The organism is Bacillus cereus group sp. MYBK95-2 (assembly GCF_051915225.1).
Taxonomy (GTDB): Bacteria; Bacillota; Bacilli; order Bacillales; family Bacillaceae_G; genus Bacillus_A; species Bacillus_A cereus.
Genome location: NZ_JBQAEH010000004.1, coordinates 403,701 through 461,371, shown reverse-complemented (window position 1 = coordinate 461,371; position 57,671 = coordinate 403,701). Strand labels below are relative to the sequence as shown.

Below are 57,671 nucleotides of genomic sequence, written 5' to 3'. Positions count from 1 at the left end.
TGACTATATTACGAAACCGTTCCATTATACTGTATTTATTAAGCGTGTAGAGGCTGTATTAAGAAGGGCAGCAACGAAGGAAGCAGAAGCTGCAACTATACTACAATTCCATGAATTGATGTTAAACTCTACAGCATATGCAGCTTATGTTCATGGTAATCAAATTGAATTGACAACAAAAGAATTTGAAATTATTTATACTTTACTGCAAAATCGAGGAAAAGTATTATCAAGAAGTGATTTGTTGAATAAGGTATGGGGCTATGAACATTATGGTGATGTAAGAGTTATAGATACACATATTAAAAACTTAAGAAAAAAATTAGGAATTCCTTATATTAAAACGGTGAAAGGCATTGGCTACAAAATCGAATCGTAGCAAAGACAACATCACCAAAAATATTTTCATCAAAACCTTATTATTTTGTATTCTTTTATCACTTTGTCTTTATCAAATTATTTACTTTCTAGCTTCAAACTACGATAAAGAACGTTTTGCGAAAGAAAATGGAACGCCGACTACAGAACAGGCCGATTCAGATAAGCAAAACGACGGAAGTAAAACGAAGCAAAATAAAGCTGTGTCAGAGGGGAGCATTTCTAATTTCCAATCTTCTATTATAGATTATAAATCTCTTTCTACAGCTATCAATCACCTTTTGCAGCCTAGCCAAACTGTAAAGGCAAAAGAACATACACAAAATCTTTCGGGGAAAAATAGCACTTCTAATCCGCCTACAGAAGCAGAAAAGAAAGCCGCTAATAATGATGCCTTACATACACAAAATGCAGCAAGTAAAACAAATGATACAAATGATAATCCAAAGTTAGCAGATGCGTTGCAGCAATTAGCTCCACATATTGGCGCGACAATGCTTGCATTATCACTACTCGGATCTTTAATTTATACAAAACTAATTGCCAAACCTTTTCAATATATGAGCGATGCTTTAAAAGATATTATGAATCTTGATTTCTCAGATAAAAAGCTACTTAACAAAAATACAGATCAAACAGATTTTAATTTGCAAGTAGCTGCTTCACAAGTACCAAATATTGTGAAGAATTTACATGCAAGCAATCAAGATTTAAGAAATGAGCTCAAGAAGGAACAACAATTAGAACAATCTCGTAAAGAATTTATGTCTATGGTATCCCATGAATTAAAAACACCAATCGCAGCCGTTATGGGACAACTAGATGGCATGATTCACGGAATTGGAGCTTATAAAGATAGAGATAAGTATTTGAAACGTTCCTACGAGATGATGCAAGACATTAACATATTAACGGAAAAAATGTCGGAATTATCCAAAATACAAAACCCTCAATTTAAACCTAATTTAGAAGTCATTTCTTTATCTAATATTATTGAGGATGTTATGAAGAAAGTAGATTACTTTGTATCTGTAAAACAATTAAATGTACAATCTAATATTAAACACGACGTACAAATTTTAGCTGATCCTAAATTTATTCAAACTGCTATTTTTAACATTATTTCAAATGCAATTCATTATACAATTGACCATCAGCACGTATATATAAAGCTTTATGAAAAACCAAATGGTTACGCATTAGAAGTATTAAATACAGGTTCACAGATTGATGAAGATAAACTTGCTCATTTATTTGAGCCTTTCTATCGCGCAAACCCTGATAAACACGGTTTAGTACAAGGTAGTGGTCTTGGATTATATATCGTGAAACAAATATTAGATAAACATCAGTTTCCTTATGGGATACAAAACACGCCTCAAGGTGTAAAATGTTCTATTGTATTCCCAAAAGCAATGTAAAAACCTACTACAATTTCATACCCCAAATTCATACTTCGTATGAGTGGCGGAATTTTGTAGAGTATATGACTCTGTTTCGTTCGCCCGTTATCCTTATTTGGATAGCGGGCGTTTTTTATTACTTAAAAGGAGGATTTTTTATGGAAAAGTTTAAATATTCATTGCTCGTTTTATTCGGTGCTTGCAGCTATGGCATACTTTCAACTATTTTCAAACTCGGATTCATAAATGGATTTTCAGCACATCAACTATTAGGGGGACAATATGTCTTCGGATGGATTGGACTATTTCTACTCGTTCTTTTCTTTTCACGTCATAAAGTAACAAAAAAACAATTCTTTTCCTTACTAACCGTCGGAACAACAATGAGTATGACCGGGATTTTCTACGCTATTTCTGTAGAAGAACTACCCGCATCTATCGCTGTCGTCCTACTCTTTCAGTTCACTTGGATTGGTGTCATTATCGAAGCAATTGCAAATCGAACATTTCCAAGCCGCGATAAGATTATATCTATCCTTATTTTATTTGCTGGTACATTGTTTGCAGGTGGTGTATTTGAAGGGCTCGGACAAAGTTTTTCTACGAAAGGGATTATCTTTGGACTATTAGCTGCTGTCTCTTTTTCATTCTATGTTTTTGCAAGCGGGCGCGTCGCTACGGATGTTCCGCCTTATACGAAAAGCTTCCTTATGACAACAAGCGCTACTCTTATCGTATGCCTATTCTTTCCGCCAACCTTTTTAACAGACGGTGCTTTGCAAGCCGGTCTATGGAAATATGCTTTCTTCCTCGGATTATTCGGCGTTGTTGTACCTGTCATTTGTTTTTCAATCGGTGTACCAAAGGTTGGAACAGGGCTTGGTACAATATTAGGTGCAGCTGAATTACCAACTGCTATTATTGCTTCTATTACACTTGTACATGAAGTCGTAACGTTCATGCAGTGGATTGGAATTATTTTCATATTAGTTGGGATCTTCACTCCTCAGCTGCTTACGGCTAGGAAAGAAAGGAAACAAAATCGCGTGCATAGCGCTTGAAAAAATACAGAATTTATATAAAAGATATAACTGCAATTAAAATAAGTAAATTTATCTGGAGGTATAAATGACTATTTTAAGCATCGTATTTTTTGCTATTATGTGTATCTTCTTCCTAATAAGATATATGAAAGAAAAGAAATTTTACGATTTACTTCTCATTCCCGTTTGTATATATGCAGGAGCAGTGAAAACTCCTTTCGTAGAGTACTTAAACTTTAATACTACATTTAAAATAACGTATGATATTGCAGCTATTATTCTTGTAATCCTTGCTGTACTTTTCTTTTTGAAAGATAAGAAAGAGAATCATACTGCATAACAAAAGACCTTTCATTTACTTGAAAGGTCTTTTTCTCTATCTCATTTTACCGCTCCATACAGCTTCTCTATCTCATGCTCAATTTGTTTTACATCGATTCGCTCAAATAATGGCTGTACGCTATCAATTCTACTTGGCAACGTATTTTGCGGTTCCCAATTTCGTTTCACAATCGACAATGTGTTTCGAACTCTTTCACTTGAAAATGGTAAAAACGGTTCAAGGAGATTTGCAAAATTAGCGATAAGATACACACAGTTATAAATCGTTTCTTCACATGAAACTGGATCATCTTCTCTTTGTTTCCAAGGCTGCTTTTCATCAAAGTATTTATTTGCAAAACGTACTGCATCAAATATTGTTTCTAGCGCCACCTTAAATTTAGTTTGCTCAATCGCCTCTCCTACACGCTTATATAATCCTTCTACTTTATCTTTCAGCTCTACCTCAATACTTCCCTTCGGCACGATACCACCATAATATTTTTCGATAAACTTTAATGTCCGGTTCAAAAAGTTCCCGTATGCACCTAATAATTCACTATTATGACTGTAAATAAATTCCCGCCATGAAAAATCAGTATCGCGATTTTCTGGTGCGTTGACGGTTAAAAAGTAACGAATAGAATCTGGATCATAGCGTTCTAATATGTCAGGCACCCATACTGCCCAGTTTTTACTTGTAGATAATTTTCTTTTTTCAACTGTTAAATATTCATTCGAAACGATATGACGCGGGATTGCTTCCTCCCCTATTCCAAGTAATACCGCTGGCCAAATGACGGAATGAAACGGAATATTATCCTTTCCGTGCACATAATATGTTTTCGCTTCGCTATCCCAAAACTCTTGATCATCTTTCCCTGTTTCTTCAGCCCAATGTTTACTCGCTGAATAATAGCCTGTCACTGCTTCAATCCATACGTAAACTTTCTTATCTTCATACCCTTCTACTGGAATTGGTACTCCAATTGGTAAATCACGTGATACGGCCCTATCTAGTAATCCTTCCTTTACATATCTCTCTGTTAGTTGAATCGCATTGTCGCGCCATGTCCCTGTTTGCTTGGCAATTTCTACAGCCCTTTTAATTTGCTCCTGAAATGTATGCAATGCGAAATAGAAATGCTCTGTTTCCTGTACAGATGGTGTACTACCACATAACTTACATTTCTTTTCTAACAAATCGAGTGGATCTAAAATAGCAGAACACGCATCGCATTGATCTCCTCTTGCTGCTTCATGGCAATGTGGACATATTCCTTCTACATAACGATCCGGTAAAAACTGCGTACACGTTTCACAATACGCTTGTTCCACTATTTTTTTATAAATATGTCCTTCTTCTAATAAACGTAAAAAAACATTTTGAACCGTTTCATGATGGTGCTCACTATCTGTACGTGTATAGCAATCATAAGTAAAACCAAGGCTACGAAAACATCGCTGGAACTCTTCATGATACTGATCAGCAATTTCCTTCGCCGTCACACCTTCTTGTTTTGCCCTAATTGCAATCGGTGTTCCATTACAATCACTTCCTGAAACATACAGCACATTCTCACCTTTTGACCGGTAATAACGTGCTAAAATATCTCCAGGTAATAAACTCGCAATATGACCAAGATGTAATGAACCATTCGCATACGGCCAAGCGCCCCCAATAAAAATACTCATCTTACATTCCTCCTTTAAAATATAAAAAGCCCCACCCCTATCTTAAAAAAGATAAGGGCGGGGCTGTATAAACAGTCGCGGTACCACCTTATTTCGCCAATTACTCACATAATTAGCCTTAACAAGTACGGAGCTCTATGCTCTTATACTGTGGTTTTGATAACGAGTACCAACTCTCGTCGCCGCCTACTATTATCATTTGATAAGTTCAGGACGAAGCTCAAAGGCCATTGTTCAAATGAATATTCTTGCTTCTTCTCAGCTACCGAAGCTCTCTGGAAAGAATGTGTTCATCCTACTTTTCCTTTTCAACGCTTTTACGTATAACAAGTATTGTACGACTTAATCACAGAAAAATCAAACTTTTATCCAGAACGAAAAGGAAATCCCATCCTCCCGCCGAATACCTATACGTTCACAAAAGGAGTGATAACATTGAACCAAAAACAACTAAGCACTATAAATGAAAAAAGCTGGAATACAGCTGCTTATGAAGCTTGGACGAATCGCCATGGGGCGCCAGAGGATTATGCAAAAAAAATTATGGAAGATCCCACACGCGAAGTAGCACATTATTTACCTTACATACAATCTCCAAAAGGAAAACGTATTATTAACTTACTCGGCTCAAAAGGAAATAAAGCTGTCGCACTTGCCCTTTTAGGCTCTGACGTAACAGTTGTTGATATTTCAGCAAGTAATGCAAAATATGCAAATGAACTTGCGGACGCAGCAGGTGTCTCTATCCAGTATGTCGTTTCTGATGTATTAAATGTGCAGCTCTCCGAATCATTTGATATCGTATTGCTGGAACTTGGTGTACTCCATTACTTTCTAGATTTAAAACCACTCTTTCAAAAAATTGCTACTTTACTTAAGCGAGATGGAATGCTTATACTTCGTGACTATCATCCTGTTTACACAAAATTATTAGGAGTCGACCACCCATCATTTCAGTCCAATGGAAATTATTTCGATGAAGAATTAATTGAAGATGATGTTGCTTATAGCATCCTTCTTACAGAAGCACAGAAAGAATCGCTACCTAAAACAACCATCCGTCGCTGGACGCTAGGAGAAATCATTACAACACTTGCGGAAGAACGTTTTAAAATCGAAAAACTAGTTGAAGAACATGGATCTCATCAAAGATGGGTCTTTCCTTCTACTGCACCAGAAGGAATCGAAGAACGTATCCCTGGTCTATATACAATAATTGCGACAGCATGCAAAAAAGGATCCCTTCACGGATAGGATCCTTTTTGCATGCTCACGCATATAAGTTGAGGTTGGAGATTACCATAATTCTGTAGAATAGGACACAAGATATTTCAACATTTCGTCTCTGACTTACGTCGTCAAAAAGGGGTATGACCAACATAACGAAGAGTAATGTTTTTAGTTGATGCTGATAATCGTTATCAATTAATTAGAAGTATACATGATGTCATTTCAAATTTCAATAGCATTTCTAATATTTATTTATGAATTTTATGATATGCAAATGTATACATTTTAAGAACTTTTTCTAATACTAATCTGACTCCTTCCATTATCTGCTATAATTTTCATTGAACAGATTAATAACTTCATAATAATGTTTTTATTAATTTTGTTTTAAATATCTATAAATCATAATAAATAGTTTAAATGAGGGTAGGGGTAACGATGAAATATGTTAGTATTCGAAAAAAACTACTGTTCACACTCTTAAGCATTTCTTCTTTATTTAGTATTGCTCTTATTGTTATTCTTTCATTCGCCATGAATCAAGCAAGTGAAATCGAAACGTTAAAAAATGATGTATCAAAAAGAGCGACGATTTTAAAAGAACGTGGCGATTGGTTCCAAGCACAAGTTGCTGGTTTACAAGAATATTTGCTATCACATGATCAAAAAGGATTAGATAAGTTCAATCGAGAAGGGAAAAAATTAGCTGATACTAGAGAGAAAGTAACAAGTGACAAGAAGCTCCCAGAAGGAATGAAAGAAGCTATTTTAATGGGTGGAAAATGGCGTAGCGTCATAGATAATGAGGTACTACCTCTTGCGCGTGAAAGAAAATGGGACGAAGCATCCAAAATTGCTTTATCACAAACAGATTATGTAAATGATCTTTTAGGTCGTTTTAATAAATATACAAATGAAGAGAATGAGAAACGTGACGCATTAATTGCTGAGGTCGAGTCTTCTTCATCACTTATTCAATATATTATTTTCTTCTCACTTATTACATGTACATTAACGTCTATCTTATTAGCATGGTGGTTCTCTGGTAAACTCGTTAAACCAATTCGACAAATTGATGAGAAGTTAAAAGAATTAGCTTCTCAAGACGGAGATTTAACGGCTAGATTACACGTAACAAGTAAAGATGAAATTGGTGACATTGCAAATTCCTTTAATCAAATGCTCACTAACTTACAGCATATAATAAAACAAGTTCAACAAACATCAACAAGTGTAAAAGAAGCTTCCGAAAATGTATTTATCGAAACAACCGCTTCTATGGAAAATACCGCAAGAACCCAAGAAACTATGAATGCTCTTGAACACAATATTCGTTCACAAGTTTCTAGCATTGAAGAAAGTTCAACCGCAATGGATGACATGGCAACGAGTGTTCAGCGTATCGCTGAGTCCGCCTCTTCTGTTACTAGTTTAGCTGTCACAACTTCAGAAAAAGCAGATGATGGGAATAAAGTCATTGAGAAATCTATTACACAAATGCATACAATTAACGAAGCTGTTAACGCTACATCACAAGTAGTTGAGCGGCTCATTACACATACAAATCATATAGATACTGCACTTCAATCTATTTCAAATATCGCCGACCAAACAAATTTGCTCGCTTTAAATGCTTCTATTGAAGCAGCTCGTGCTGGTGAACACGGCAAAGGATTCGCTGTTGTTGCCGATGAAGTTCGAAAACTTGCTGAACAATCTCAACTAGCCGCAACTGACATTAACCATTTACTTCATCAAATTCAAGCTGATACAAAAATAGCAAATGATATGATGACACAAGGTCAAGCAGAAGCTTCTGAAGGAATTACGGTTATTCGTACCGCCGGATCTTCATTCTCAGAAATTGTTAACCACATTAACAAAGTCTCTACACAAATGCAAGAAATGTCTGCAACTGCTGAAGAGATGGCTGCAAGCTCTGAAGAAATGAACGCAGCTTTAAATAATATCGCTTCTATTTCAAACGAAGTTGCTGCAGAAACATCACAAACAGCGCATTCGGCTGGTGATCAAGTAAACAAAATGAGTATCGTGGCTAACAAATCATCTGAAATGAAAACAATCGTACAAGAACTTGAAGTTCTCGTCTCTCATTTCAAAACAAACGCTTAAAGTGAAAATGACACGAGCTCAAAGGTATAGGAATGAAAGTTTTACAGTCTCTCTTTTTTCACTTTAAAATATCTCTTTCTATCTCTCATTCCGTCTGCTATAATTCCTAAAGGAAATAAGAAAGCTTTATTCCAACTGGAGTAAAGCTTTCTTTCAATTTTTTACATTTATTAATTCTAATACTAAGATTTCACAAAGGAGGCTTTTAATTATATGAATTTTGTAAGTATCAGAAAAAAACTTATGTTCATGATGGGAACGATTTGCGCTTTATTTGGTGTCGCCTTAGCATTTATTTTATTTTTTGCTATCGACCAATCTCGTAAAGCTGAAACATTACAAAAAGAAATTTCTCCACTGGCAACAGAATTGAAAGAGCGTGGAGACGCTTATCAAGTACAGCTCTCTGCTTTAAGAGGTTATTTACTACAACATGATCAAGTCGAATTAGACAAGTTTAATGAGATGAGTAAACGTCTTGAGGACTCAAAAGATAAACTTCTTTCTAATCCAAATCTTTCTTCGTCCGTAAAAAGCACAATGGAATTAGGGTCTACTTGGAGAAAGTTCATTGAAGAAAAAGTATTCACTCTTGCAAAAGAACAAAAATGGGAAGAAGCTTTACAAGTAGCTTCTTCAGAAAACGGAACGGTCTATAAAGTAATTGGTGACTTCACAAATTACAGTAATGAACAAGCTAAATTACGTGAACAATCTATTGAAAAAATTGATCAATCTGCACTCTTAATCGAATATGTTATTTTCTTATCACTTGTTGTATGTATTATCGTTGCAATTATTCTTGCATGGTGGTTCTCTGGTAAACTGGTGAAACCAATTCAACAAATTGACACGAAACTAAAAGAATTGGCCTCTCAAGAAGGTGACTTAACGGCACGTCTACAAGTAAATAGCAACGATGAAATAGGTGCTATCGCAACATCATTTAATAAAATGTTAGAAAACCTACAACATATTATTAATCGTGTTCAAAAAACATCAGTGGAAGTACAAACCGCTTCTGAAAATATGCTAGAAAAAACGAATACATCACGTGAGGCGACATTAAGAGTCCAAAGCTCGATGTCCAACTTAAATGCAAGTATTCAATCACAAACTTCTAGTATGGAAGAAAGTTCAACTGCAATGGATGATATGGCAGTAAGTGTTCAGCGCATTGCTGAATCTGCTTCATCTGTAGCGGAACTTGCTGTTGCCACATCTGAACATGCTAGCGATGGCAGTACCGTTATCCAAAAATCTGTTTCACAAATGACAACAATACACGAAGCTGTAAATGCTACGTCAGAAGTGGTTGAACGTCTAATCACTCATACGAAATATATTGATACTGCTGTACAATCTATTTCTAATATTGCTGAGCAAACAAACTTACTTGCTTTAAATGCTTCTATTGAGGCAGCTCGTGCTGGTGAGCAAGGAAAAGGATTTGCTGTCGTAGCTGACGAAGTTCGAAAACTTGCTGAACAATCTAAAACAGCTGCAACAGACATTAATCAATTACTACATCAAATTCAAAATGATACAGAAACTGCTAGCTCTATGATGTCTCAAGGCCGTTCTGAAGCATTTGAAGGTATCAATGTTATTCGTGAAGCTGGTACTTCTTTCACAACAATTGTAGAACAAGTAAATAAAGTATCTACTCAAATGCAAGATATATCAGCAACTGCTGAAGAAATGGCTGCAAGTGCTGAAGAAATGAACGCTTCACTTAATAACATCGCTTCTATCTCTACTGAAGTATCGAGCGAAACTGCCGCAACGGCACAATCTGCTGAACAGAAAGTTATTGTTATGAATGAAATGGCAGTAACTGCTGGAAAAATGAAACAAACAGTTGAAGAGTTAGATCAACTCGTATCTCATTTTAAAACAGAATAGATGTTCAAAAAATATCCCTTCTTTGAAAGAGGGATATTTTTTTGAGCTCATTTCCTGCACATTATGCTCATTTCCGTTATAATGAGAATCGATATCATTAAAGTGTAGGAGGGGCTGCTTATGTCACAAGAAGCATTTGAAAATAAATTACTTGCCAATTTAGAGGCTGTTATTGACCCTGAACTAGGTGTTGATATCGTTAATCTTGGATTAGTTTATGATGTTACAGCAGATGAAAATAATAATGCTGTCATTACGATGACTATGACTTCTATCGGTTGTCCAATGGCTGGGCAAATCGTATCAGACGTTAAAAAAGTATTATCAACAAACGTACCTGAAGTTAATGAAATAGAAGTAAATGTCGTTTGGAATCCACCGTGGTCGAAAGAACGTATGTCACGTATGGCGAAAATCGCATTAGGTATTCGCGACTAAATAAAGTGGAAATTTCATCATTTGCGGATAGCGGGATAAAGAAAAGACCTGACTAGGATGTCAGGTCTTTTCTCTTATTATTTTACACCTACTGCATCATAAGCTTTCGTTACAGCTTGTACAGCTTTAGAGTTTTTACCATATAAATCTTCAGCTGACTGAAGAGCAGCTTGACGCATCATTTTGAAGTCAGAGTTTGCAGTTAAATATTTCGTAAGAGCACGGTAGTAAATTTTTTCTGTCGCTTCACGGCCCACACCAGTTACTTTCACGCCGTAATGATCTCCGCCTTCAGATACTAAATATGCAGCTTTATTGTTAATACTGCTGTTAATATGAACACCGCCATTATCAGCTGTTCCAGTATAACGTTTACTATAGTGATCTGGGTAACCTTCACTTGGTTTTAATGGATTTGGAATAGACGCTGGGTCTTTAAGAGAGCGAAGTGCATCACCAGGTTTATCAGGTGTATAAATATCAGCACCTAAATCCCAGCTCTTCTTCTCAACCATAACACCCATAATATCAGATAACGATTCATTTAACGCCCCTGACTCATTTTTGTAAACAAGGTTTGCTGTATGTTCAGTTACAGCATGCGTTAATTCATGACCGATAACATCAAGTCCAGCAGATAATGGAATGAACGTTTTTCCATCGCCATCACCGTACATCATTTGCACACCATTCCAAGCTGCGTTATTCCAGCTCTCCCCTACGTGAACAGTTGAAATAAGCTTCGCACCTTTATCATCGAAAGAGTTACGATTAAATGTCTTTTTGTAGTAATCATATACTTTTCCTGCATTTACATGCGCATCAACTGCAGCTTTATCTTCGAAGAACTTAGATTTACTTTCAACTTCTTCTCCTGTATATCCAAGCCATTGTGAGAATAAATTAAACCAGTTCTCGTCCATATTTTCTGCATCAAATGTATGAACACCTTGTCCTCGTTTACCATCAAACAAGTTGAATTGTCCTGTTTTCGTATCTTGAGCAATTTCAAATGATTGTCTAGCACCTAATACTCCGTAACCAAATCCAGTAATGTTATCTACAGCGTTATATTTCTCAATAACATTTCCATTCGTTGCATCAACAAAATAATGCCAATACCCTGGAGCTGGTTTTGAAATCGATGCCTTAACTAAGTATGCAAGGTAGTAATTACCGTCTTTTTCATATACAAATAAATCTTTTTTCACACCATCATAACTCTTTACTTTACCAATTTCTTTCTCAATATCTGCCTTTGCAATTGTTTCTGCTTGTTCCGCAGTAATGCTTGCAGCTGCAGGAATATTTTTATCATCTAAATTCGGAATAACTTGTCCGAAGAATACTTTTACATTATTCTCTTTATCAAGTGTAACAGTTTGATCAGAACCGTACACAGGAATGTTATTATGTTTCTCAACTAGCTTCACATGTGTCGTATCAGATTCAGCGTCTTTTTCTTCCCCAACGATATTAAAATGCTTTTCAATATTTCCTGCTAATTTAAACATATCTTTCTTACTCTCTAAGTATTGAAAGACTGTCTCTTTTTTATCTAGTCCTTCCGGTGCTTTCCATTCTTCACCTATGTATGCAGGTGTTTTAAATTCTTGATGATATTGAATTTTTTGTTCTTCCGCTTTCGTTGTCGTTGCCCCAAACGCTCCAAATCCCCCGGCGATAACAGTTAACGCTAATGCTGATGAAATGACTTGCTTTTTCACTATAACATTCCCCATTCCCATAAAGATTTTTGACACTTTTATACAATTCTTATTTTCCCAGCCGATACCTCTACCAAAAATTTGAGAAACATTTTTCAGACAATTCCAATCAAAAAAAGAGGACATCTATCGGATGTCCTCTTTTCTATAAACCTTTTATTGTTTTTTCAATTCAATTGCTAAATAGTGTGATTGCTCTTTCGCTTGAATGTGAATATCTTCTTCTACAGATTCTGCTGCATCCCGCATAACAAACGTTTCACCATTTATTACACTGCTTCCTTCAATTTGTACAAGGTACAATTGACGGCCTTCTTTCACTGGAAAATGAATTTCTTTTCCAGCCTCTAATGATAAAGAATATAAATTCGCATCTTGGTGAATTTGAATTGGTGCATTTCCTTCTACTGAAGATACCATATGGAACCATTCATCTTCACGCTTGCTCCAATCAAATTTAAACTCACCATAGTTTGGTTTATGATCTGCGCGGTCTGGTAAAATCCAAATTTGTAATAAACGCAGCGTTTCATCGCCTAAATTATGCTCGCTATGAAATACACCCGTGCCAGCACTCATATATTGAACATGTCCACGCTCAATTGTTCCGCGATTTCCCATGCTGTCTTCATGTGTTAAAGCACCATCTACAACGTAAGAAATAATCTCCATATCACGGTGCGGATGCATATCAAAACCAGTTTGCGCCGCTACTAGATCATCATTAATAACACGTAACGCTCCGAAGTTCATGTTATTTGGATTGTAGTAATTGGCAAAAGAAAAATGAAAATGTGTATTTAACCAACCATGATTTGCTCTGCCCATATTTTTATGATCAACTTTTCTAAACATATCCTTCACCTCATACTATCTCGAATTCGAGATTTATTTTAAAATTTTTTCTTACTGTAACTTTTTTAATAGTGTTAATAACTGCTTTTGTTCCTCTATATTTAAATTATGAAACTTCTCTGCTTGGAACGTTTCTTGAGGTGGGACGATTTCCTCATATAAAGCTCTTCCCTTTTCTGTTAAAGAAATATATTTCGTAGTACCCTCTTGTTCACGCAAAATCCACTCAAGCTGCTCCATTTTATTTAAAAGCTGCGTTACATTTCCTTTCGTAACAAATAGCTTATTTCCAAGTTCTTGCTGCGTTAAACGATTATGTCCTCCAACTTGAGCTAACACATCAAACTGGGCGGCAGATATATTCCATTTTTTCAAATGCTGATTCGTCTCACGAATACTCTTATTATAAAAGCGTGACAAACGAAACCATAATAGTAGCCCTAGTCTATCTTCTGTTTTCATTTCATCACCTCGCTTGTTTCATATCATTAGTTTAGAACTAAACTTAATAAAAGTCAAATGCTTATTTTTAATAAGTACAAAAAGCACAGCGCTATTTCTCCACTATGCTTTACATTAACTTTCTACTCTTATATTCATCCAATTTCCTCTCCGCGAACTTCCTCGCATCTTTTTCAATCCACCGCTCTTCGTACCGTTCACTTCCCACATACAATATATCTCTCTTATGCTGCATCGCATGGCGGAATTCATGCAGTAGCGTTTTGAGAACTTGATCATACTCTTCCCACATACAAACGAAAATTAATTGCTTTTCTTTATGATAAAAACCACCTACTGGGAATAGGAACTCTTCTTCCTCTTCCCCTAATGATAGAAGCACATCATTTGCATCACACGTATCACAAAAAATAACGGGCGTTTTACATACTCCAATAAGAGAAAACAAATCCTCTCTCAACTTTTTGACATCCCAAGGAAGCTCCGAATCCAACACATACCAATTCTCTACCTGTTGATATACATTTTGAAACTGGAGTTCCATTTCTCTTTATTCCCCTTTCCAAGCACCCTTTTTCTATATGTATGCCACAATATGGTAAATATTAAACGTATTCTTTCATCCTTGAAAAAATGCCAATAAAAAAGGAATCTACGTCGACATAGATTCCTTTTCTGTAATCACTTTTTTTTCATCATTTTTTTTAATACAAAATAACCAATTGCACAAACAATAGCAGCAAGTGCAAAGTATTTCACATATGGCCCCGCAACTTTATTAATACTTTCCCACTCTGTTCCTAATTTAAAACCTAAATATACAAACACAATTGACCACGGAATAACAGCTAATGTAGTTAGCGTAATAAACTTAGCATGTGACATTTTCGCAATACCCGCTGGTATCGAAATAGCATGCCGCACAACCGGAATAAAACGTGCGGTAAAGATAACGCCAGTTCCATAACGATTAAACCAATCTTCAGCATAATCAATATGTTTCTTCTGAATTAAAATATATTTTCCATATCGCTCAAGAACAGGTCTTCCTCCATATCGACCAATCCAATAAATGAATAGTTGTGCAATTACACCACCAATTGTACCGAACGCGACAGCGCCCCAAAATGTAATGCTTCCTGTTGATACTAAATAACCTGCATAAGACAATACGATTTCACTTGGAATAACCTCTAGCATTAATCCAAGCATAATTCCCCAATAACCAAGTCCTTCTAAAAAAACTAAAACCGAATGGATCAACTCTCCTAACATCATGTACCTCTCTTTACTGTTTTCATTACAAAAATGAAAGTACAAGCAGGAAATATCTTGTACTTTTATTTTTTAAAATTTAGTTTAGTTAGTCTTCGTATCCCACTTAAAGATTTTATTTAAGAATTTATATACATTCTTCGACTCTTTTGTCAAAAGTGGGCCTAAAATGGATAGTATAAGCACGTATAGTGCTGAGAATGGTTTCAGTACTGACATTAAACCACCGGCGATACCGATATTAGCCATAATGATGGAGAACTCTCCTCTTGAAACGATTGTTAATCCGATATTTGTTGATGCTTTATGAGATAATCCAGCTTGTCTTCCTGCAATCATTCCTGCTACAAAGTTACCGATTATCGTAAGAAGGACAGCACCTAACGTTAACCATATCGCTCCGCCTAATGAGAACGGATCAATACTTAGCCCGAAGCTGAAGAAGAAAATAGCTCCGAAAAAGTCTCTAAATGGAACAACAAGATGTTCAATTCGGTCACTATGCTCTGTCTCAGAGAAAACTAATCCTAGAAGAAGTGCTCCAATTGCTTCTGCAACGTGAATTGTTTCTGAAAAACCAGCAATGAAGAATAATGAAGCAAATACTACAATAATAAAGATTTCATCTGAGCTAATATTGAGCAATTTATTTAATAACGGCGTAGCCTTTCTAGCTACTATAAAGAATAGAAGCATATATCCTAAAGCAATTCCAATTGAAGTAAGGGCACCTAAGAAGGAAGCGTGATCTCCAAGTACTAAACCAGAAACAACTGATAAATATACAGCAAGGAATATATCTTCAAACATAATAATTCCTAAAATTAATTCGGTTTCATTATTACCAGTTCTTCTTAAGTCCACTAACACTTTAGCAACGATAGCGCTAGAAGAAATCGTAATAATACCCGCAATAATTAAGATTTCTAGTAATGGGAATCCCATTATAAATCCGTATAACAAACCAAGTGAAAAGTTAATTAAAATATAAATCGTTCCGCCAATCGCAATAGAGCGTCCAGATTTAATTAGTTTTTTCATTGAAAATTCTAATCCTAGATAGAATAGAAGGAATAGAACCCCAATCCGTCCAAGGAAGGAAATTACACTTGCACTTTCAATAAATTTGAGATCGATAACACCTATTGTCGGTGCATGCGGTCCTACTAACATTCCAAGAACGATTAGAAAAGGAATTACTGAGAATTTAAATTTCCCAGCAATTACTGCTGCAATTGCCACTAAAACTAAAGCTGTACCAACTTCAAAAATTAACGTATCCATCTAATCAGTCCCCCCTATTTGAAAGTAATTCATTAATGATTTTTTTAATTTCTTCTCTCTCACCTGAAACTACAAGCATATCTCCTTCTTCAATTACTGTTTCTGGTCCTGGATTAAATAACTTCTTCATGTTCTTCTTCATAACCGCGATTATTGTTACGCTATATGTTTTTCTTATTTCAAGATCGCCAATTGTTTTTCCGATTGCTGGAGCTGTATTCTCCACTTTGAACCACTCAATCGCTAAACCTTCAAAAACCATCTCAACATTTTCTAACGCCCTAGGCTTATATACCATTCCACCTAATATTGCAGCGATTTGTCTCGCCTCTGAGTCACGTAGCGAAATACTTGAGATGCTTTCTTCATGATCTGAATCAAAATGATACATTTCTCTACGACCATCATCATGAATGACAATTACCATCTTTTCGTTACCTTTCGTAACGATTTGAAACTTATAACCAATACCTGGAAGTTCACTTTCTCTAATATTCATTTTTAGCTCCTCCATAACTTATTTATTTTAATTTTCTGTTTTTCTGTCTTTTATTCATCCAATCAACTTTAGAAATTCTAACCACTCAGGATATTTGTGATTTGGAAATCTTTTATTGTAATAATAAGTGGACCCTAAAAAGATACTTAAAGATGTAATGATAAAAAATATATTACTTCTCATTTTCAAACTCTCAAGGCTTACTTTCCATAAAGAATTTTCTTTCAAATTATCCCCACCTTCTCGCTTTAAATTTAGTTTTTTAAAATGTAAATAATTCTAAAAATATTACGATGTAACATAATCATAACACAAAAATGATTTAAGTAACATAATTTTTTAGAAAAATTGATTCTCGTATATTTTTTGCATATAATTTTCTTATTACGAAAAAAAGGAAGTGTATTATATGGTTGATATCTTTAGCAGATTCCTTGAGGTAACGAATAATATTTTATGGTCATATATTCTTATTGCAATGCTAATCGGCTTCGGTCTTTACTTCTCTTTTAAATTAAAATTTGTCCAAATTACTCATTTCAGTGAGATGGTCAGCTTAATTAGTAAAGGGTTTAATCGAAAAGAAAAAAAGAAAGATAGCATCTCACCATTCCAAGCATTTTGCTTAAGTGCAGCAGCACGTATCGGTATCGGAAACTTAGCTGGTGTAGCATTAGCAATTTCAATGGGTGGACCTGGCGCAATATTTTGGATGTGGTTTATCGCAATTATCGGAGCAGCTACTAGTTTTGTAGAATGTACACTTGCGCAAATTTATAAAGTAAAAGATGGAAGTAGGTTCCGTGGTGGACCAGCATATTACATGGAAAAAGGGTTAAACAAACGCTGGATGGGCGTCTGGTTTTCACTTCTTATTACAGTTGCGTACGGATTAATTTTCAATTCAGTGCAAGCAAATACAGTAACAATAGCGTTTGAAAATGCTTTTGGACTAGAGCGAACAATCGTAGGAGCTCTATTAGCCTTATTAGTTGCAGTTATTATTTTTGGTGGCATTAAGAGCATTTCACGTATTACAGAAATGATTGTTCCGCCAATGGCAATCGTTTATATCGGCGTGGCTATTTTTGTCGTTATTAACAACTTCAGTATGTTACCAAGCATTTTCATGGAAATCTTTAACGGTGCATTCGGTTTAGACCAAGCCATCGCTGGTGGTATTGGAGCAGCAATCAAGTTCGGAATTCAGCGCGGTTTATTCGCTACAGAAGCGGGAATGGGTAGCTCTCCTAATGCAGCAGCAACATCTGATGTATCTCACCCTGTAAAACAAGGGCTTGTTCAAGCGTTAGGCGTTTTCGTAGATACATTCTTAGTATGTACATCAACAGCATTTATCGTATTATGTTCTGGACTTTACAAAGGATCAAATTTAGAAGGTATCGAATTAACACAAAACGCATTAAGTTCACAAATTGGACCGTGGGCAAGCACCTTCTTAGCAATTATTATTTTCCTATTCGCTTTCAGTTCACTTCTAGGAAACTACTATTATGGTGAAACAAATATCGCATTCATTAAAGAAAGCAAAACATGGTTAATGATTTATCGTGTTGCAGTTGTCGGAATGGTATTCTTCGGATCAATCGCTGCTCTTAAAACAGTTTGGAGTTTAGCTGATTTATTCATGGGACTAATGGTATTCACAAACTTAATTGCCATCTCATTCCTTAGCAAATTTGCTTACGCTGCATTAGTAGACTATTTGAAGCAAAAGAAACAAGGAAAAGATCCTGTCTTCGTTGCAAACTCTATCCCTGGCTTAAAGAATACAGAGTGCTGGGATGGGCAGGATGTAGAAGAAAAACAAAAGGCCGTTTAACAAATAAAAGCGGAAGTGGCTCGTTCAGAACAGGAGGGTGTTGGAACTCCTGATTACGAGGCGCTTTTTGCCTCGAATGAAGGATTGAAACAACCGACTGTTCTAGCCGCTGGAGCTGGATATCATTTAAAGCGGAAGCGGCTCGTTCAGAATCGCAGGACACTTCAAGCTCTCGACCTTGAAGCGCTTTTTGCTTCGAGCGAGAGAGCGAAATGACCGACTGGTCTAGTCACCGGAGCTGGATATCACTAAAAGCACAAGCGGCTCGTTTAGAACAAGAGCCATATCTCAAACAAAGGCCCTATTACTTCACCGTAATAGGGCCTTTTATTTACAACAGTTCATAATTTGTTCAAATTAATTCCAGCAAAAGGGTTGATTTATAGATATTACTAGATTATAATGATTATAAATTAGTAATTGATATCACATAACAACTCAAAAGGAGATTGATCATAATGAACAAACAAGTAATCGAAGTATTAAACAAACAAGTAGCAGACTGGAGCGTTTTATTCACAAAACTTCACAACTTCCATTGGTACGTAAAAGGACCTCAATTCTTCACATTACACGAGAAATTCGAAGAACTTTACACAGAATCAGCTACTCACATCGATGAAATTGCAGAACGTATTTTAGCAATTGGCGGCAAACCAGTAGCAACAATGAAAGAATACTTAGAACTATCTTCTATTCAAGAAGCAGCATACGGAGAAACTGCAGAAGGGATGGTCGAAGCAATCATGAAAGACTACGAAATGATGCTAGTCGAACTGAAAAAAGGCATGGAAATCGCTCAAGACTCTGACGATGAAATGACATCTGACCTACTACTAGGCATCTACACAGAACTAGAAAAACACGCTTGGATGCTACGTGCGTTCTTGAATCAATAATAATTAAAAGCGGAAGCGGCTCGTTTAGAGTCGCTTTTTTATGTAATGGTCGCACTTAACGGTACACGAAATTATATCAACGATTTTTCAAATATATCGATCATAACTCGCAATATATCAACGATTTTTTCATTATATCGATCATTACCCGCAATATATCAACGATTTGACAAAGGATATCAATTTGCCGACAAATCACGACAATATCAGCGCCCCTCTCCCCTACTTTTATCAATATATTACAATCTCATCTATGTTAAAATATAGGAAACACCCTTTAGCTTTTCCAAATTCATCATTTACTACTTAAATGACGGGAGTGGTTCAGTTGAAAGACTACTTAATTAGAGCATTTTTTGCGTTAATAACAGTTGGGATTCTCTTACTTATAGCTAATATTTTCAATATACGTGTCGAGGTTAAGGACTATGCTTTCCTCGTTGTCGTAGCAATTGGTGGCGGCTGGGGTGGCTGGTACCTGTATAAAAAACAAAGCAATCAAAATGATAAAGGCATTCCAAAGTAATATGGAATGCCTCTTTTATTGCCTTCTGTAATAAATAATGAAATTCAGACCACTAATACAACCAATCGCAATAAACATACAAAACGATTGTGGATCTCCACCTAGATTATACTCATCAACGATAAATCCGGACATAAACAACGTTATCGCTGAAACACCGATACACAATACCGAGATAAACCAAAGCGAAAATTCATTAATCAACTCTTTCTTCTGTCTCAAAACAATTAGCATAACAAGAATAGACGCTGCTAAAATACTTTTAAAAACCGGACGTAAATATACGAACTCCTCCATCTATTTCTCCTTTCCCCAAAACATTACATATAAACATTGATATATTTAACTAAATTAAAAACACATGCCATCTTAAATTAAAACGACATGTGTTTCCGTGTTTCCGTATTTGCTATGATAGTTGCTTCCACTTCGTTCCCAAAACAGGACGCTCATAATTTTGGATTGCATGAATTAGTTTATCTGCTGTCTCAGCTGAAACGATCAATTCTTTATTTGATGAATTCATAAATCCTTCTTCTGCTGCACGTTCAACCATTTGCAAAATTGGTCCGTAAAAATCTTTTATGTTTAATAAACCAACTGGCTTATTATGTATACCAATTTGCGACCAACATACAACTTCAAATAGTTCTTCAAACGTTCCGTATCCGCCTGGAAGCGCAATAAAAGCATCTGCAAGCTCTGCCATTTTCGCTTTACGTTCATGCATCGTCTCTACTTCAATTAATTCTGTTAATCCTGTATGCACAATTTCTCCTCGGAATAGACCGCGCGGCATAACACCTGTTACACGTCCACCTAAACGAAGAACTTCGTTTGCTACTTCTCCCATTAATCCAACGCATGAACCACCGTATACAAGCTCATACTCGTTCTCAACAAACATTTTACCTAACTGAATTGCCTGCTCTTTGAATTCTGGTCTCTCCCCTAAATTAGAACCTGCAAACACACAAATCTTTCTCATTCCTACACCCCGAAACTATATATTGTTATGATACAATTTAAATTGTACAACATATTGAGGAGATGAGGAAGAAATGGATATCGTTGCATTTCAAAGATGGGTTGAGGAATTTTACGAAAAACGAAGCTGGTCACAGTATAATGCCTTTATTCGCTTAAATTTCTTAACCGAGGAAGTTGGGGAAGTTTCACGAGTCGTTCGTGCTATTGAAATTGGCCGCGATCGCCCTGATGAAGATGCGAAAACAGAAGAAGAGCTAAAACAAGAACTAAAAGAAGAACTTGGCGATGTACTATCTAACCTTATTATTCTTTCGCAAAAATATGATTTAGACTTACAAGACATTATGGACGCACACGTCGCAAAGCTTTCAAAAAGGTTCGAAGTATCTAAATGAGAATATTATCAATTATGGTATAATATTCTTGTCACAATACTAAGGGGGATTTTATGTTATCAAAAAAATTGCACGACGCATTAAATGAACAAATGAACTTTGAATTTTACTCTGCCCATGCTTATATGGCAATGGCTGCTTACTGTACAGCTGAGAGCTATGATGGATTTGCTAACTTTTTCCTTGTACAAGCTGAAGAAGAACGTTTCCACGCAATGAAGCTTTACAACTATATTAATGACCGCGGAGAGCGCGCTATTATTACTGGATTTGATAATCCGAATAACGAATACGAATCTGTATTAAACGCTTTTGAAGTCGCACTTGAGCACGAGCGTGAAGTAACGAAACGTATTTACAACTTATCTGATATCGCTTGGGACGAGCGTGAACATGCAACAATTACATTCTTAAAATGGTTCGTTGACGAACAAGTTGAAGAAGAAGCTTTATTCGATAGCATCATTCAAAAATTAAAACGTATTACAAGCGATTCAAACGCACTGTTTATGCTAGATGCTGAATTAGAGAAACGTACATTTACGCCTCCAGCTGAGTAATATTTCAATCACCTTAATACATGTATTAAGGTGATTTTTTTGTTTGCTCTCTATCTTAAAATCACCTTAAATTTCCTCATATTTGACATAGTGCCAGATATAAAATGGTATTATTTTCAATATAAAAACGAATATACGAGGAGAGGAAAAATGAATCAACGTGTAGAAGCTGTTGATGCAATTCGTGGTTTTGCTTTGTTTGGCATTTTACTAGTCAATATGACATTAATTCAATTTGGGTTCTTCACCAGTGAAAAACCAACTTATCTATTTGGCGATCTTGATAAAGGTGCTAATTGGTTTATTCAATTTTTCGGCACACATAACTTTATATCCCTATTTGCTTTTCTATTTGGGCTTAGCATTATTTTGTTACAAAAAAGTATTATCGCAAAAGGAAAAAAATTCTTCCCCACATACATAAGACGTATTATCATTCTTTTACTACTCGGCTACATTCACGGCACTTTTGTTTGGGAGGGAGATATTTTATTTGCATACGGAATAATCGGGATTTTTTTAATGATATTCATCAATCGAAAACCGAAAACTTTGCTTATTTGGGCGATTATTCTACTCGCACTTATTACACTTATGTCTTATCAAACTGATCCATCTACAAATATAAATGATTTCGCATCTTATACTGAAAAAGAACATAAAGTCCATCAAACTGGAAGCTATATGGATCACGTCAACTTTAGATTGACTGAAAATCCTTTTGATTACATGGGAATTGACGGTGCATTCGGATTATTTTTCATATCAGTTTTCGCAATAATTTTTATGTCTCCACTGTTCCTACTCGGAATGTATGTAGGGAAAAAAGGCTGGCTATTTGAGGTCAGTAAACATATACCTGCTGTCAAAAAAATATGGTTTGCCACCGGTCTCTTCTCTTTTACAATTAAAATCTTAGCTATGTTCATAAAACACCCGGTTTTAATTATGTTACAAGATGGCCTTACACCAGTAACTATGACCTTCTTTTACGGAAGCACAATCATTTTATTATTCCATTACAAAAAAGCAACCCGTCTACTAACATACATGGCGAACATGGGGAAAATGTCCGTTAGTAATTACTTAGCGCAATCTATTATCGCAACAACCATTTTTTACGCATATGGATTTGGCTTATACGGGAAAACCGGCTATTTCTTCGGTATTCTTTTAACCATCGGAATTTATACAATTCAATTATTCGTTAGCACCTATTGGCTCCAGAAATACCGAATGGGGCCAGTGGAATATGTGTGGAGACTGGGAACTTATTTAGAGAAACCACGTTTTAAAAGAGACTTGGATAAAGCAAGTTAAACAAAAAAAGCAATGAGCCTACGCTCATTGCTTTTCTTAATTTATTAAAGCATAACCCCAACGATAATCGCTGATAATATACTTACTAATGTTGCACCGTATACAAGTTTTAAACCGAATGATGATACAACGTTTGCTTGTTTGCCATCGATACTCTTCGTTGCACCTGCGATAATTCCGATAGATGAGAAGTTCGCAAATGATACAAGGAAGATAGATAAAATACCTACTGTACGAGCTGATAAATCACCAGCTACTTTACCAAGATCAAGCATTGCAACGAATTCGTTCGTTACTAATTTTGTTGCCATAATTTGTCCTGCTTGTAACATCTCTGATGTTGGAATACCCATTACGAATGCTAATGGTGAGAAGATGTATCCTAAAATGCTTTGGAATGTGATTCCGAAAATTGAATCAAATACACCGTTAATTGCTGTAATTAATGCCACGAAACCGATTAACATCGCCGCTACTGTTACAGCGATTGAGAAACCAAGCATAATATATTCGCCTAACATTTCAAAGAATGTTTGTTTCTTGTCTTCTTGTAATTCTAAAATATCGTCTTCTTCTTTTACTTCATATGGATTAATGATATGAACGATAATGAATCCACTGAATAAGTTTAATACAAGTGCTGTTACTACATATTTTGGATCAATCATTTTCATATAAGAACCGACAATTGACATCGATACTGTAGACATTGAAGATGCACAAAGTGTGTATAAACGATTTTTCGGTAATTTGCTTAGTTGATCTTTTACTGTAATGAATACTTCCCCTTGACCAACGATTGCAGCTGCTACCGCATTATATGATTCTAGTTTTCCTAAACCGTTAACTTTACTTAATAGGAAACCGACTGCACGAATGATAATCGGTAAAACTTTAATATGTTGCAGAATCCCGATTAATACTGCTAAGAAAATAATCGGTAATAATACTGTTAAGAAGAATGGTGCTTGTCCATCGTTTGCTAGACCACCAAATACGAAATTAACCCCAGCTTCCGCAAATTTTAAAATAGCGCCAAATCCATCTGCGATCCCTTTTACTAATACAAATCCGACCTTTGTATTTAGTAAGAAATACGCAAGTACCAATTGAATGACAAGCATAAGTGCAATTGGTTTATATTTAATTTTCTTACGATCTGAACTAATAAGGAAACCTAGTACAAACACTACAAGTAAACCGACTAGAAACATTACGAACTTCATATGTGAATCCTCCACTTCTCCCACGAGTTATTGGTCGTATAACGTATAACGAATGACGTCTGACCATTGTTGTTAAAAAAATTTAAAACCCCTAAAACTATTCAACTGTCATCTAAAATCAGTAAGCGTTTACATAAATTGCAATTTATAAAAGGTAGCTTCTTCTCTCCTACCATACTTGAAAGTCTGAAATTGATACCACCTACAAATCAAATTGTAAGCGTTATCTAGACGAAATGCAATATAAATTTTAAAAGATTTTTATATGTTAATATATTCCTAATTAATTGGTTTTTTCATGTAAATTTACCATAAAAAAATAGCCCTAGCTATGAGCTAGAGCCATCCTTTTTTTATAACATAACACCAACGATAATCGCTGATAGAATACTTACTAACGTCGCACCGTACACAAGGCGTAGACCGAATGATGATACAACATTTGATTGATTTTCATCGATACCTTTTGTTGCACCTGCAATAATTCCGATAGATGAGAAGTTCGCAAATGATACAAGGAATACAGAAAGAATACCAACTGTACGAGCCGATAAATCACCAGCTACTTTTCCAAGATCAAGCATCGCAACAAACTCGTTTGATACTAATTTTGTTGCCATAATTTGTCCCGCTGTTACCATTTCTGCTTGCGGGATACCCATTACGAATGCTAATGGTGAGAAAATATATCCTAAAATAGCTTGGAATGTAATACCGAACATTGTATCAAACAAGCTATTGATTGCTGTAATTAATGCTACGAAACCGAGTAACATAGCTGCTACTGTAATCGCAATCGTGAAACCAAGCATAATGTACTCGCTCAGCATTTCAAAGAATGATTGTTTTTTCTTATTTTCTAATTTCAGTGTATCTTCTTCTTCTGTAATATCGTACGGGTTAATAATATGAATGATAATGAAACCACTAAATAAATTTAATACAAGTGCTGTTACTACATATTTCGGTTCGATCATTTTCATATAAGAACCAACGATTGACATCGACACTGTCGACATAGAAGATGCACATAATGTATATAAACGATGTTTTGGGATTTTACTTAATTGATCTTTTACTGTAATAAATACTTCTGCTTGTCCAACAATGGCAGCTGCTACTGCGTTATATGATTCTAGTTTTCCTAGACCATTTACTTTACTTAACAACGTACCAATAGCACGAATAAATATCGGTAAAATTTTAAAGTGTTGCAGAATTCCGATTAAAACCGCAAAGAATACGATTGGTAATAACGCTGTTAAGAAGAATGAAACCTCTCCTTTATTAACAAGACCACCAAATACGAAAACGATTCCAGCTTCCGCATATCCAAGAAGTGCGCCAAATCCATCTGAAATTCCTTTTACTAAAATATAACCAACTTGCGTATTTAATAAGAAATAAGATAATGCTAGCTGAATAATAAGCATAATTGCGATTGGTTTATACTTAATCTTCTTTCGATCGGCACTTATAAGAAAACCGAGTACAAATACAACGAGTAATCCTACAAGGAACATAACAAACTTCATTAATAAAATCCTCCATTTAACTCTTCATTAACGTTGAACGTCTGACCATTCAAAACAAGAAATAATCCGAACTTTCCATTTCTCCTCCAAAATCTTCAATCGGATAGGAAAGATCATAAAACCTCTTATTTCAAAGGCATTTTCCATTCTAACACAAATCACAAATCATATCCGCACTTTTCTTTAAAAAATTACATTTTATTATAAAACGTCTATGAATGTTCGTCTTTTACTATCTGCAAATAGTTGAATAAAACAAAAAAGAGCATCAAGTTTCACTTGATGCCCTTTTCATTATACCGCTTTTTCTTTATCAGCTACCGCTGACTCATCCCAACACTCTGTATTGTTCAAACCTGGAATAGACTCCGCATAAAAGACTGGATCTTTCCCTTGTTTCTTTTGCTTAATATAATCTGATAACGCTGCGAAAGCATACTTAGAAAGGAATACAATTGCTACTAAGTTAATAACAGCCATAATTCCCATAAATAAATCTGCTAAATCCCAAACGATTTGAATTGTCGCTACAGATCCTAGCATAACCATACCAAGTACAGCAATGCGGTATGCATTTAATAGCACTTTACTTCCATTTAAGAATTCAATATTTGTTTCACCATAGTAGTAGTTACCTACTAATGAACTGAACGCAAACAAGAAGATTGCCACTGCTACAAATATAGAAGCCCATGGACCGATATGTTGACTTAACGCCTGCTGCGTTAATTGAATTCCGTTTAAATCAGCTGCATTATGCACATCTGATAAAAGAATAATAAATGCTGTACAACTACAAATTAATAATGTATCAGTAAATACCCCTAAAGTTTGAATGAAACCTTGTTTAACTGGGTGCGTTACGTTTGCAGTCGCTGCTGCGTTCGGCGCACTACCCATACCTGCTTCATTTGAGAATAACCCACGTTTTACCCCTAATAAAATCGCAGCTCCTAATCCTCCGCCTACTACTTCTTTAATTCCGAAAGCATGTAAGAAAATTTCTTTAAATACATATGGAATTGCCGTAATGTTTGTTACAACAACGAATAATGCCACTGCTACATAAATAATTGCCATTACTGGAACAATCATTTCAACCGCGCGAGCAATTCGTTTTACTCCACCGAAAATAATAACTGCAAGTAAACCAGCCATAACAAGACCTACTAATCTACTATCTGTTTTGAACGCCCCATCAAAGGCAGCCGCTACAGTATTAGACTGTACAGCGTTAAAAATCAATCCGAAACTTACTGTTATTAGAACAGAGAACACAACACCTAACCAGCGTTTCTTTAAACCCTTTTCCATATAATACGCTGGGCCCCCACGGAATGCATTCCCATCTTTTACTTTATAAATTTGCGCTAATGTGCTCTCTACAAATGCAGAAGCACCCCCAATTACCGCGATTAACCACATCCAAAATACTGCTCCTGGACCACCTGCTGAGATCGCAATAGCTACACCAGCTAAGTTACCAGTACCTACACGAGAAGCTGTACTCATACAAAACGCTTGGAATGATGATACGCCGCTCTTCTCTTTTTGCGCTTTCCTCGTTTTCGAGCTTGCCCCATCCCCAAGCAAACGAATCATTTCACCGAAGTAACGAACTTGGACAAATTTCACACGAAATGAAAAATAGAGCCCTAACCCAATTAACATCGCAATAATGATATATGACCAAAGGATATTATTTATATCCCCAATTACCTTAGCTAAAAAATCCATAATTGCATTGCCCCCTCTTCCTAACAATAAGAAAATTATATTCTAAAAACTTTTAGTAATCAAGAACTTTATGTTAGATTTTATAACATGAGTACGTTAACTCTTTTAACATACGTGTTTTTTTACATGAAAATATAGCCATTACATGCATTTATCCAATACTTAATAACTTATCCTATTCGACCAGCCATACTTTTAAAACAGTACGTTCCCCACAAATAACGAGAGAAACAAACAAAAAAGTTATATTAATAATTACCCCTCACCCTTTTCATCATTTACTACAACAAAAAAGGCGAGCATCGAATTTACCTCGATGCTCGCCTTTTCAATTACACTGCTTTTTCTTTATCTGTTACCACTGGCTTATCCCAGCACTCTGTATTCGTTAAACCAGGAATAGAATCTGCACTGAAGACTGGATCTTTCCCTTGTTTCTTTTGCCTTACATAGTCTGTTAATGCCGCGTACGCAAATCGGCCAAGAAGTGTAATCGCAATTAAGTTCGTGATTACCATTAGACCCATAAATAAGTCTGCCATATTCCATACAACTTGAAGCGTCGCAACAGAACCGAATAATACCATTCCAACTACCGCAATACGGTAAATTGTTAACCACGTTTTGCTTTGCTTAATAAATTCAATATTTGTTTCACCATAATAGTAGTTTCCTAAAAGAGAACTAAATGCAAATAAGAAAATAATAATCGCTAAGAAGCTACTTGCCCATGGGCCGATTTGTGAGCTTAATGCATTTTGCGTTAATTCAATACCTTCTAAATTTGTTGCTTTATATGCACCAGAACATAGTACGATAAATGCTGTTGATGTACATACTAAGAATGTATCTACTAAAACGCCGATCGTTTGAATAAAACCTTGTTTTGCTGGATGCGTTACATCAGCTGTTGCTGCCGCGTTCGGCGCACTACCCATACCTGCTTCGTTCGCAAATAATCCGCGCTGAATACCATATTTCATCGCAGCACCGATACCGCCACCTACAGCTGAATCTAAACCGAATGCACCTTTAAAGATTTCCGTAAACACATCTGGTATTAAATAGAAGTTTTTAATGACAACAAAAATAGCTACCGCAATATAAACAAGCGCCATTGGCGGAACAATCATTTCCGACATACGTGCAATACTTTTTACACCACCAAAAATAATAACCGCAACTAATGCAGCTAATACAATACCAACAATATAACGCTCTAAACCAAATGCATTTTCAAACGCTAATGTTACTGTATTCGCTTGTACTGAGTTAAAAATTAAACCGTAACTAACTGTAATAAGGATAGAAAACCAAATTCCCATCCAACGTTTATTTAAACCTTTTTCCATATAATAAGCAGGACCACCACGGAAGCCACTGCCATCTTTTACTTTATAAATTTGGGCAAGCGTACTTTCTACGAAACTTGAAGAAGCCCCGATAATCGCAATAACCCACATCCAAAATACAGCTCCAGGTCCTCCCATAGATATAGCTAATGCTACACCAGCTAAGTTACCGATACCAATACGAGCTGCTGAACTCATACAAAACGCTTGGAAAGAAGATACACTACCTTTTTTACGCGTCTTTCCAGTTAATCCATCACTCATTAGTCGAACCATTTCCCCTAAATGAGTAATTTGTACGAATTTCAATTTAATAGAAAAATAAAGACCTAAACCAATTAACATCGCAATAAGAATATATGACCAAAGAATTGTATTTGTTGATGAAATAAATTGCTCTAAAATATTCATACAATTAACCCCTCCTTTTCTCCATAAAACGAATTATATTTAAAAAACATTCAAAAATCAACATTTTTCGACAATTTGCAATTTCCAAATATTAGCCAGGTTCACAGTAACAATGTCCTTATGACTGACTACCCTCCCTCTAACTGTGCATACTAAAACAAAAAATAAATTCACAAACAACCCTATTGACAAAAATACCAACCTGTAACTATAATGATTACAACAAATTCATTTACTTTCAGATATACACTTTAACAAAACACTTTGGAGGGATTTATTATGAAAATCGGAATTATCGGAGCAACTGGTAAAGCAGGAAGTCGTATTTTAAAAGAAGCATTGGATCGCGGACATGAAGTAACTGCAATCGTAAGAAACGCTGCAAAAATTACAGAAGAAAACGTAAAAGTTTTAGAAAAAGACGTATTTTCTCTTACATCTAACGACTTGCAAGCATTCGATGTAGTTGTAAATGCATTCGGTGCTCCAGCAGGACAAGAACACCTTCACGTAGATGCAGGAAACGTACTAATTGAAGCGATGAAAGGTGCACCTAACACAAAATTACTTGTAGTTGGTGGCGCTGGAAGCTTATTTGTAGACGAAGAGAAAACAACACGTGTATTTGAGACACCAGGTTTCCCGGAAGAATACCTTGCAACAGCTCAAAACCAAGGTAAAAACTTAGAAATCTTACAACAAACAAATGATATCACTTGGACATTCATCAGCCCTTCTGCACTATTCGCATTAGGAAAACGTACTGGTTCTTATAAAGCTGGTAAAGACAACCTTCTTGTGAACGCAAAAGGTGATAGCTACGTAAGTTACGAAGACTTCGCAGTTGCAGCACTTGATGAAATTGAAAACCCAAAACATGTAAACGAACGCTTCACAGTAGTTTCTGAAGCTGAATAATAAAAAAATCTCGTAAAACATTATGTTTTACGAGATTTTTTTATTGTTACACTTGTTCTAAACCATTTGGAGTAATCTTAAAGGAAATTTCTTGCCCCTTCATCGCATCCTCTTTTTTAACTAACTCATTCTTTTTGTACCAATTCAAACGACTCGGTTCCGCATGGTATACTTTCAGCACATCTCCATACTCAAATGCCGTTCCATTTACTTGCCCAGCAAAATTCTTTGAAGTCTCTTGTCCTTCTGCCGTTACATGCTTTTTCTTATTTCCATTTTGATCATAAATCGTAAGGCCTATATACTGCTCATTTACAAAGCGATAATGAATCTCCTCATTTGTAAATGTTGCATGTAATTTCTTTTCAGCGTGGTTTAACGTAACAATTGAACGTGTAACATCGGACACACCTTGATAGACTAGACTATCCCCATATGTCACTTCTACAGGAACTTCCGTCACCTTCTTATTTCCAAATCGATCTTTCGTTTCTACTTTCACTTTTTGCTGACCAATTTTTGTCGTATCTATTTCCCCTACAAAACCTACTACTTCTCCACCCTGTACTTCAACAAAGTTCTTCGCGTCTAGCGTTTCGCTATTTGTTCCGATTACTACTTGCTGCGGATTTGCTTTTACTGTTTGCTCACCGTCTAATCTTTCAAATCCATTTTCAGTTATTTTGAAGACTAATTCCTTTATCTCTTTACTTTTTCCTTCGCCCACATATACATCTTTTTGATACCAATGTAAACGAGAAGATTCCGCATGATATACTTTCACTACATCTCCATACTCAAATGCAATTCCATTTACTTCCTTAGCAAATTCTTGCGTATTCTCTAAACCTTTTACTGCTATATTTTTCTTCACTCTTCCTTCTTTATCGTACAATGTGAATTCAAAATACTTTTCATCTTTAAAGTAATCATGAATTAGGTTCTTTGTATCTGTCGCACTCAGTTTTTTCGTATCATGATGCAAAGTTACAATTGATTTCAAGTCACCATCTCTATAGCTCAGCCCATATACAAGTAGGCTATCTCCATATGTTACTGTTAGAGGAACTTCTGTCACTTTCTTATTTCCAAATCGATCTTTCGTTTCTACTTTTACTTTTTGTTCACCGATTTTTGTTGTATTTGGTTTTTCTACAAATCCAACTACTTCTCCATCTTTTACTTCAACAAAGTTTTTTGCATTTATTTTCTCTACATCTGTTCCGATTACTACCTTCTGTGGTACTGCCTTTACCTCTTGTAAAGTTTCCATTCTTTCAAAGCCTTTTTCAGTTACCTTGAAGAATAATTCTTTTTCTACTTTCGCCTTACCTTGGCCAGCAAGGCTATTATTTTGATACCATTTCAAGCGGTCCGGTTCTGCATGGAATACTTTTACTACATCACCATATTCAAACTGCATTCCACTCACTTGCTCCGCAAATTTCTTTGAAGTTTCTTGTCCTTCCGCTGTTACACGCTTTTTTGTGTTCCCATTTTGATCATATAGCGTAATCCCCATATACTCTTCATTTACATAACGATAATGAACAGGATTACCTGTAAACGTTGCGTGCAGTTCCTTTTTATCATGTTGCAATGTTACAACCGAACGTATTGCATTATCATTAGCATGAAATACTAAACTATCTCCATAAATTACTTCAAGCGGCACTTCTGTTATCTTCTTATTTCCAAAAGCATCCTTCGTCTCTATTTTTACTTTTTGTTCTCCAATTTTTGATGTATTTGGTTTTTCTACAAAACCAACCACTTCTCCATCTTTTACTTGTACGAATTCTTTCGGATCTAGTTTGTCTACATCCATTCCGACTGCTACTTTTTGCAGTTTCGCCGTCACTTCTTGTAAACTATCTTTTAATTCGAACCCTTGCTCAGTTATTTGGAATAATTTCTCTTTTTTATTTTTAACTTTTCCTTGATCTACAAGTTCGTTATTTTTAAACCACTTCAAACGGCTTGGTTCTGCGTGGAATACTTTTATTACATCACCATATTCAAAATCCAATTCATTTAGTTCCATCGCAAATCTTTTTCCCGTTTCTTGTCCTTCTGCTGATACACGTTTCTTTTCAATCCCATTTCGATCATATAGCGTTAAGCCCATATATTCTTCTTTTTCAAAACGGTAATGTATTTCATTATTAGTAAAGTTTACATTTAATTTCTTCTTATTGTGGTGAAGTGTCACTGTCGACATTACATCATCTGAAAGTCCTTGAAAAACTATACTGTCATCATAAAATCCGTTAACTTGGACAGGAATTGAATTTTTATTTCCTTTCTCATCCCCAATTTCTACTAACACTTCCTGTTTCCCCTTCTCTAATTTAGGCCATACAATCTTTCCTGTTACTTTTACATTCTCACCTAAATTTCGAACAAGCTTACTTGCTTCATTCTCGTCAGAATCTGTACCAACTAAAAGATTTTGTACTTCATTAGCAGGTTCACCATACGGAACCTTATACAGTTCAACTTGCTTCTCACGAATATCATTACTATCTGTAGCTTTCCAGATTTCCTTTTCTAATTTAGGTAACTTTGATTTTTCTATTTTCTCTCTAATATCATCATTTGGTGTTAATCCCCACTCCTCAAAGAAAGGAATTAAATTTTGCCCTGCCACTTTTGATGTCATATAAATAAATAGCTGCTTTTTCTCTTCATCAGAATGAGGCATTTCACTCTGAGGTAACAAACGATAAGCTTGATGTAACCTAGGATAAAAATGTTCTCCATACACTACATTTAATTGCCAAAACATTGTAAGAGGATTAATGTCATCAATGAATCTTTCTGCTTTAGGCTTCTCTAAATACTCAAATGAGTTTTTATAGTGCTCATCCATTTCTAATTGATTCCCTAACGCCTTTTGAACAGCTAATGAGTAAATATTTACTGTTACTTCCCTTACTTTAGACCACTTCCACGGTTCTTGCTGATGTAAATGACCAACTTCATGCCACGGTCCCCATCCATCCTTCTCAAGTACCTCTATATCTAAAACTCTATTCATTGCAGTTGGAATATATCCTGTATGATAATGTTTCGCAAACATAAAGTCCCCTTTAGCAGGCTTCCGTTTTTCAACAAACTGAACATAATGAGTTGGAGATTTTGCAACCCCAACACTGTCCTCAGATAATCCTGCCACTGCGTTTTCTAAACGGATAATCTTATCATGCAATTTCATTAAATCTGTTGGATCCGTATTCTTCATATATTTCTGCACAGAATCGTAAGTAGTAGTAATTAAGCTTCTCTCACCTTTTAATTCAACTGCATAAGGATCCTTATATTTTTTTAACATTTCATCCCAATCTTTTTTCGTATGCTTACCTAAAATAAATAAAGGAAAGTGACTACCACCATTTGTAACGGAAGCTGTTACTTCTCCTTCGTTATTCATATTATAAAAATATAAAATACCCCCTCTTGAAGATGAAATAACATTTTTTCCTGGTTTTAAATCAAACTCCTCTGGGTCCTTTTCATCATAAGATCTCGTTCCAATAAAAGCTTGGATAGACTGCGTTCCTTTTATGTCAATTGTAATCTCTTCATTTGGCTCTGCATAAATTCCAGTCGGTTCATTAGCGGAAAGTTTCCAAGTAACTCTTAAACGATTATTTTCTTCTTCTACGCTACCTTTCCCCGGCAACTGAAATACTCTCTGCTCAAATTTATTCTCTTCTAATTTCCCACCTTTATTCTCTTCCAAAGGCGCCGCATATCCTTTTGATGCTTCGAAAGCTACTGGTGATAATAATGTAGATATACATATACCTGCTACTAATACCCTACTCTTTTTCTTCTTTGACATAATCTGTGTCCCCTGTCCTTTTTTTAGACAAACCATCCTATATATTCATTTAATGAAAAATCCTATTATCTTTATAAAAACATTTAACGAATAGACTAACACCTCGCGCACCTGTATCTATTACTACCGCATTTCCCTCCATGTATTCGCTTTCTTACATTGTACAATTTTTATGTAATATCCCCTCCTCACTTCTCTCTATTTGTGATGAGTTCTCTTGCTACATAAAAAAGAGAATAGTAAAAGATATTTTTCAGTATTGTCATCTATACATCTAAAAATGTGAACAACAATAGAGTTTTACATTTTCTTCATATATGACCATCTATAGGTAGTTTTTCCAACTGAATTGTACACGCTTTACACTTTGTTTGATAGCCTCTCTAATTAGAATAATGTTACAATTTCGTGAATAAAATCCATTTATTGTAACGTTTAGATTTCTCCATATTTTATTATTTTTAAATACTTCTTCAAACGTTAAAATAGTGTTTCACTCGATTAATTATTATCTTGATATATCTTTAAAGAATTCATATGAAAAAGCATTGGCATATACCAATGCTTTTTCATTATCTCTTTTGATTCGGTTTATGCGGTTCATTTGGAGTATATGGCTTATTTGGTTTATTTGGAGCCTCAGCCTTTTTCCAACTTACCGCTAACTCTGGACTTGTTTTTTCTTCACTACGCTCAAGTAATACTACTGCATTTTGAATAGTCGGTGTACCTTTATGCGCAATCCCTTGTAATTTCGTTAAATTTCCTGATACTTTAAAGCTAAATCCACCAGCTGGTGTTTGTTTCGGAATTAAAATGCGGAACTTTTCTCCTACATTAAATTCTGTTTTTGTTTCGCCTTTTTCATTTGCAAATTTCACGCCCGCTGGTGCACCTGTTGCTTGCACTTTATACGTTCCGCTTTTTGCATTTGTTTCTACTGTATATAAGCCTGTTTCAAAGAAATCATTTTTTAAGACTGCTTCTTGTTCTTCTGTAGGAGTTACACTCATCGTAATTTCTTGTAGCTCTTCGCTAGCGTTTGCTTTTGCAACGATATCTTTTGTTACTTTCTCTACATTTTTATTTCGGAAATCTAAATCATTAACATCAATTTGTTTTAACGCATTCCATACTGCAAGCTGCGTTGCGTAATGCGCCTCTCTCCAATCAGATACCCCTAATTCTTGTGGACTCTTTTGTGGATATCCATTCAATAGTACACGGTACACATTAATATCCACTTTCCCCATTTCCGGTAAATCTTGACCGCTTGGAGATTTCAAATCTACATTTAAGCAAAAAGCAATTTTGCCATCTGCCGTTTTAATAAGCTCTGTTCGAATTGGCTTCTTCTTGGACTTACTATAACTCCAATTCATTTCATACTTTGTATGGTCCATCACTTCTGCGAATGCTTTTTGAAGTGGGAATAACACAAATAAAACACTTAAAAACATAGCTAAAAGTTTGAACGATTGCTTTATATTCATGTTTACAGCCCCTTAATAACAAACTTAATACTAAGTAGTATTTATTTAGAAACTATTTTTATGCACAAAAAAAGAGTGCTTTTAAGCACTCTTTTTTCTTACCTTAATCTTAGAAATCGAAGTTATCAGGATCTGGACCAACGCGATGATTTTGATTTAACGCATCGATTTTTTCCATATCTTCTTTCGTTAATTCAAAGTTAAATACATCAGCGTTTGCAATAATACGGTGTTCTTTCGTTGATTTTGGAATTGTGATTACTCCATTTTGAAGATCCCAACGTAAAATAACTTGAGCTGTTGTTTTACCGTGTTTCTCAGCAATCTCTTGTAATGTTTCGTTATCTAATAATTGACCTTGCATTAGTGGTGACCATGCTTCCATTTGAATACCTTGTTCTTTACAGAAAGCTTGTAGTTCTTTTTGTGTTAAACGAGGGTGGTATTCTACTTGGTTAATCATTGGTTTAATTTCTGCATCTTTCATTACATCTTGTAAGTGATGGATTTGGAAGTTACTTACACCAATTGCACGTACGCGCTTTTCTTTATAAAGTGTTTCTAGCGCTCTCCATGTATCTTTATATTTTCCTTCTGAAGGCCAGTGAACAAGATATAAATCTAAATAATCTAGTCCTAATTTTTTTAGACTCTCTTCGTATGCAGCGATTGTTGTTTCATACCCTTGATCTGCGTTCCATACTTTTGAAGTAATAAATAATTCTTCTCTTGCAATACCAGTCGCTTCAATACCTGCACGAATTCCTTCACCTACAGCTTTTTCATTTCCGTAAATTGCAGCTGTATCGATGCTGCGGTATCCTGCTTTAATTGCTGATTTTACAGCTTCTACAAGTTCTGGTCCTTCTTCTACTTTAAATACACCTAAACCGAACCAAGGCATTTCTACACCGTTATTTAATACTGCTTTACTTTGTAAGTTTTTCATTTTATTTTCTCTCCTTTTATTTTACTTGATCTCTTTTTTCTAATGTCATGCTCCACGCTGTTAAAATAACAGCGGCTACTACCATAAGGCCACCTACCCAAGCAGTATGGATTAATCCTAATGAATTCGTTACAAGGCCACCTATATAAGAACCTAAAGCGATCCCTCCGTTAAATGCGGCAATATTAATTGCTGAAGCAACATCAACCGCACTCGGAACAAAGCGCTCTGCCAATATAACTACATATACTTGTAGCCCCGGAACATTCATAAATGCGAATAGTCCCATGAAAATAATTGTGATTAATCCAGCTACTTTAAATGGCGCTGTAAATGTTAAAACAAATAATATAATCGCTTGAATCAAGAACATGTAAAATAGCGCTCGAATCGGATTATGATTCGATAATTTTCCGCCGACCATATTCCCTATCGCAATTGCGATTCCATACACTAATAAAATGATAGTAACAGTACTTGCTTCAAATCCTGTTACTTCTTGTAATAACGGAGATAAATACGTAAATGTTACGAATGTACCGCCGTATCCAAGTGCAGTAATAATGAAAACAAGTAATAGTCTTCCATTTTTAATTAATTTAAATTGATCACGAAACGATACAGGTACACCATTTTTTAAATTAGATGGGACGAGTATACTGTTTGCGATGAAAGCAATAATTCCAATTACAACAATCGCCATAAATGACGCTCTCCAGCCAAATTGTTGACCGATAAATGTTCCAATTGGCACACCAGTAATAGTCGCAACTGTTAATCCAGTAAACATAATCGCAATTGCGCTAGCACGTTTATTCTCTGGTACGATTGCAGCTGCAATTGTAGATCCAATTGACATAAACACACCATGTGCAAACGCAGATACAATTCTTGCAATAATTAATACAGTGAAGCTTGTTGCTACCGCCGCAATGCCATTACCAATAATGAAAATAACCATAATCCACATTAATAATGTCTTTCGCGACATACTAGCCGTTAACGCTGTTAAAACAGGAGCTCCTACCGCTGCTCCTAACGCATATAAGGAAACCGTTAAACCGGCTGTTGTAACCGAAACATTTAAATCTTTTGAAATAGATGGTAGTAAACCGACACTAATAAACTCGGTCGTACCAATCCCAAACGCACTAATTGCTAGCGCTAATAAAGCAAACATACTTCTTCGGCTCGTCTGAGCTTCCGAAGATGGTACTGTATATGAACTCAATTGAATTCCTCCTTATTACAAGAAATCCAATCATAATAGTATGATAAAAAGGCCCTTTTATCTTCTAAAAAATATATTTCATACTTACAAATGCTATTATGAATGGTTTCATTCCTTTTTTGAAGAACGCACTTTAAAGTACGATAGGCACTAAAAAGTAACATAGTCACTTTTTGGTACCGTACTACTCATTTGCCTCTTACATGTGCTATTATGAAACATATTTAACATGATAAAAAGTACGTACTTTAAAGTGCTATAGGTACTAAAAAGTAACATTTGTATGATTTAACTTATTTTACTCACAAAGGGAGGATTTCATATGAAGAAATACAATATTCCTGTAGAGGCGACTTTAGAAGTTATCGGCGGCAAATGGAAAGTTGTTATTCTTTGTCACTTAACGAAAGGTACAAAGAGAACGAGTGAATTAAAACGCTCAATGCCTGGTATTACACAAAAAATGTTAACGCAGCAATTACGTGAATTAGAAGACGACGGCGTTATTCAAAGAAAAGTATACAATCAAGTCCCGCCAAAAGTAGAATATTCTCTTACCGATTACGGTTGGTCTTTAGAATCCATTCTTGATTCTCTTTGTTCTTGGGGCGAATGCCATCTTGAAAAAGAAGGTAACACATCGATGCTAATTGCGGAAGGTGAATAATAGGAAAAAGGAAAAACGAACATGAATTTGTTCGTTTCTTCCTTTTTTTCTTTATATATATGTACATTTCTAACTGGAACAAAATATTTTATACGCTTTCATACCTTGTCAGCACTACGTTATACACTCAATATCAAATAATTAGGAATCATTTTTATGTTAACATAGGTGTATATAGTATATAATATAGGATATATATTATATACACTTTCCGGTAACGGAGCTTTTCCATTATGCGGACAAGCCATGTATCGGACAGTTCATAAATAATAAGTAAGACGTTATGGTTTTAGATTTATGTTTGCAGCTTACTTGCTGTCATAAATTTAAAGGCATTTTATTGTGTTTTGTGAAACTTTGTATAAAGTTTCGTAACCGTTTACTATCTTACTTATCAAAAATAAGAGTATTGCTATCGTAAAGGAGAATTGGAGATGCCAGAAACTATGACTCAAACAAAGCCAGAACAAGAAACTGTACAAATTTCTGCTAGCCAAGGACAACTTGATGTACTTGATCAGTTGTTAAAACCTGAGGTACAAGAATCATTAACAACACTAGTAGAACAGCTTCCAAAATTAACTGAGCTTGTTAACATTTTAACTAAGTCTTATGACTTCGCTCAAACTGTTGCTACTGATGAAGTATTAAAAAGCGACACTGTTGGTGCAATTACAGAGCTTGTAGAACCTGTAAAAGATACAGTGAAAAGCATGGCTGCAACTGCAATCGAAGCGAAAGATCGTGCTGACGAAAGCAACGAAGTTATCGGCCTATTCGGTCTTTTAAAATTATTAAAAGATCCACAAGCACAAAAAATGTTCCGCTTTGTGAACGCATATCTTCAAATTAGTGCAGAACGTAACAATAAATAATTTAACTTATAACAACAATTAGTAAAGACGGGGGATATCATACTATGTCAAAACAAATTGTCATCTTAGGCGCTGGTTATGGCGGTCTTCTTGCCGCTTTAAACGTACGTAAATATTACAGCAAATCAGAAGCACAAGTTACAGTGATTAACCAATACCCAACGCACCAAATCATCACTGAATTACACCGCCTTGCAGCTGGTAACGTGTCTGAGCAAGCAATTGCAATGCCACTTACAAAGCTTTTCAAAGGTAAAGATATCGATCTTAAAATTGCAACAGTTGAGTCATTCTCAGTTGATAGCAAAGAAATCAAACTAGCTGGCGGCACTACTTTATCTTACGATGCACTTGTAGTTGCTTTAGGAAGTAAAACTGCTTACTTCGGTATTCCAGGACTAGAAGAAAACAGCATGGTATTAAAATCTGCTGCTGATGCAAATAAAATCTACAAACACGTTGAAGACCGTATTCGTGAATACGCGAAAACGAAAAACGAAGCTGATGCTACAATCGTAATCGGTGGTGGCGGATTAACTGGCGTTGAGCTAGTTGGTGAGCTTGCTGACATTATGCCTAAACTTGCAAAAAGCCACGGCGTAAATCCAAAAGAAGTGAAACTTCTTCTTGTTGAAGCAGGTCCAAAAATCCTTCCAGTATTACCAGACCACTTAATCGAACGTGCAACTACTAGCCTAGAAGCGCGCGGCGTTACATTCTTAACTGGTCTTCCTGTAACAAACGTTGCTGGCAACGAAATCGACTTAAAAGACGGTCAAAAACTTGTTGCTAACACATTCGTTTGGACGGGCGGCGTACAAGGTAACCCATTAATCGGTGAATCAGGTCTTGAAGTTAACCGTGGACGTGCAACAGTTGATGCATACCTACAATCTACTTCTCACAAAGACGTATTCGTTGCTGGAGACAGCGCTGTTGTCTTCGCTCCAGACGGACGTCCATACCCACCAACTGCACAAATCGCTTGGCAAATGGGTGAGTTAATTGGATACAACTTATACGCAGCACTAGAAGGCAAAGCATTCGAAGAGTTCGCACCTGTAAACTCTGGAACACTTGCTAGTCTAGGACGTAAAGATGCGGTTGCTACAATTGGAGCAAGCAATACTCCACTTAAAGGCTTACCAGCATCATTAATGAAAGAAGCAAGTAACGTTCGTTACTTATCACACATTAAAGGTCTATTCAGCTTAGCTTACTAATCTGAATATAAGCCCGAATCATGCCCTGCATGGTTCGGGCTATTTTTATCCGTAATTTTCTCTAACTTATTTATTCGGCAGAAGAATCGTATAACCCTTTTAATTATCTAAATTTACTGATTATTTTATGTCCAAATTGTGTATACGAAAAGATGGAAGTATTCTTCCTACTCCCATCCTTTCACACAAACTATTCGCCTAACTTCACAAGACTGTAATTCTTCTTCCCTTTACGGATAATAATAAATCGTCCATCAAATGAATTTTCTACAGTAACATCTGTACCCACATCTGTTACTTTCTCACCATTCATAGAAATCGCTCCGTTATTAATATCTTCACGCGCTTGTCGTCTAGATGGTTCAATTCCTAAATCAACTAGCCATTCTACGATGTTTTTCGTCTCTTTTGAAGACTGAAATGTTGGCATTTCTTTAAAGCCTTGTTCAATTTCATCAGCTGTTAACGATTTAATATCTCCGCTAAATAACGCTGCTGTAATTTTCACAGCTTGCAGGAATGCTTCTTCTCCATGAACGAATTTCGTCATTTCTTCTGCTAGTACTTTTTGTGCTTCACGTTTATGAGGCTCTGTTTCCACCTTAACCGCTAATTCATCAATGCGTTCTTTCGTTAAGAATGTAAAGTATTTCAAGTATTTAACGACATCACGATCATCCGTATTCACCCAGAACTGATAAAATTCAAACGGTGTCGTTTTTTCAGGATCAAGCCAAACAGCGCCGCCTGCTGATTTACCAAACTTCGTACCGTCCGATTTTAATAATAACGGAATCGTTAATCCGAATACTTTCGCCTCATGACCTTCTAACTTACGAATTAAATCTAAACCACTCGTAATATTTCCCCATTGGTCACTACCACCAATTTGCAGTTGAACATCCTCTTTCGTGTATAAATGATGGAAGTCCATCGCTTGCAAAATTTGGTACGTGAATTCCGTGAAAGAAATACCTGTATCCAAACGGCTTGCTACAATATCCTTCGCTAACATGCTATTGATGCTAAAGTTTTTCCCGTAATCACGTAAAAACTCAATAATATTTATTTCATGTGTCCAATCATAGTTATTTACCATCTTCACTTCGCTATTTCCACCAAAATCAAATAGCTTTTTCATTTGTGCTGTTAACGCATCTACATTATGCTGAACCACTTCTAACGTTTGAAGTTGACGCTCTGATTGCCGTCCACTCGGATCACCAATTGTTCCTGTTGCCCCGCCAATTAAAATAACAGGATGATGACCAGCTAATTGGAATCTCTTCATCATCATAAACGGAATCAAATGTCCAATATGCATACTATCACCAGTCGGATCAACTCCGCAGTATAGCGAAATCTTTTTCTCTTCTACTAGCTTACGTAAACCTTCTTCGTCAGTCTGCTGATTAACGGCGCCGCGCCATTCTAATTCATCAATAATATTCATCTTTTGTCATCCCCTTTATTTTTTAAAAACAAAAAAGCCCCTATGTCTACGATAGACATAGGGACGATTATTCACCGTGTTACCACCCAGTTTGTATAAATAGCATAGCTACTCATACCACTCTTAGCAATAATATCGATTGCTAGTCCGCTTAGCATTACCTAAGATACTCCAGAGTGTAATTCACAAGTTTGTTTGTGCTAGGTTCCAGCAACCCCTAGCTCTCTCGTTAACAGTGACAAACTGCTACTGGGCTCTTTCAACGTATGTTATTTGTTAAATTATTAGCCATTATATTGAATTGAAAACAAATTGTCAACAATACCCAAATATTATTTTAAAATAATTCATATCTTCATACGTATTTCTTTATTCCTTATCTTCTCCAATAATCCTTACTTCTCGCTCCAACTTCACGCCAAATTTCTCTTCAACTGTCTTTTGTACGAAGTGAATTAAATCGATGTAATCTTGTGCTGTTCCGTTATCAACATTCACCATAAACCCAGCGTGTTTTAAAGAAACTTCTACTCCACCAATTCGCTTACCTTGTAGTCCTGAGTCTTGAATTAACTTACCAGCAAAGTTATTTGGTGGGCGCTTAAATACGCTACCACATGAAGGATATTCTAGAGGCTGTTTTGACTCACGTTTAAACGTTAAATCATCCATTTTTGCTTTAATTTCTTCATGTACACCTTCTTCAAGTTCAAATCTCGCTTCAAGAATAATGTAATGGTTGTTCGCAAATACACTCTTACGATATCCAAATTCAAATGCTTCTTTCGTCAAAGTACGTAGCTCTCCATCACCTGTCATTACGACAGCTTCTGTTAATACAAACGAAATTTCACCGCCGTATGCACCAGCATTCATATATAATGCTCCGCCAACTGAACCTGGAATACCACAAGCAAACTCAAGACCCGTTAAGTTATGGTCTAAGGCAATACGTGATACGTCAATAATTGCTGCACCACACTGTGCTACAATCGTCGTTCCTGTTACAGTAACACCTGTAATATGAATTAAACTTACTGTAATCCCGCGAATTCCACCATCTTTAATAATGACATTCGATCCATTTCCTAAAAACGTAACTGGAATATTATATTCGTTCGCATATTTAATAACTTCTTGAATTTCATCATAATTTGTAGGCGCAACAAAAACATCTGCTTTTCCGCCAACTTTAATATGCGTATGATTCTTTAACATTTCATCTTGTTTAACATGTCCTTCAGGCAATACCGTACTTAAATATTTATAAACCTCTTGCATATTCATTTTACGATTCCTCTATTTCTATATTCATTTTATCCCGTTATACGGGCCCATAATATCCCCACGTACATGAAAGAACCTAAAGTGGTGGATACAGTGTACCCAAAATCAATTCGAGACACCTATAAACCTCTTAAATTATAAGAGGTGCCACTCATATTAAAATATATATTGCATAATAAAGCAACCCAAATGGACTACTAAACTTGACATGTCATCAGAAAGACAACAATTTGTAAAATATGTGACTTTTTCAAAACACTATCCCTCAGTATCTTACTATACCACACAAAAAGAAAGTGGTATTTTTTTGTACTTTTTACTTTATTTACATCAATAAAAAAAGAGCACATCCGACAGAATGTGCTCTTTCTATACTCTTTATATTACTTTTCGTTCTCTTCTTTTTCTTTATCAAACCATAACAGCTCATCGTTATCAACTTCACCATTATAATTGATTAAAATTTCTTCTCCTGCTTTTATATCCTTATAAGCATAGAAGTTAAACGTATGGTTCTCGAAGACAATATCATACGTTGCATTCGGTGTATATGAATGATTAAATAACATACCGTATCCTAAAAGGATTGCCGTATGATTGATTCCATACTCAAATGCGTAGTCAGCAAGTAATGTTTTCTCAATATGTTCATGCTGTTCATTCGGATAAGAGATAACTGGTGCTGCGTGTATCAACTCACCTTTTTTAATATCACGAGTTGCAAATACACCTCTATTAAATTCTCCATCACTAAGTTCAGAAGTCTTAACTTCGATCATATGCGTCACCTATTTAATTCTTTCTTTGAAGTATTTTAATTCCGCTATTAGCTGAATTTTATCTCCTTAAGCTTGGCAGAAAACGCGCAGAAAAGCAATTAAATTCCTATCAAGTATTCGTTTCAATGAAAAAAGAGCACATCATTCGTGCTCTTTCCAAGCAATATTACTTTTCTAAAATATCTTCTAACAACTTCACTTGCTCGCTAACAGTTTGTAACGTCTTCACTGACGTATCATTTCGATGTTTTTCTTCTTCCACACTCGCTAGCACTTCTTCTGTAGCTGTAGAAGTTTGCTGAATTACGTTAGAAGCATGCGTAACATCCTTTACGATATTCGTCGTTTTAACTTGGAAACTTTCTTGATGAACAACAACCTCTCGCATTACTTCATTAATCGCATAAATAAACTTCCCTAAATCAGTTACATTTGTTAAAACGCTTGCTAACATCTCGTTACATTCTTCTTGTACTCTTTCTGACTTTTCTACTTGCACTTCTACCTTACTTGCTTGATTACTAAACTCCTTCAAAATCCCTTGAATTCTTCCCGCAGAACGATTTGATTCTTCAGCAAGCTTTAACACTTCACTCGCTACAATAGCAAAACCTTTTCCATGCTCGCCTGCCCTCGCAGCTTCAATATTTGCATTTAAAGCTAGCAAACTCGTCTGACTTGAAATATTCGTTATTACATCTACAATTTCATTAATTTGTTTCGATTGCATCATTAAATCTCTAAATATAATTCCAGACTGTGAAACAACATCATTTAAACTTCTCATGTTAGTTTCAAAATTTCTTAGAGTATGTACACTACCTTTTGAAATTTCTAAGCTTTCATCCACACGAGCCGATGCAGTTCTTACTTGAGAGATGATTTGTTCAATATTTCCCTCCATATCATTCAATACTTCTACCGAACGATACATCATCTCTGATTGTGATTGCGTACCAACTGCCACCTCTTCAAAGGCAAAATTAATTTCACTCATCGATTCCATCGACGTGTTCATATTTTGTCTTAAATGATTGAAATTACTATCTAGTTTCACAACTGTTTCTTCAATAAGTCTTTGCGTCTCTTCTAACTCCTGAGCTTTTCTCATTACTTCTTGCTTCTCATCACTTAAACGAAGGAGCAGATTAGAACCGATTTTCGTGACGCCCCACATAGCGATTGTTACAATCGCTAACAAACTTGCGAAATTAGCAGCTTCAGACGAGGCTGTATAAGCAAAAAATTGCTCCGGCCAATAGCTACAAAGGATAAATGTGATCACAACAGCTACCCCGCCAAGAATTAAAATGAGGCGCTCACTTAAGTAAATAAGTGAAACAGCTAATGTAAAATAGACCATTTGAAATACAGCCGGGCTTTCATTAAAGGCTTGTACCATAATGTAAGACATTGTAAGCAACATAAATGTCATGATATATTTATACGCTGATTCCATACTTTTTATAAAAGTAAAAAGCGTTCCAAATGCAACGACAGAAATACCACAAATCCAAAACGCTATTGCTCTCTCTGTAAAAATATATCCATAATACCCAATTGCGATTATCCCAAGAAAGAAACTACAAATCGTTATAAACAGTAATAAATGATTTTTCTGTGATTCTTTCTCAAGGTTAGAAAAACAAGTCCTCTTTAACCACTCCATATGAAGCCCCACCTTCTACTTATACATATCAATTACTTCAGTTTAAATACCGCACTTACTGGGTTATGATCGCTATTTTCAAACTTTAAATCTTTCCCTTGTACATTTACAATCTCTACATTCGGTGAAACGATAAAGCCATCAATAATAGTGACGAAATTTTCACCTTCTACATATTTCTTTACATCATCTCTCACAGTCATAACAGACGGATCTACAGCCCACTTAAAGCCACCGTCTGTAAAGTTCTTCGGTAACTCTACTAACCACTCAGGGCGCTCTTTCACGAACTTCGGATCACTTAATTGAGCGTTTGAAACTAATTGATTCCAATCTCCGCCCATTATTACGTAATCACCATTTTCATAATGCTTGTTCATATATTCTTTTAAGTACTCTACTTGCTGTTTTCTAATTTTCCCGCCTTCATCATAAGCAGACAAATGTAAATTTACGAGTCTAACATGTTTCCCATTATTAACAGGAATTTTATATTCCACAATTGCTCGATCTAAATCAAACAAACGCTTTGGCCAAGGCTCCATTCCAGGAAGCTGGAACCTCTTCGCTTCTTGAACAGTGTATTTAGAAAACGTACTTAATCCAGCCTCCGCATATCCCATTGGATTTATTATTGGCACTGGAACCCATTTCGTATCGTAGTTCTTGCCAAATGACGAAACATAATCAGGTAATCCTTTTTTCAAAAATTCATGTTCATTTACATCAAATGAACGAAGTGACTTTATATCAACTTCTTGTAATAGTGCAAAATCACTATTCTCATTTTGTAAAAACGAAAGCATATTCTTTAAATTAGTTTCCGTTTGCTCTTTACTACTTGAACCAGATCCCTTTCCACCATCCATAAAGAAATCTTGATCCTTATCTAACCCAGCATATCCAATATTAAATGTTGTAACTTTAAACTCATTTTCAGTCGCTAATACGCGCTCCTTATTATTCTCCACCTTCAAGCTTATAACATCAGCAGGCTGTTCTTTAGTAAGTGTCATATACGCTAGAAATCCTCCTACAATGCCCGCTACTACTAAAACACATGTAAATACGATTTTTAAAAATTTCTTCAAATAAACGACTCCTTTTCACGCGAATTTATTTTTCTTTATTTTCAGTCAAATAAAACAAAACGACACACATAAGAAACATTTTATCATAATTAAAACCGTATATCACTATATTTAGTTGATAAGTAATCGATCCCATTTTAATTACTTGAAAAACCTTCAGACATCAAAAAAAGAAACGTTACACCCACCTCCTCACTGGAATTTAAACGGTATATTTAGTACACTATATGTAATAATCCTAGGCGATGGAGTTCGCCATAAACGCTGCTTAGCTAATGACTCCTACCAGTATACATACTGGTAGGAGTCTATTTTTTTGAGCAATCTATTTAAAGAGGTGAGAAAATTGATTTATATTATCGTCGGCATTGCCGGTATATTAGGAGCTCTTTCTCGTTATTATTTAGGTCTTAATATCACCACATTTTGGCATCATTCATTTCCATTAGCAACATTACTCATTAACTTAATCGGTTGCTTCTTCTTAGCGTGGCTAACTACTTATATCGCCCGGCTAAACATCTTACCTTCAGAGGTCATCACAGGCATCGGAACTGGATTCATCGGTTCCTTTACGACTTTTTCAACATTTAGTGTAGAAACTGTGCAATTGATCAATCATTCTGAGTGGAGCATAGCCTTCTTATATGTATCATGTAGCATACTTGGTGGCCTCATTATGTCTGGCCTTGGCTATACACTTGGAGATTTCTTAATTAAGAAATCTCTTACGGAAGGTGATTACTCATGATAGAAGCCTTATTAGTCGCAACAGGAGGATTTTTCGGTGCGATTACACGATTTGCAATTAGCAATTGGTTTAAGAAAAGAAATAAAACACAATTTCCACTTGCTACATTCCTTATTAATATAACAGGGGCGTTTTTACTTGGATATATAATCGGCAACGGAGTTACTACAGGCTGGCAACTATTATTAGGTACTGGATTTATGGGTGCATTCACTACATTTTCTACGTTTAAACTAGAAGCCGTTCAACTTCTCAATCGAAAAAATATTAGCACTTTCCTTTTATACTTAAGCGCTACGTACATAATTGGTATCCTCTTCGCATTCCTTGGAATGAAGCTAGGCGGAATATGAAAAAAAGCGACTCTATTGAGTCGCTTTCTTTCATAAGAAATATGTCCCGCCATATGGAATAGAAAATAAACCAGCTGGATGTACATCGTAATGTACAATTTGCATCGGAAGCTGTGAATACGGCATATACTGACTTTGCATCATTTGTGCAAAATATGCTTGTTGTTGCATTTGAATAGCTTGATTCATAGCATGAATTGTTCCCTGTGCCCCAGCCAGCGTAATAGCTGCTCCTACTTGTCTTCCATTATAAAAATGATGGTTCATCATGATTCATCTCACTTATTCTTTTTCTTCCATATGGTATGTTTCTATTTCATAGTGAGTATTTTGTCCCTATTGGTAACCCCTATTTATTGCCCTTTTTCAGCTTTGAAGTAATAAATCCAAATAATAATACGCCAATACCACTAAGGAACAATACATAACTTATCGGTACTAGGAAAAAGAAAGGTTCTTCAAGGAATCCATCCGCTCCTACTTTACTGTTTGAAGCATGTATAGTTAAAGAAATAATCGCTAAAATCATGAAAGAAATAGCTACTACGTATTTATTTTTCATTTCACATTCTCCTCTACTCATGTAATTCTCCTTAGATTCTTAACATCATATTATCCAAAAAAACATTAACAGTCAATAATTATTTATCGTTTAACAATAAATAATTATTGACTAGAATAATAACAAAAAGGTTTACGAAGCATATTAAATCACTTCGCAAACCCTCTGTATTATAAATATTTACACTTCAAACCTCTTGCTTAATACAATATACATTGCGCAAAATAGCACGAATATCCCAGCATAAATTAACAAAATCTCTACACTAAACATATCCGACAATGGCCCAAATATTATCATTCCTAGAGGAAGCGCGCATGAATTCGCAATTTGTACAAGACTGAACATCCGTCCGTGCATTGATGGTTCTACTTTTTCCTGCAATAACACAGTAACTGGTGTATTGAAGCACGGCATCGTTATACCAATTAAAAAATTAAATACTAAATACATAATAAATATCGGTGCTATTCCGAGTCCAATCATAAGCAGTCCATATAATGCACAAGCTAGCGCTATTGTATGCATACGATTACGAAAACCACCCCACGCGGCAATCAATACGCCACCAGCTGCCGCACCAGCACTAAAGGTCATCTCACTAGCAGTAAGTCTCCACATTTCGGCCCCGAAAGAACGAGTTACCATTAAAGGTGTTAAAAAAGCAGCTGGACTTATTAAAATCATGATGATAATCAATAAAACGATTAGCCTTTTAATAAATACATTTTCTTTTAAATAAGAGAATCCTTCTTTAATTCCTTGTAGATTAGATTTTTGCTTATTCTCTGCATTCACATGTCCCTCTACTTGAATGATAAGCATAATACTAATTCCAATCATAGCCGTAATAACATCAATAAAAAATGTTGTTTCAATGCTGGCAATAGAAAGAATCGCCGCACTTGCTGCTGGAGAAAGAAACATAATTAAAGATGTAATACTGCTATTTATTCCATTTACTTTCATAAGATACTCTTTCGGAACGATTTGCGGAATTAATGCATTCACAGCTGGCGTTTGTACTCCTGTTCCAGCTGAACGAATGAGTAACACAATAAAAAGTAACCAAATACTTTTATATCCTGTTAAAAATAAAATTGCTAAAACTAACGTCGCAATCGCTATAATTCCATCCGATAACATAATCATCTTTTTACGTTCATAACGATCAATCCAAACACCTGCAAACAAAGATATCGCAATTTGTGGTAGAAAACCGCAAACAGTTGAAATAGTCAACATCACTCCTGATGATGTTGTAAGGGTGATATACCATATAATCGCGTATTGTACGAGAGAGGAACCGAACAACGAAATAGTTTGAGCGGTCAAAAATAATATAATTTTCGTTTTCCAATTGTTTTCACTCATATGTTTCACACCCCCTTAACTATTCCTGTCTCTATATGAAAGATGCTATCTGCCCAATCAAGATAAAAACTCGCTTCGTGAGATACGAGTATAATGCTTCCCTTAAACTTAATTAGCGCCTTTTGCAAAGCTTCCTTCGCTTCTGCATCTAAATGATTTGTCGGCTCATCTAAAATTAATAAGTTACAAGGTGATAATAATAATCCGCACAGTTTCACCTTCGATTGTTCACCACCACTTAACGTACGAATTTCTTGCGAAACGTGCGTATCCTTCACTCCACACGCAGCTAAATGATGGCGTATTTCCTTCATATTCAGTTTAGGAAACTGTTCTGAAATAATTTGAAGCGGCGTTAAAGAATCATTGCTCCAATTTAAATCTTGCTCATAATATCCAATCTTTATTTGCTCTGAAAAGTGAAACTCTCCAGAAATACTATCAATATTTCCAACGATTGTTTTTAATAAAGTAGATTTTCCTACTCCATTGAAACCTGTAATAACAAGTTTTTGCCTACCCATTACTGAAAAATTCAACTTTGGTAAGAGAGCGAAGTCGTAACCAACTTCAAGGTTATTTACTTCAAGAACTGTCTGAACTGAAATGGGAAGTTCCTGAAAATGAATAGACGGTTTATGAGTAAAACTTGGTGGCGCAATTCTTTCCATACGCTGTAATTGTTTTCTACGACCTTGCGCTATTTTTGAATTCACCCCAGCAATATTTCTACGAATATACTCTTCCGTTTTTTCAATTTTCTTTTGCTGTGCATAATATTGGCGAATATAATCTTTTCGCAAATGCTCCTTTTGTCTTACAAAATCTGAGTATTTGCCGTAATACTTCTTAACTGTTCCGAACTCTACATCACATATGCAAGAAGTTACCTTTTCCAGAAAATCAAAATCATGTGATACGACAATAAACGCTCCTTCAAAATTCATTAAATAATTAGCAAGCCACTCCACATGCTCCTTATCAAGAAAATTCGTCGGTTCATCTAGTAATAAAATATTAGGCTCTTCTAATAAGAGCTTCGCTAAAATTACCTTTGCACGCTGCCCTCCGCTTAATTCACCAATAACACGATCCATCCCAATCACATCAATACCTAAGCCGGATGCCACCTTATTCGTAATACTATCTACTGAATAAAAATCATGAGCCTCGAGCAGTCCTTGAATTTCTGCCGCTTTCAATAGTTGATTTTCATCTCCGGTCATCGCACTTTCTTCATATAACTTGTTCATTCTCTTTTCCATTTCATACAAATCATAAAAGGCTCTCTTTAAATATTGAGAAATGGTATAACCCTCATCAATTTCTGCGTATTGATCAAGATGTCCAATTTGAATATTTGGTTGCCACTTTATGTCTCCCTTATCAGAAATAATTTCCCCCACCAATATTTTCATTAATGTGCTTTTTCCTGCACCATTCTGTCCAACAATTCCCATATGCTCCCCTTTATGCAAATCAAAAGAAGCATTTTCGTATAATACTTTATCTATAAAACTATGTGATAAACTTTCAACTTTAAGTAAACTCATTTTTATTCCTCTTTTCCTGAAATTAAAAAAAGCAGAGAGATAGCGTCATTCGACACTAGCCCTCTGCTTCATGGTTTTTCCTATACTACTCCAATTTATAGTAAAGACTCATCGGAATAATATACACAAAGGGCCATAGACAAAGCATTGTCTATGGCCCCTTAATCTATTTTATACACCAGCTGAAAAACCATAACGAAATAAGCATAGATAAACTATACTTTTTTAGAAAAGTTATTCAGCCGATGAATATAGGGGATTTATACCCCTTGATTAAGCTCCGTACAACGCTTCACCGTATACATTTGTGCGGAGCAAAGTTTTCTAATGAGTTTTACAAATTTTATATAAAGCATATTCTGCACCTTCCTTAATACTTAAAAGGGATTTTAGCATACGTTTTTACGAAGCGTCAACATTACTTCCGAATCTTTCAACTACTTGTTTTCAAAATATTGCTTCTGAAACATACACATTCTTATCGCATTATGATAGTTACCATCAACGAAAAACTCATCGATAAGCTCACCTTCTACCATAAACCCAACTTTTTTATAAACATGTACTGCTTTTTCATTTTCCTTATCCACAACTAAATATATCTTATGCATATTTAATACAGCGAAAGCATAATCCATTGCTAAACGCGTCGCCTCTACTGCATAACCATATCCTTGATAATTCGGATCAATAATAATTTGGAATTCTGTTCTACGATGAATATAATCGATTTCTACTAACTCAACTAATCCAACCATTTCATTGTCTTTCTCAACGATAAATCGGCGTTCGCTTTGATCATGTATATGTTTATCGTATAAGTCTTGCAGCTCCACAAATGCCTCATATGGCTCTTCAAACCAATACGACATAATATGCGCATTATTATTCAGTTCGTGTACGAACTTTAAATCTTCTCGTTCCAATGGACGTAACTTCAATTCCTGATTCATTCCTATAACCTCCAAGTAAAAGAAACCTCTTCACTTAATTTCTCAATTTTTTTCGATTTCAAACGCCCTAATTTCATTGTAAACTTTCAAGCAACTTGAAGGTCAAGACGTAAAAAAGTAGTGCAAACTTACGTCTGCACTACTACTCTTTTCTCAAATCTCTCATATTCGATATGTATAAAGCAATAACTAAAACAAGAATTGCTCCTGCGTATAATAACGTCTCCATCGGTTCCTCATGAGACACAATAATCAATCGAATTAAGGCCGTAATTCCGATATAAATAAAATAACGTAACGGGAAATGATAGTTCGATTTAAAATACTTAATAATTAATGCAATGAACTCGAAGTATAAGAAATAGACGATGATACTTTCAACCAATTTATAAGACGTATACTCTTTTGCCGAAAAAATATACTGCACAAACGTAATTGTCTCATTCACTAAGAAAATCGATAACACAATGGATAATATAATTAAAGCTATATTTAATATCCATTGCAAAACACTAGCTATAACATGATCGATATTAAATGACTTCATTTTCTCTTTAGACTCCCCTTCGTATAAGTACTTATTTATTATAGCAAAATTACGATTGGAAAGAAGTTAAATCATATATTCGTCCTTTGTTGTTGCCAGTGTAGGGGAGATTTAGTGTGTGGAGAATTCTGTTTACAACCATACCCGACGAAACATGGAGAAACTCTTTCAAATTACCGTTCGTACATGTCGTACTAATGAGCAATGCATAATCTCGTATAGCATCCTCATGTGCCACTTTTGAAAAATCTTTACAACTTGTACAACGCCAGCCCTTCTTCACTTTAACCATTGGAATAACTAAGCATTTCTCACATTGTACTCCATTTAACAACTCCTCTTTTTCTATTTTATATTGCTCAAGTATATTTTGTTGAAGTGGAGAATGCTCCGTTATTATTTGATGAATGAGCCTATCTACATTATCTATAACTTTTCTCTTATATTTACTTTCAAACCACTTTATTTTATGAGGTAAATTTGCACTATGAATAATTGTATGAAGAAGATTGTCATCTGAAGATTTTATAATGGTACGAGGCGAGCTAATAACAACGAGGGACTCGATTGGAAGACTAGAGGAAAATCCATGTAAGCTTAACCATTTCTTTAATTGTATTTCTTGCCTTTTTATTTGTAAAACCGGATCTGGAAATCCCTCTGAATTTCCTTCTGTTATTCGGATAAGTTGATTAAACTTTGCATCAAACATTAATGTACCTGCTATATTTTTTATCTCAAGAAAAAGAAGAAACTTTGTGGAAATGATAATAGTATCAATTTGAAAGTATTGATCATGATTAGATAAGCGAACATCATGTAAAACACTATACTCTTTCTCAGAAATAAAACTAAGTGGATAATCAATTGCTTGCTCCCCTTTATACCCCGCCATGTGTTTTGCCAAGTTTTCTCCAATTAAATTTCGTTTTGGATGATGTACAGGTAACCTTCTAAGCAGTGCTTCTAACAGTCTTATATAAATCGGCATTTTTCTTTCTTTCACAATCACCTCAAACACCCCTTTACAAATATATCAACGATTTTTTCAATATATCTATCATAACTCACAATATATCAACGATTTTTCCAATATATCTATCACAACTCACAATATATCAACGATTTTTCCAATATATCGATTGGTCGACAATATCTGACACTACCTCACTCCAATCACTCACAGCATATCCTAGAAAAACACCTTCAGCAAAAACTTAAAATCGTATTTCCTCATAAAAAAACCATAACCCGCTCCTCCAGCAAAGTTATGGTTTTTAACCCTGCAATGCCACTCTATCTATAACTTTGCCGTGAAGTCCACAAAATCCATTTGTACTTATAGCAACTTTCACTTTTTTCACACTGAAACTATATACCCCAAAATCGTTTCACAACGTTATTACTTCCGCATAGCTACAATTTATATAATAACGGTACAGTACAAATAACGTGCTGAATCACTAAGTATGGGGGCATAACGATGAACGAAGCGTTGCTATTAGTAGACATACAAAATGATTACTTTGAAGGTGGCAATATGGAATTACATCAACCTGAAAAAGCCGCACAAAAAGCGAAAGAAGTTTTGAAAGCATTTCGTGAAAAACATAAAACAGTTATTCACGTACAACATATTGCGAACAATGAAGGAGCTACTTTCTTTTTACCCGATACAGTAGGTGTTCAAATTTATGATGATGTACAACCGATTGCTAACGAAAGAGTCTTACAAAAACACCACTCCTACAGTTTTTCTCAAAAGTTTTGCACTACAATCGATTAGCTCTATTAGCAATTACATTATTATTAGCGGCTTTCCTTCTTCTTTACAATGTATTTTTTGGATTACTCGTAGGCACTACAGCAAGCTAGCGATTTTTTATAAATATGAACAAATTTTAGGAATTAGTTTATCTTTTTTTAATGTTTTATTTAGAGGCAGTTTATAGTCAGGTATTAACATAAGAAACGTAGCAACTAAGTTCATATATGACGCACTGCTACTATAATCGCTAACCGTACTACTTGAAATCATAAAATAAGGAGACGATAAAACATGAACAAAAAAGCAAAAGCACTATCATCCGTACTGCTCGGATTCACATTAGCATTAACAGGGTGTGCTGGTACTAAAGCTGAAGAAAATCATGGGAAACAAAAACAAGAACAAGTTGCTAAAGAAACAAAAAAGGAAAATAAATTAACTAAAGGGCAAAAAATGGCTAATATTCTTAGCGAGACGAATTGGCAAGGTACACGAGTGTATGACAAAGATAAGAATGACTTAACAAAAGAGAATGCAAACTTCATTGGTCTTGCAAAATATGATGCGAAGTCAGGCAGATATGAATTTTTTGATGCTAAAACAGGTGCAAGTCGTGGCGATAAAGGCACTTTCTTTGTCACAAATGATGGGAAGAAGAGAATATTAATTTCAGAATCAATGAAGTATCAAGCTGTCGTTGACATGACAAAACTAAATAAAAATGTATTTACTTATAAACGAATGGGTAAAGACGCTAAAGGTAAAGATGTAGAAGTTTTCGTTGAACATGTCCCATATAAAGAAAAAGAACTTTCTTTCACTGATCCGGACAAGCAGCTGAACACGACTACAGGAGATATTGTTAAAAACGTTGATGGAGATAAAATTTTAGGCGGTACCCTTTGGCACGGAACAAAAGTAGTAGATGAAGCTGGTAATGATGTAACACAGTTTAATTCGAATTTTATAAGTCTAGCAAAATTCGATGACAAGTCTAATAAATATGAGTTCTTCAATAGCGAAACAGGTCAAAGCCGCGGTGACTATGGCTACTTCGATGTTGTACACGAAAATAAAATAAGAGCCCATGTTTCAATTGGAAATAACAAATACGGTGCAGCTCTTGAACTTACTGAACTAAATAAGAATAAATTTACGTATAAAAGAACTGGTAAAGACCAAGCTGGTAAGGATATAACTATATTCGTTGAACATGAACCTTATAAAGGTGATATGAAACCACAATTTAGTTTTTAAATACGTTTGATTAAAGATCCTGTACTGAGTTGCAGGATCTTTCTTATTAAGCAAGAGAACGAAAAGACGAAAAACATATAGCTTTTCGTCTTCACAATATTCCCACCTTATAGTTGATGATTTACAAAACCTAAAAACATACCGATACAAAATAAAATAAATCCAATTAGAATTAAGGGAAGAGTGAAGCCACCCCAAGCTGGTTTATTAGCAAACGCCCTTATTTTAAAATTAATCCTTGCTAAAGACATGATAACGATACCCGCTATTGATAAAATTGTAGTTACATAAGTCATCTATAATAATACTCCTCTTCTATATTGATTTTATATCTCTGCAAACCATCTACATAAGTGTTACAGTCCACTATTCATACATGTCATCCCAATTGTAGCAATCCAGCTTTGTGCCACATCATTTGTAAAATTCATTCTTCATTCCTAAAAAAAGACAGAACCAGACGGTTCGGTCTTTTTTGTTTTATAATAATCTCTTTTATTTTTGCTACAATACCTTTTTCTTATAAATCTTACGCCAACACAGCTTTTGATTAACTTATCCTGAAATATTATGAATTTGCGTTCAACTTATCTAAAATACCTTTATCTATTTTTGCTTGATTCACTTTAGCTATTTTAGAAACAATCCCACGGCGATCTTCCCAATCAATCAAATAATATTGATTTTTTTCCAATTCATTTTGCAAGGAAATTTTCAGTTCTCTTTCTTCCCCTTTTTTATCGTACACCTTCTCATCGTAAACATGATACGTAAGAACTTCTCCATTACTCAATTTTTCGTTTTCTACTTTAGAATCAGTCGTTACTTTTACATAATATTGTTTAGTCAAATAGTATCCATTCCCTGACTTCATATAGTAGAAAGCACCTCCTACTATAGCTAATAACACAAAAATTCTCATGATCCATTTCATATGGTAATACCTAACCTTTCTATTCTACTTGTAAGATTTATACCCGTTAAAATATAAATCTTCCTTACCTTAAGTATGCTTTAACCATAAAGATGGTACAATCCAGTTTCCTTACACCCACATTACATTTTTGTAATCCTATCATTTTACAAAAGTTTCTTAAGTTGGCCCAAAACAAAGGAACATAAAGTTTTATTCCTCCAATTGCCACACTTTTAGCAACACTTGTCCAAGTAATAGGAATTTCATTTCAATCCATTTTACGTGAAGAAGTAAATCAACGCCGATTAACTATATTAGGAATTACATTATTAATCAGCCCTCATCAATCGGGCTGCCCGGCAAATAGAGGAATAAAATTTGTGACTAAGTAAAAAAGCGCCCTACTTATAGGGCGCTTTTTTTATACTTAATGACTAATACTAGCTGTTGGATATAATGTTGTTCCTCCAATTGAAACTTTTATTTCATTTGTTAATGGAACGTTTTGTTCATTAATAATTGTTCTCCACCATTCCCATGCAAGACCTGTACATTCTCTTGCTACAATTTTTATATTTTTTGAGTTCGGTGGAAGAGGGATAACTGTAGAGTAATGAGCCGTTTTGTCTTTTCCGCTACCATCCCATGTTTTATGTGTTAGTACTTCGTTACCCTTTTGGTCAAATGTGAATTCATCCCAAGATACATCAAAT

Annotated in this window: 54 protein-coding genes, 1 pseudogene, 1 riboswitch and 2 other annotated features (2 of these 58 cut by a window edge); of the genes and pseudogenes, 22 read left to right on the top strand and 33 right to left on the bottom strand. The window is 35.4% G+C overall.

Features of this window, described 5'->3' with window-relative positions; genetic code table 11:
* The 4 genes from ACTFN4_RS16855 to ACTFN4_RS16840 all read left to right on the top strand — a co-directional run.
* Nucleotides 1–379, top strand: partial view of a response regulator transcription factor gene (locus tag ACTFN4_RS16855; protein WP_000148833.1) — the 3' portion only. It extends 287 nt beyond the left edge of the window; only the last 379 of its 666 coding nucleotides appear in the window; its start codon lies off the left edge, out of view; the stop codon is at nt 377–379.
* Entirely contained in the window at nt 357–1,799 is a 1,443-nt protein-coding gene (locus tag ACTFN4_RS16850; protein WP_000201958.1) for a sensor histidine kinase, read from the top strand. Before ACTFN4_RS16855 ends, ACTFN4_RS16850 begins: the two co-directional genes overlap by 23 nt.
* Before the next feature lie 140 nt (nt 1,800–1,939).
* Nucleotides 1,940–2,842: an EamA family transporter gene (locus tag ACTFN4_RS16845; protein ID WP_000410484.1), complete on the top strand. Its 903-nt coding sequence runs from the start codon at nt 1,940–1,942 to the stop codon at nt 2,840–2,842.
* A gap of 67 nt (nt 2,843–2,909) precedes the next feature.
* Nucleotides 2,910–3,164 (top strand): hypothetical protein, encoded by a 255-nt coding sequence (locus ACTFN4_RS16840; RefSeq protein ID WP_000154129.1) that lies wholly within the window; start codon nt 2,910–2,912, stop codon nt 3,162–3,164.
* Between the two features lie 41 nt (nt 3,165–3,205).
* Here ACTFN4_RS16840 and metG read toward each other — a convergent pair whose 3' ends face one another.
* Nucleotides 3,206–4,840, bottom strand: coding sequence for a methionine--tRNA ligase (metG, locus tag ACTFN4_RS16835; protein WP_439962553.1), 1,635 nt, complete (start codon nt 4,838–4,840; stop codon nt 3,206–3,208).
* A gap of 50 nt (nt 4,841–4,890) precedes the next feature.
* Nucleotides 4,891–5,161: a binding site (T-box leader), on the bottom strand.
* 114 nt (nt 5,162–5,275) lie between these two features.
* Here metG and ACTFN4_RS16830 point away from each other — a divergent pair.
* The 4 genes from ACTFN4_RS16830 to ACTFN4_RS16815 all read left to right on the top strand — a co-directional run bounded on the left by ACTFN4_RS16830 (nt 5,276) and on the right by ACTFN4_RS16815 (nt 10,546).
* A complete protein-coding gene (locus tag ACTFN4_RS16830; protein ID WP_439962552.1) occupies nt 5,276–6,094 on the top strand; it encodes a class I SAM-dependent methyltransferase in 819 nt (272 codons plus the stop codon).
* 414 nt (nt 6,095–6,508) lie between these two features.
* On the top strand, nt 6,509–8,203 hold the full coding sequence (locus ACTFN4_RS16825) for a methyl-accepting chemotaxis protein (RefSeq protein WP_439962551.1): 1,695 nt from the start codon (nt 6,509–6,511) through the stop codon (nt 8,201–8,203).
* Nucleotides 8,204–8,416: 213 nt separating this feature from the next.
* On the top strand, nt 8,417–10,108 hold the full coding sequence (locus tag ACTFN4_RS16820) for a methyl-accepting chemotaxis protein (protein ID WP_001012211.1): 1,692 nt from the start codon (nt 8,417–8,419) through the stop codon (nt 10,106–10,108).
* Nucleotides 10,109–10,228: 120 nt separating this feature from the next.
* On the top strand, nt 10,229–10,546 hold the full coding sequence (locus tag ACTFN4_RS16815; protein ID WP_000076422.1) for a metal-sulfur cluster assembly factor: 318 nt from the start codon (nt 10,229–10,231) through the stop codon (nt 10,544–10,546).
* A gap of 77 nt (nt 10,547–10,623) precedes the next feature.
* Here ACTFN4_RS16815 and ACTFN4_RS16810 read toward each other — a convergent pair whose 3' ends face one another.
* From ACTFN4_RS16810 to ACTFN4_RS16780, 7 genes are all read right to left on the bottom strand, one after another.
* On the bottom strand, nt 10,624–12,273 hold the full coding sequence (locus tag ACTFN4_RS16810; RefSeq protein ID WP_439962574.1) for a M4 family metallopeptidase: 1,650 nt from the start codon (nt 12,271–12,273) through the stop codon (nt 10,624–10,626).
* Nucleotides 12,274–12,429: 156 nt separating this feature from the next.
* Entirely contained in the window at nt 12,430–13,128 is a 699-nt protein-coding gene (locus ACTFN4_RS16805) for a pirin family protein (protein ID WP_000488927.1), read from the bottom strand.
* A gap of 51 nt (nt 13,129–13,179) precedes the next feature.
* Entirely contained in the window at nt 13,180–13,590 is a 411-nt protein-coding gene (locus ACTFN4_RS16800) for a MarR family winged helix-turn-helix transcriptional regulator (protein ID WP_000845467.1), read from the bottom strand.
* 109 nt (nt 13,591–13,699) lie between these two features.
* Nucleotides 13,700–14,134 (bottom strand): DUF3920 family protein, encoded by a 435-nt coding sequence (locus ACTFN4_RS16795; protein WP_000422806.1) that lies wholly within the window; start codon nt 14,132–14,134, stop codon nt 13,700–13,702.
* A gap of 137 nt (nt 14,135–14,271) precedes the next feature.
* Nucleotides 14,272–14,865 carry a DedA family protein gene (locus ACTFN4_RS16790; RefSeq protein ID WP_000900214.1) on the bottom strand — a complete coding sequence of 198 codons (594 nt, stop codon included), beginning with the start codon at nt 14,863–14,865 and terminating at the stop codon, nt 14,272–14,274.
* A gap of 84 nt (nt 14,866–14,949) precedes the next feature.
* Nucleotides 14,950–16,149, bottom strand: coding sequence for a cation:proton antiporter (locus tag ACTFN4_RS16785; RefSeq protein WP_000380223.1), 1,200 nt, complete (start codon nt 16,147–16,149; stop codon nt 14,950–14,952).
* Between the two features lie 4 nt (nt 16,150–16,153).
* Nucleotides 16,154–16,648 (bottom strand): cation:proton antiporter regulatory subunit, encoded by a 495-nt coding sequence (locus ACTFN4_RS16780; RefSeq protein WP_001026075.1) that lies wholly within the window; start codon nt 16,646–16,648, stop codon nt 16,154–16,156.
* 409 nt (nt 16,649–17,057) lie between these two features.
* Between ACTFN4_RS16780 and ACTFN4_RS16775 the strand changes: the two genes are divergently transcribed.
* The 3 genes from ACTFN4_RS16775 to ACTFN4_RS16765 all read left to right on the top strand — a co-directional run bounded on the left by ACTFN4_RS16775 (nt 17,058) and on the right by ACTFN4_RS16765 (nt 19,916).
* Complete coding sequence (locus ACTFN4_RS16775) at nt 17,058–18,491, top strand: alanine/glycine:cation symporter family protein (protein ID WP_000227591.1); 1,434 nt, start codon at nt 17,058–17,060, stop codon at nt 18,489–18,491.
* Nucleotides 18,492–18,949: 458 nt separating this feature from the next.
* A complete protein-coding gene (locus ACTFN4_RS16770; protein ID WP_001041895.1) occupies nt 18,950–19,390 on the top strand; it encodes a Dps family protein in 441 nt (146 codons plus the stop codon).
* 328 nt (nt 19,391–19,718) lie between these two features.
* Nucleotides 19,719–19,916: a hypothetical protein gene (locus ACTFN4_RS16765; RefSeq protein WP_000656312.1), complete on the top strand. Its 198-nt coding sequence runs from the start codon at nt 19,719–19,721 to the stop codon at nt 19,914–19,916.
* A gap of 15 nt (nt 19,917–19,931) precedes the next feature.
* On the opposite strand, the gene ACTFN4_RS16760 is transcribed toward ACTFN4_RS16765, so the two are convergent.
* Together ACTFN4_RS16760 and ACTFN4_RS16755 are read right to left on the bottom strand one after the other, a co-directional pair.
* The gene (locus ACTFN4_RS16760; RefSeq protein ID WP_000390910.1) at nt 19,932–20,213 is read right to left on the bottom strand and encodes a hypothetical protein; all 282 of its coding nucleotides are present in this window, start codon (nt 20,211–20,213) and stop codon (nt 19,932–19,934) included.
* A gap of 112 nt (nt 20,214–20,325) precedes the next feature.
* Nucleotides 20,326–20,889 (bottom strand): TIGR00730 family Rossman fold protein, encoded by a 564-nt coding sequence (locus ACTFN4_RS16755; RefSeq protein ID WP_002184032.1) that lies wholly within the window; start codon nt 20,887–20,889, stop codon nt 20,326–20,328.
* 88 nt (nt 20,890–20,977) lie between these two features.
* Here ACTFN4_RS16755 and ACTFN4_RS16750 point away from each other — a divergent pair, with 88 nt between their 5' ends.
* The 3 genes from ACTFN4_RS16750 (at nt 20,978) to ACTFN4_RS16740 (ending at nt 23,181) form a co-directional block, all read left to right on the top strand.
* Nucleotides 20,978–21,301 carry a MazG nucleotide pyrophosphohydrolase domain-containing protein gene (locus ACTFN4_RS16750; RefSeq protein ID WP_000355744.1) on the top strand — a complete coding sequence of 108 codons (324 nt, stop codon included), beginning with the start codon at nt 20,978–20,980 and terminating at the stop codon, nt 21,299–21,301.
* Nucleotides 21,302–21,354: 53 nt separating this feature from the next.
* A complete protein-coding gene (locus ACTFN4_RS16745) occupies nt 21,355–21,861 on the top strand; it encodes a ferritin (RefSeq protein ID WP_439962550.1) in 507 nt (168 codons plus the stop codon).
* Between the two features lie 150 nt (nt 21,862–22,011).
* Nucleotides 22,012–23,181 carry a DUF418 domain-containing protein gene (locus ACTFN4_RS16740; protein ID WP_439962549.1) on the top strand — a complete coding sequence of 390 codons (1,170 nt, stop codon included), beginning with the start codon at nt 22,012–22,014 and terminating at the stop codon, nt 23,179–23,181.
* A gap of 44 nt (nt 23,182–23,225) precedes the next feature.
* Here the strand turns inward: ACTFN4_RS16740 and ACTFN4_RS16735 are convergent, their stop codons facing one another.
* From ACTFN4_RS16735 to ACTFN4_RS16720, 4 genes are all read right to left on the bottom strand, one after another.
* On the bottom strand, nt 23,226–24,407 hold the full coding sequence (locus ACTFN4_RS16735; RefSeq protein WP_000673874.1) for a NupC/NupG family nucleoside CNT transporter: 1,182 nt from the start codon (nt 24,405–24,407) through the stop codon (nt 23,226–23,228).
* A gap of 353 nt (nt 24,408–24,760) precedes the next feature.
* Nucleotides 24,761–25,942: a NupC/NupG family nucleoside CNT transporter gene (locus ACTFN4_RS16730; RefSeq protein WP_000673841.1), complete on the bottom strand. Its 1,182-nt coding sequence runs from the start codon at nt 25,940–25,942 to the stop codon at nt 24,761–24,763.
* A gap of 294 nt (nt 25,943–26,236) precedes the next feature.
* Nucleotides 26,237–27,679, bottom strand: a complete 1,443-nt coding sequence (locus tag ACTFN4_RS16725) for an alanine/glycine:cation symporter family protein (protein WP_000346371.1) — start codon at nt 27,677–27,679, stop codon at nt 26,237–26,239.
* A gap of 332 nt (nt 27,680–28,011) precedes the next feature.
* A complete protein-coding gene (locus ACTFN4_RS16720; RefSeq protein ID WP_001022930.1) occupies nt 28,012–29,442 on the bottom strand; it encodes an alanine/glycine:cation symporter family protein in 1,431 nt (476 codons plus the stop codon).
* A 279-nt stretch (nt 29,443–29,721) separates the two neighbouring features.
* Here ACTFN4_RS16720 and ACTFN4_RS16715 point away from each other — a divergent pair, with 279 nt between their 5' ends.
* Nucleotides 29,722–30,360 carry an NAD(P)-dependent oxidoreductase gene (locus ACTFN4_RS16715; RefSeq protein ID WP_000689902.1) on the top strand — a complete coding sequence of 213 codons (639 nt, stop codon included), beginning with the start codon at nt 29,722–29,724 and terminating at the stop codon, nt 30,358–30,360.
* Between the two features lie 46 nt (nt 30,361–30,406).
* Here the strand turns inward: ACTFN4_RS16715 and ACTFN4_RS16710 are convergent, their stop codons facing one another.
* The 4 genes from ACTFN4_RS16710 to ACTFN4_RS16695 form a co-directional block, all read right to left on the bottom strand.
* Nucleotides 30,407–34,207, bottom strand: a complete 3,801-nt coding sequence (locus tag ACTFN4_RS16710) for a putative mucin/carbohydrate-binding domain-containing protein (protein ID WP_439962548.1) — start codon at nt 34,205–34,207, stop codon at nt 30,407–30,409.
* 572 nt (nt 34,208–34,779) lie between these two features.
* Nucleotides 34,780–35,700 (bottom strand): thioester domain-containing protein, encoded by a 921-nt coding sequence (locus tag ACTFN4_RS16705; protein WP_001022532.1) that lies wholly within the window; start codon nt 35,698–35,700, stop codon nt 34,780–34,782.
* 109 nt (nt 35,701–35,809) lie between these two features.
* Nucleotides 35,810–36,649, bottom strand: a complete 840-nt coding sequence (locus tag ACTFN4_RS16700) for an aldo/keto reductase (RefSeq protein ID WP_000793532.1) — start codon at nt 36,647–36,649, stop codon at nt 35,810–35,812.
* A gap of 16 nt (nt 36,650–36,665) precedes the next feature.
* Nucleotides 36,666–37,829 (bottom strand): MFS transporter, encoded by a 1,164-nt coding sequence (locus ACTFN4_RS16695; RefSeq protein WP_002026553.1) that lies wholly within the window; start codon nt 37,827–37,829, stop codon nt 36,666–36,668.
* A 373-nt stretch (nt 37,830–38,202) separates the two neighbouring features.
* On the opposite strand from ACTFN4_RS16695, the gene ACTFN4_RS16690 reads away from it, so the two are divergent.
* The 3 genes from ACTFN4_RS16690 to ACTFN4_RS16680 all read left to right on the top strand — a co-directional run bounded on the left by ACTFN4_RS16690 (nt 38,203) and on the right by ACTFN4_RS16680 (nt 40,645).
* Complete coding sequence (locus ACTFN4_RS16690) at nt 38,203–38,547, top strand: winged helix-turn-helix transcriptional regulator (protein WP_000760481.1); 345 nt, start codon at nt 38,203–38,205, stop codon at nt 38,545–38,547.
* A gap of 434 nt (nt 38,548–38,981) precedes the next feature.
* The gene (locus ACTFN4_RS16685) at nt 38,982–39,422 is read left to right on the top strand and encodes a DUF1641 domain-containing protein (RefSeq protein WP_001115309.1); all 441 of its coding nucleotides are present in this window, start codon (nt 38,982–38,984) and stop codon (nt 39,420–39,422) included.
* 44 nt (nt 39,423–39,466) lie between these two features.
* A complete protein-coding gene (locus tag ACTFN4_RS16680; RefSeq protein ID WP_000043198.1) occupies nt 39,467–40,645 on the top strand; it encodes an NAD(P)/FAD-dependent oxidoreductase in 1,179 nt (392 codons plus the stop codon).
* A gap of 190 nt (nt 40,646–40,835) precedes the next feature.
* On the opposite strand, the gene tyrS is transcribed toward ACTFN4_RS16680, so the two are convergent.
* From tyrS to ACTFN4_RS16655, 5 genes are all read right to left on the bottom strand, one after another.
* Nucleotides 40,836–42,098, bottom strand: a complete 1,263-nt coding sequence (gene tyrS / locus ACTFN4_RS16675) for a tyrosine--tRNA ligase (protein WP_001021108.1) — start codon at nt 42,096–42,098, stop codon at nt 40,836–40,838.
* A gap of 56 nt (nt 42,099–42,154) precedes the next feature.
* Nucleotides 42,155–42,370: a binding site (T-box leader), on the bottom strand.
* A 97-nt stretch (nt 42,371–42,467) separates the two neighbouring features.
* Complete coding sequence (gene murB, locus ACTFN4_RS16670) at nt 42,468–43,385, bottom strand: UDP-N-acetylmuramate dehydrogenase (protein WP_001057102.1); 918 nt, start codon at nt 43,383–43,385, stop codon at nt 42,468–42,470.
* A gap of 383 nt (nt 43,386–43,768) precedes the next feature.
* Nucleotides 43,769–44,164 (bottom strand): SET domain-containing protein, encoded by a 396-nt coding sequence (locus ACTFN4_RS16665; protein ID WP_000573649.1) that lies wholly within the window; start codon nt 44,162–44,164, stop codon nt 43,769–43,771.
* Between the two features lie 166 nt (nt 44,165–44,330).
* Nucleotides 44,331–45,833 carry a DUF4077 domain-containing protein gene (locus ACTFN4_RS16660; protein WP_025686654.1) on the bottom strand — a complete coding sequence of 501 codons (1,503 nt, stop codon included), beginning with the start codon at nt 45,831–45,833 and terminating at the stop codon, nt 44,331–44,333.
* A 32-nt stretch (nt 45,834–45,865) separates the two neighbouring features.
* Entirely contained in the window at nt 45,866–46,924 is a 1,059-nt protein-coding gene (locus tag ACTFN4_RS16655) for an endonuclease/exonuclease/phosphatase family protein (protein WP_410989322.1), read from the bottom strand.
* 232 nt (nt 46,925–47,156) lie between these two features.
* Nucleotides 47,157–47,216, top strand: a riboswitch (Fluoride riboswitch).
* Nucleotides 47,217–47,270: 54 nt separating this feature from the next.
* On the opposite strand from ACTFN4_RS16655, the gene crcB (ACTFN4_RS16650) reads away from it, so the two are divergent.
* Together crcB (ACTFN4_RS16650) and crcB (ACTFN4_RS16645) are read left to right on the top strand one after the other, a co-directional pair.
* A complete protein-coding gene (crcB, locus tag ACTFN4_RS16650; protein WP_000639315.1) occupies nt 47,271–47,675 on the top strand; it encodes a fluoride efflux transporter CrcB in 405 nt (134 codons plus the stop codon).
* Nucleotides 47,672–48,028 carry a fluoride efflux transporter CrcB gene (gene crcB / locus ACTFN4_RS16645; RefSeq protein WP_000568587.1) on the top strand — a complete coding sequence of 119 codons (357 nt, stop codon included), beginning with the start codon at nt 47,672–47,674 and terminating at the stop codon, nt 48,026–48,028. Before crcB (ACTFN4_RS16650) ends, crcB (ACTFN4_RS16645) begins: the two co-directional genes overlap by 4 nt.
* A 30-nt stretch (nt 48,029–48,058) precedes the next feature.
* Here crcB (ACTFN4_RS16645) and ACTFN4_RS16640 read toward each other — a convergent pair whose 3' ends face one another.
* The 7 genes from ACTFN4_RS16640 to ACTFN4_RS16610 form a co-directional block, all read right to left on the bottom strand.
* Entirely contained in the window at nt 48,059–48,298 is a 240-nt protein-coding gene (locus ACTFN4_RS16640) for a DUF3947 family protein (protein ID WP_000980930.1), read from the bottom strand.
* Nucleotides 48,299–48,377: 79 nt separating this feature from the next.
* The gene (locus tag ACTFN4_RS16635; protein WP_025118109.1) at nt 48,378–48,590 is read right to left on the bottom strand and encodes a DUF3955 domain-containing protein; all 213 of its coding nucleotides are present in this window, start codon (nt 48,588–48,590) and stop codon (nt 48,378–48,380) included.
* A gap of 180 nt (nt 48,591–48,770) precedes the next feature.
* Nucleotides 48,771–49,964, bottom strand: coding sequence for an MFS transporter (locus tag ACTFN4_RS16630; protein ID WP_439962547.1), 1,194 nt, complete (start codon nt 49,962–49,964; stop codon nt 48,771–48,773).
* A gap of 5 nt (nt 49,965–49,969) precedes the next feature.
* Complete coding sequence (locus ACTFN4_RS16625) at nt 49,970–51,517, bottom strand: ABC-F family ATP-binding cassette domain-containing protein (RefSeq protein WP_257115763.1); 1,548 nt, start codon at nt 51,515–51,517, stop codon at nt 49,970–49,972.
* A gap of 437 nt (nt 51,518–51,954) precedes the next feature.
* Nucleotides 51,955–52,470 carry a spermidine N1-acetyltransferase gene (gene speG / locus ACTFN4_RS16620; protein WP_001071095.1) on the bottom strand — a complete coding sequence of 172 codons (516 nt, stop codon included), beginning with the start codon at nt 52,468–52,470 and terminating at the stop codon, nt 51,955–51,957.
* A 142-nt stretch (nt 52,471–52,612) separates the two neighbouring features.
* A complete protein-coding gene (psiE, locus tag ACTFN4_RS16615; RefSeq protein WP_000834708.1) occupies nt 52,613–53,017 on the bottom strand; it encodes a phosphate-starvation-inducible protein PsiE in 405 nt (134 codons plus the stop codon).
* Nucleotides 53,018–53,066: 49 nt separating this feature from the next.
* On the bottom strand, nt 53,067–54,023 hold the full coding sequence (locus tag ACTFN4_RS16610; protein ID WP_439962573.1) for a nuclease-related domain-containing protein: 957 nt from the start codon (nt 54,021–54,023) through the stop codon (nt 53,067–53,069).
* Between the two features lie 477 nt (nt 54,024–54,500).
* On the opposite strand from ACTFN4_RS16610, the pseudogene ACTFN4_RS16605 reads away from it, so the two are divergent.
* A pseudogene (locus ACTFN4_RS16605) lies at nt 54,501–54,773 on the top strand (isochorismatase family protein); the annotation flags it as partial.
* Nucleotides 54,774–55,076: 303 nt separating this feature from the next.
* Nucleotides 55,077–56,042 carry a DUF4822 domain-containing protein gene (locus tag ACTFN4_RS16600; RefSeq protein WP_079004599.1) on the top strand — a complete coding sequence of 322 codons (966 nt, stop codon included), beginning with the start codon at nt 55,077–55,079 and terminating at the stop codon, nt 56,040–56,042.
* A 107-nt stretch (nt 56,043–56,149) separates the two neighbouring features.
* On the opposite strand, the gene ACTFN4_RS16595 is transcribed toward ACTFN4_RS16600, so the two are convergent.
* The 3 genes from ACTFN4_RS16595 to alo form a co-directional block, all read right to left on the bottom strand.
* A complete protein-coding gene (locus ACTFN4_RS16595) occupies nt 56,150–56,338 on the bottom strand; it encodes a hypothetical protein (protein ID WP_000222858.1) in 189 nt (62 codons plus the stop codon).
* 272 nt (nt 56,339–56,610) lie between these two features.
* On the bottom strand, nt 56,611–56,976 hold the full coding sequence (locus ACTFN4_RS16590; RefSeq protein ID WP_002164645.1) for a YxeA family protein: 366 nt from the start codon (nt 56,974–56,976) through the stop codon (nt 56,611–56,613).
* Between the two features lie 409 nt (nt 56,977–57,385).
* Nucleotides 57,386–57,671, bottom strand: the end of a protein-coding gene (gene alo / locus ACTFN4_RS16585) for an anthrolysin O/cereolysin O family cholesterol-dependent cytolysin Alo (RefSeq protein WP_000576727.1). The gene runs 1,253 nt beyond the window's last position; the window shows 286 of its 1,539 coding nt (coding positions 1,254–1,539); its start codon lies off the right edge, out of view; it ends in the stop codon at nt 57,386–57,388.

Bases quoted from the DNA above. Each gene is read 5' to 3' on its own strand.
- ACTFN4_RS16705 (WP_001022532.1), bottom strand. From the start codon at position 35,700: ATGAATATAAAGCAATCGTTCAAACTTTTAGCTATGTTTTTAAGTGTT.
- ACTFN4_RS16630 (WP_439962547.1), bottom strand. From the start codon at position 49,964: ATGAGTGAAAACAATTGGAAAACGAAAATTATATTATTTTTGACCGCT.
- ACTFN4_RS16770 (WP_001041895.1), top strand. From the start codon at position 18,950: ATGAACAAACAAGTAATCGAAGTATTAAACAAACAAGTAGCAGACTGG.
- ACTFN4_RS16805 (WP_000488927.1), bottom strand. From the start codon at position 13,128: ATGTTTAGAAAAGTTGATCATAAAAATATGGGCAGAGCAAATCATGGT.
- ACTFN4_RS16820 (WP_001012211.1), top strand. From the start codon at position 8,417: ATGAATTTTGTAAGTATCAGAAAAAAACTTATGTTCATGATGGGAACG.
- ACTFN4_RS16785 (WP_000380223.1), bottom strand. From the start codon at position 16,149: ATGGATACGTTAATTTTTGAAGTTGGTACAGCTTTAGTTTTAGTGGCA.
- psiE (WP_000834708.1), bottom strand. From the start codon at position 53,017: ATGAAGTCATTTAATATCGATCATGTTATAGCTAGTGTTTTGCAATGG.
- ACTFN4_RS16710 (WP_439962548.1), bottom strand. From the start codon at position 34,207: ATGTCAAAGAAGAAAAAGAGTAGGGTATTAGTAGCAGGTATATGTATA.
- ACTFN4_RS16590 (WP_002164645.1), bottom strand. From the start codon at position 56,976: ATGAAATGGATCATGAGAATTTTTGTGTTATTAGCTATAGTAGGAGGT.
- ACTFN4_RS16760 (WP_000390910.1), bottom strand. From the start codon at position 20,213: ATGGAGGAGTTCGTATATTTACGTCCGGTTTTTAAAAGTATTTTAGCA.
- ACTFN4_RS16780 (WP_001026075.1), bottom strand. From the start codon at position 16,648: ATGAATATTAGAGAAAGTGAACTTCCAGGTATTGGTTATAAGTTTCAA.
- ACTFN4_RS16665 (WP_000573649.1), bottom strand. From the start codon at position 44,164: ATGATCGAAGTTAAGACTTCTGAACTTAGTGATGGAGAATTTAATAGA.
- ACTFN4_RS16635 (WP_025118109.1), bottom strand. From the start codon at position 48,590: ATGAAAAATAAATACGTAGTAGCTATTTCTTTCATGATTTTAGCGATT.
- metG (WP_439962553.1), bottom strand. From the start codon at position 4,840: ATGAGTATTTTTATTGGGGGCGCTTGGCCGTATGCGAATGGTTCATTA.
- ACTFN4_RS16700 (WP_000793532.1), bottom strand. From the start codon at position 36,649: ATGAAAAACTTACAAAGTAAAGCAGTATTAAATAACGGTGTAGAAATG.
- tyrS (WP_001021108.1), bottom strand. From the start codon at position 42,098: ATGAATATTATTGATGAATTAGAATGGCGCGGCGCCGTTAATCAGCAG.
- ACTFN4_RS16790 (WP_000900214.1), bottom strand. From the start codon at position 14,865: ATGTTAGGAGAGTTGATCCATTCGGTTTTAGTTTTTTTAGAAGGACTT.
- ACTFN4_RS16720 (WP_001022930.1), bottom strand. From the start codon at position 29,442: ATGAATATTTTAGAGCAATTTATTTCATCAACAAATACAATTCTTTGG.
- ACTFN4_RS16840 (WP_000154129.1), top strand. From the start codon at position 2,910: ATGACTATTTTAAGCATCGTATTTTTTGCTATTATGTGTATCTTCTTC.
- ACTFN4_RS16690 (WP_000760481.1), top strand. From the start codon at position 38,203: ATGAAGAAATACAATATTCCTGTAGAGGCGACTTTAGAAGTTATCGGC.
- ACTFN4_RS16725 (WP_000346371.1), bottom strand. From the start codon at position 27,679: ATGGATTTTTTAGCTAAGGTAATTGGGGATATAAATAATATCCTTTGG.
- ACTFN4_RS16745 (WP_439962550.1), top strand. From the start codon at position 21,355: ATGTTATCAAAAAAATTGCACGACGCATTAAATGAACAAATGAACTTT.
- ACTFN4_RS16775 (WP_000227591.1), top strand. From the start codon at position 17,058: ATGGTTGATATCTTTAGCAGATTCCTTGAGGTAACGAATAATATTTTA.
- ACTFN4_RS16800 (WP_000845467.1), bottom strand. From the start codon at position 13,590: ATGAAAACAGAAGATAGACTAGGGCTACTATTATGGTTTCGTTTGTCA.
- ACTFN4_RS16695 (WP_002026553.1), bottom strand. From the start codon at position 37,829: ATGTTTGCTTTATTAGCGCTAGCAATTAGTGCGTTTGGGATTGGTACG.
- ACTFN4_RS16715 (WP_000689902.1), top strand. From the start codon at position 29,722: ATGAAAATCGGAATTATCGGAGCAACTGGTAAAGCAGGAAGTCGTATT.
- ACTFN4_RS16660 (WP_025686654.1), bottom strand. From the start codon at position 45,833: ATGGAGTGGTTAAAGAGGACTTGTTTTTCTAACCTTGAGAAAGAATCA.
- ACTFN4_RS16740 (WP_439962549.1), top strand. From the start codon at position 22,012: ATGAATCAACGTGTAGAAGCTGTTGATGCAATTCGTGGTTTTGCTTTG.
- ACTFN4_RS16795 (WP_000422806.1), bottom strand. From the start codon at position 14,134: ATGGAACTCCAGTTTCAAAATGTATATCAACAGGTAGAGAATTGGTAT.
- ACTFN4_RS16735 (WP_000673874.1), bottom strand. From the start codon at position 24,407: ATGAAGTTCGTAATGTTTCTAGTCGGTTTACTTGTAGTGTTTGTACTA.
- ACTFN4_RS16825 (WP_439962551.1), top strand. From the start codon at position 6,509: ATGAAATATGTTAGTATTCGAAAAAAACTACTGTTCACACTCTTAAGC.
- murB (WP_001057102.1), bottom strand. From the start codon at position 43,385: ATGAATATGCAAGAGGTTTATAAATATTTAAGTACGGTATTGCCTGAA.
- ACTFN4_RS16750 (WP_000355744.1), top strand. From the start codon at position 20,978: ATGGATATCGTTGCATTTCAAAGATGGGTTGAGGAATTTTACGAAAAA.
- speG (WP_001071095.1), bottom strand. From the start codon at position 52,470: ATGAATCAGGAATTGAAGTTACGTCCATTGGAACGAGAAGATTTAAAG.
- ACTFN4_RS16845 (WP_000410484.1), top strand. From the start codon at position 1,940: ATGGAAAAGTTTAAATATTCATTGCTCGTTTTATTCGGTGCTTGCAGC.
- ACTFN4_RS16640 (WP_000980930.1), bottom strand. From the start codon at position 48,298: ATGATGAACCATCATTTTTATAATGGAAGACAAGTAGGAGCAGCTATT.
- ACTFN4_RS16815 (WP_000076422.1), top strand. From the start codon at position 10,229: ATGTCACAAGAAGCATTTGAAAATAAATTACTTGCCAATTTAGAGGCT.
- ACTFN4_RS16685 (WP_001115309.1), top strand. From the start codon at position 38,982: ATGCCAGAAACTATGACTCAAACAAAGCCAGAACAAGAAACTGTACAA.
- ACTFN4_RS16625 (WP_257115763.1), bottom strand. From the start codon at position 51,517: ATGAGTTTACTTAAAGTTGAAAGTTTATCACATAGTTTTATAGATAAA.
- ACTFN4_RS16595 (WP_000222858.1), bottom strand. From the start codon at position 56,338: ATGACTTATGTAACTACAATTTTATCAATAGCGGGTATCGTTATCATG.
- ACTFN4_RS16600 (WP_079004599.1), top strand. From the start codon at position 55,077: ATGAACAAAAAAGCAAAAGCACTATCATCCGTACTGCTCGGATTCACA.
- ACTFN4_RS16730 (WP_000673841.1), bottom strand. From the start codon at position 25,942: ATGAAGTTTGTTATGTTCCTTGTAGGATTACTCGTTGTATTTGTACTC.
- crcB (WP_000568587.1), top strand. From the start codon at position 47,672: ATGATAGAAGCCTTATTAGTCGCAACAGGAGGATTTTTCGGTGCGATT.
- ACTFN4_RS16680 (WP_000043198.1), top strand. From the start codon at position 39,467: ATGTCAAAACAAATTGTCATCTTAGGCGCTGGTTATGGCGGTCTTCTT.